This window comes from Mycobacterium sp. NGS33 (assembly GCF_059812885.1).
On sequence record NZ_JCALDN010000003.1, the window covers coordinates 507,414 to 560,629 of the forward strand.

The 53,216-nt window shown below is 68.2% G+C and carries 45 protein-coding genes and 1 pseudogene; 22 read left to right on the forward strand and 24 right to left on the reverse strand.

Annotated features, from left to right (window positions below):
• Positions 1-152 precede the first annotated feature (152 nt).
• Genes AC5Y5B_RS09950 through eccCa form a run of 3 tightly spaced genes read left to right on the forward strand, consistent with a single transcriptional unit; the run spans position 153 to position 6,718 of the window.
• Positions 153-1,010, forward strand: a complete 858-nt coding sequence (locus tag AC5Y5B_RS09950; protein WP_240631733.1) for a transglycosylase SLT domain-containing protein — start codon at positions 153-155, stop codon at positions 1,008-1,010.
• Positions 1,011-1,012: 2 nt separating this feature from the next.
• A complete protein-coding gene (gene eccB, locus AC5Y5B_RS09955; RefSeq protein ID WP_112632886.1) occupies positions 1,013-2,500 on the forward strand; it encodes a type VII secretion protein EccB in 1,488 nt (495 codons plus the stop codon).
• Positions 2,501-2,503: 3 nt separating this feature from the next.
• Positions 2,504-6,718: a type VII secretion protein EccCa gene (gene eccCa / locus AC5Y5B_RS09960; RefSeq protein WP_112632887.1), complete on the forward strand. Its 4,215-nt coding sequence runs from the start codon at positions 2,504-2,506 to the stop codon at positions 6,716-6,718.
• On the opposite strand, the gene AC5Y5B_RS09965 is transcribed toward eccCa, so the two are convergent.
• Entirely contained in the window at positions 6,699-9,554 is a 2,856-nt protein-coding gene (locus AC5Y5B_RS09965) for an MMPL/RND family transporter (protein ID WP_500005265.1), read from the reverse strand. The two genes, eccCa and AC5Y5B_RS09965, sit on opposite strands and share 20 nt — an antisense overlap.
• A complete protein-coding gene (locus AC5Y5B_RS09970) occupies positions 9,547-9,927 on the reverse strand; it encodes a hypothetical protein (RefSeq protein ID WP_500005266.1) in 381 nt (126 codons plus the stop codon). The genes AC5Y5B_RS09965 and AC5Y5B_RS09970 overlap by 8 nt, the downstream gene beginning before the upstream one ends.
• A 133-nt stretch (positions 9,928-10,060) precedes the next feature.
• On the opposite strand from AC5Y5B_RS09970, the gene AC5Y5B_RS09975 reads away from it, so the two are divergent.
• A complete protein-coding gene (locus AC5Y5B_RS09975; protein WP_112632890.1) occupies positions 10,061-11,278 on the forward strand; it encodes a sensor histidine kinase in 1,218 nt (405 codons plus the stop codon).
• A complete protein-coding gene (locus tag AC5Y5B_RS09980) occupies positions 11,275-11,931 on the forward strand; it encodes a response regulator transcription factor (protein WP_500005283.1) in 657 nt (218 codons plus the stop codon). The genes AC5Y5B_RS09975 and AC5Y5B_RS09980 overlap by 4 nt, the downstream gene beginning before the upstream one ends.
• A gap of 4 nt (positions 11,932-11,935) precedes the next feature.
• Here the strand turns inward: AC5Y5B_RS09980 and AC5Y5B_RS09985 are convergent, their stop codons facing one another.
• From AC5Y5B_RS09985 to AC5Y5B_RS10005, 5 genes are all read right to left on the reverse strand, one after another.
• The gene (locus AC5Y5B_RS09985) at positions 11,936-12,196 is read right to left on the reverse strand and encodes a hypothetical protein (protein ID WP_165821792.1); all 261 of its coding nucleotides are present in this window, start codon (positions 12,194-12,196) and stop codon (positions 11,936-11,938) included.
• A gap of 184 nt (positions 12,197-12,380) precedes the next feature.
• Positions 12,381-13,721, reverse strand: coding sequence for an aromatic ring-hydroxylating oxygenase subunit alpha (locus AC5Y5B_RS09990; RefSeq protein WP_500005267.1), 1,341 nt, complete (start codon positions 13,719-13,721; stop codon positions 12,381-12,383).
• Positions 13,722-13,733: 12 nt separating this feature from the next.
• On the reverse strand, positions 13,734-15,494 hold the full coding sequence (locus tag AC5Y5B_RS09995; protein WP_500005268.1) for an N-acyl-D-amino-acid deacylase family protein: 1,761 nt from the start codon (positions 15,492-15,494) through the stop codon (positions 13,734-13,736).
• Between the two features lie 131 nt (positions 15,495-15,625).
• Positions 15,626-16,762, reverse strand: coding sequence for a phosphotransferase (locus AC5Y5B_RS10000; protein WP_205869094.1), 1,137 nt, complete (start codon positions 16,760-16,762; stop codon positions 15,626-15,628).
• 101 nt (positions 16,763-16,863) lie between these two features.
• The gene (locus AC5Y5B_RS10005) at positions 16,864-17,484 is read right to left on the reverse strand and encodes a TetR/AcrR family transcriptional regulator (RefSeq protein WP_112632895.1); all 621 of its coding nucleotides are present in this window, start codon (positions 17,482-17,484) and stop codon (positions 16,864-16,866) included.
• A gap of 124 nt (positions 17,485-17,608) precedes the next feature.
• Here AC5Y5B_RS10005 and AC5Y5B_RS10010 point away from each other — a divergent pair, with 124 nt between their 5' ends.
• Both AC5Y5B_RS10010 and AC5Y5B_RS10015 read left to right on the forward strand, forming a co-directional pair.
• Positions 17,609-18,745: an Rv3169 family protein gene (locus AC5Y5B_RS10010; RefSeq protein WP_112632896.1), complete on the forward strand. Its 1,137-nt coding sequence runs from the start codon at positions 17,609-17,611 to the stop codon at positions 18,743-18,745.
• A complete protein-coding gene (locus AC5Y5B_RS10015) occupies positions 18,742-19,824 on the forward strand; it encodes a phosphotransferase family protein (RefSeq protein WP_112632897.1) in 1,083 nt (360 codons plus the stop codon). Before AC5Y5B_RS10010 ends, AC5Y5B_RS10015 begins: the two co-directional genes overlap by 4 nt.
• Here AC5Y5B_RS10015 and AC5Y5B_RS10020 read toward each other — a convergent pair whose 3' ends face one another.
• Both AC5Y5B_RS10020 and AC5Y5B_RS10025 read right to left on the reverse strand, forming a co-directional pair.
• Positions 19,825-20,268 carry an ATP-binding protein gene (locus tag AC5Y5B_RS10020; protein ID WP_112632898.1) on the reverse strand — a complete coding sequence of 148 codons (444 nt, stop codon included), beginning with the start codon at positions 20,266-20,268 and terminating at the stop codon, positions 19,825-19,827. It lies immediately after the preceding gene.
• A 59-nt stretch (positions 20,269-20,327) separates the two neighbouring features.
• Complete coding sequence (locus AC5Y5B_RS10025; RefSeq protein WP_112632899.1) at positions 20,328-20,705, reverse strand: STAS domain-containing protein; 378 nt, start codon at positions 20,703-20,705, stop codon at positions 20,328-20,330.
• A 358-nt stretch (positions 20,706-21,063) separates the two neighbouring features.
• On the opposite strand from AC5Y5B_RS10025, the gene AC5Y5B_RS10030 reads away from it, so the two are divergent.
• From AC5Y5B_RS10030 to AC5Y5B_RS10040, 3 genes are all read left to right on the forward strand, one after another.
• Entirely contained in the window at positions 21,064-22,212 is a 1,149-nt protein-coding gene (locus AC5Y5B_RS10030) for a catalase family peroxidase (protein ID WP_430918756.1), read from the forward strand.
• Positions 22,209-22,799: a cytochrome b gene (locus tag AC5Y5B_RS10035; RefSeq protein ID WP_112632900.1), complete on the forward strand. Its 591-nt coding sequence runs from the start codon at positions 22,209-22,211 to the stop codon at positions 22,797-22,799. Before AC5Y5B_RS10030 ends, AC5Y5B_RS10035 begins: the two co-directional genes overlap by 4 nt.
• A 120-nt stretch (positions 22,800-22,919) precedes the next feature.
• Entirely contained in the window at positions 22,920-23,813 is an 894-nt protein-coding gene (locus AC5Y5B_RS10040) for a fructose bisphosphate aldolase (protein WP_112632901.1), read from the forward strand.
• Position 23,814: 1 nt separating this feature from the next.
• Here AC5Y5B_RS10040 and AC5Y5B_RS10045 read toward each other — a convergent pair whose 3' ends face one another.
• From AC5Y5B_RS10045 to AC5Y5B_RS10055, 3 genes are all read right to left on the reverse strand, one after another.
• Positions 23,815-24,888 carry a DUF190 domain-containing protein gene (locus AC5Y5B_RS10045; RefSeq protein ID WP_112632902.1) on the reverse strand — a complete coding sequence of 358 codons (1,074 nt, stop codon included), beginning with the start codon at positions 24,886-24,888 and terminating at the stop codon, positions 23,815-23,817.
• Between the two features lie 76 nt (positions 24,889-24,964).
• On the reverse strand, positions 24,965-26,137 hold the full coding sequence (locus AC5Y5B_RS10050; RefSeq protein WP_112632903.1) for a sulfotransferase family protein: 1,173 nt from the start codon (positions 26,135-26,137) through the stop codon (positions 24,965-24,967).
• The gene (locus AC5Y5B_RS10055) at positions 26,134-27,231 is read right to left on the reverse strand and encodes a DUF1214 domain-containing protein (RefSeq protein WP_112632904.1); all 1,098 of its coding nucleotides are present in this window, start codon (positions 27,229-27,231) and stop codon (positions 26,134-26,136) included. The genes AC5Y5B_RS10050 and AC5Y5B_RS10055 overlap by 4 nt, the downstream gene beginning before the upstream one ends.
• Positions 27,232-27,293: 62 nt before the next feature.
• Between AC5Y5B_RS10055 and AC5Y5B_RS10060 the strand changes: the two genes are divergently transcribed.
• Positions 27,294-27,890, forward strand: coding sequence for a TetR family transcriptional regulator (locus tag AC5Y5B_RS10060; protein ID WP_112632905.1), 597 nt, complete (start codon positions 27,294-27,296; stop codon positions 27,888-27,890).
• A 10-nt stretch (positions 27,891-27,900) separates the two neighbouring features.
• Here AC5Y5B_RS10060 and AC5Y5B_RS10065 read toward each other — a convergent pair whose 3' ends face one another.
• Positions 27,901-28,497 (reverse strand): TetR/AcrR family transcriptional regulator, encoded by a 597-nt coding sequence (locus AC5Y5B_RS10065; protein ID WP_112632906.1) that lies wholly within the window; start codon positions 28,495-28,497, stop codon positions 27,901-27,903.
• Between the two features lie 171 nt (positions 28,498-28,668).
• Between AC5Y5B_RS10065 and AC5Y5B_RS10070 the strand changes: the two genes are divergently transcribed.
• The 3 genes from AC5Y5B_RS10070 to AC5Y5B_RS10080 are packed head-to-tail and all read left to right on the forward strand — an operon-like array spanning position 28,669 to position 32,522.
• Positions 28,669-30,891, forward strand: coding sequence for an acyl-CoA dehydrogenase family protein (locus AC5Y5B_RS10070; protein ID WP_112632907.1), 2,223 nt, complete (start codon positions 28,669-28,671; stop codon positions 30,889-30,891).
• A gap of 8 nt (positions 30,892-30,899) precedes the next feature.
• A complete protein-coding gene (locus AC5Y5B_RS10075; protein ID WP_112632908.1) occupies positions 30,900-32,108 on the forward strand; it encodes a thiolase family protein in 1,209 nt (402 codons plus the stop codon).
• A 3-nt stretch (positions 32,109-32,111) separates the two neighbouring features.
• On the forward strand, positions 32,112-32,522 hold the full coding sequence (locus AC5Y5B_RS10080) for a Zn-ribbon domain-containing OB-fold protein (RefSeq protein ID WP_112632909.1): 411 nt from the start codon (positions 32,112-32,114) through the stop codon (positions 32,520-32,522).
• Between the two features lies 1 nt (position 32,523).
• On the opposite strand, the gene AC5Y5B_RS10085 is transcribed toward AC5Y5B_RS10080, so the two are convergent.
• Positions 32,524-33,498, reverse strand: a complete 975-nt coding sequence (locus AC5Y5B_RS10085) for a LacI family DNA-binding transcriptional regulator (RefSeq protein WP_112632910.1) — start codon at positions 33,496-33,498, stop codon at positions 32,524-32,526.
• A gap of 296 nt (positions 33,499-33,794) precedes the next feature.
• Between AC5Y5B_RS10085 and AC5Y5B_RS10090 the strand changes: the two genes are divergently transcribed.
• From AC5Y5B_RS10090 to AC5Y5B_RS10115, 6 genes are read left to right on the forward strand one after another with little or no spacing between them, the layout of a single operon-like run.
• Positions 33,795-35,150: an amidohydrolase family protein gene (locus tag AC5Y5B_RS10090; RefSeq protein WP_112632911.1), complete on the forward strand. Its 1,356-nt coding sequence runs from the start codon at positions 33,795-33,797 to the stop codon at positions 35,148-35,150.
• Positions 35,151-35,152: 2 nt separating this feature from the next.
• Positions 35,153-37,486: a CaiB/BaiF CoA-transferase family protein gene (locus AC5Y5B_RS10095; RefSeq protein ID WP_112632912.1), complete on the forward strand. Its 2,334-nt coding sequence runs from the start codon at positions 35,153-35,155 to the stop codon at positions 37,484-37,486.
• Between the two features lies 1 nt (position 37,487).
• Complete coding sequence (locus AC5Y5B_RS10100; RefSeq protein ID WP_112632913.1) at positions 37,488-37,826, forward strand: hypothetical protein; 339 nt, start codon at positions 37,488-37,490, stop codon at positions 37,824-37,826.
• Between the two features lie 26 nt (positions 37,827-37,852).
• Positions 37,853-39,013 (forward strand): thiolase family protein, encoded by a 1,161-nt coding sequence (locus AC5Y5B_RS10105; RefSeq protein WP_112632914.1) that lies wholly within the window; start codon positions 37,853-37,855, stop codon positions 39,011-39,013.
• On the forward strand, positions 39,010-39,444 hold the full coding sequence (locus tag AC5Y5B_RS10110) for a Zn-ribbon domain-containing OB-fold protein (RefSeq protein WP_112632915.1): 435 nt from the start codon (positions 39,010-39,012) through the stop codon (positions 39,442-39,444). The genes AC5Y5B_RS10105 and AC5Y5B_RS10110 overlap by 4 nt, the downstream gene beginning before the upstream one ends.
• Entirely contained in the window at positions 39,441-40,091 is a 651-nt protein-coding gene (locus tag AC5Y5B_RS10115; protein WP_112632916.1) for a PadR family transcriptional regulator, read from the forward strand. The genes AC5Y5B_RS10110 and AC5Y5B_RS10115 overlap by 4 nt, the downstream gene beginning before the upstream one ends.
• Here the strand turns inward: AC5Y5B_RS10115 and fadD1 are convergent.
• The 3 genes and pseudogenes from fadD1 to AC5Y5B_RS10130 form a co-directional block, all read right to left on the reverse strand.
• Positions 40,030-41,679: a fatty-acid--CoA ligase FadD1 gene (fadD1, locus tag AC5Y5B_RS10120; RefSeq protein ID WP_112632917.1), complete on the reverse strand. Its 1,650-nt coding sequence runs from the start codon at positions 41,677-41,679 to the stop codon at positions 40,030-40,032. The genes AC5Y5B_RS10115 and fadD1 overlap by 62 nt on opposite strands.
• 366 nt (positions 41,680-42,045) lie before the next feature.
• Positions 42,046-42,816, reverse strand: a complete 771-nt coding sequence (locus AC5Y5B_RS10125) for an SDR family NAD(P)-dependent oxidoreductase (protein ID WP_112632918.1) — start codon at positions 42,814-42,816, stop codon at positions 42,046-42,048.
• 65 nt (positions 42,817-42,881) lie between these two features.
• Positions 42,882-43,711, reverse strand: a pseudogene (locus AC5Y5B_RS10130) (alpha/beta fold hydrolase).
• Between the two features lie 68 nt (positions 43,712-43,779).
• Between AC5Y5B_RS10130 and AC5Y5B_RS10135 the strand changes: the two are divergent.
• Positions 43,780-44,388 carry a TetR/AcrR family transcriptional regulator gene (locus AC5Y5B_RS10135; protein ID WP_112632919.1) on the forward strand — a complete coding sequence of 203 codons (609 nt, stop codon included), beginning with the start codon at positions 43,780-43,782 and terminating at the stop codon, positions 44,386-44,388.
• 50 nt (positions 44,389-44,438) lie between these two features.
• Here the strand turns inward: AC5Y5B_RS10135 and AC5Y5B_RS10140 are convergent, their stop codons facing one another.
• From AC5Y5B_RS10140 to AC5Y5B_RS10150, 3 genes are all read right to left on the reverse strand, one after another.
• Positions 44,439-45,005, reverse strand: coding sequence for a TetR/AcrR family transcriptional regulator (locus tag AC5Y5B_RS10140; RefSeq protein WP_346427296.1), 567 nt, complete (start codon positions 45,003-45,005; stop codon positions 44,439-44,441).
• A 109-nt stretch (positions 45,006-45,114) separates the two neighbouring features.
• The gene (locus AC5Y5B_RS10145) at positions 45,115-46,404 is read right to left on the reverse strand and encodes a lipase family protein (protein WP_165821793.1); all 1,290 of its coding nucleotides are present in this window, start codon (positions 46,402-46,404) and stop codon (positions 45,115-45,117) included.
• Between the two features lie 70 nt (positions 46,405-46,474).
• Positions 46,475-47,419, reverse strand: a complete 945-nt coding sequence (locus AC5Y5B_RS10150) for an extracellular catalytic domain type 1 short-chain-length polyhydroxyalkanoate depolymerase (RefSeq protein ID WP_112632936.1) — start codon at positions 47,417-47,419, stop codon at positions 46,475-46,477.
• 75 nt (positions 47,420-47,494) lie between these two features.
• On the opposite strand from AC5Y5B_RS10150, the gene AC5Y5B_RS10155 reads away from it, so the two are divergent.
• Positions 47,495-47,962, forward strand: coding sequence for a MarR family winged helix-turn-helix transcriptional regulator (locus tag AC5Y5B_RS10155; protein WP_112632937.1), 468 nt, complete (start codon positions 47,495-47,497; stop codon positions 47,960-47,962).
• 6 nt (positions 47,963-47,968) lie between these two features.
• Here the strand turns inward: AC5Y5B_RS10155 and AC5Y5B_RS10160 are convergent, their stop codons facing one another.
• The 4 genes from AC5Y5B_RS10160 to AC5Y5B_RS10175 form a co-directional block, all read right to left on the reverse strand.
• Positions 47,969-48,778 (reverse strand): polysaccharide deacetylase family protein, encoded by an 810-nt coding sequence (locus AC5Y5B_RS10160; protein ID WP_112632922.1) that lies wholly within the window; start codon positions 48,776-48,778, stop codon positions 47,969-47,971.
• Positions 48,779-49,034: 256 nt separating this feature from the next.
• The gene (locus AC5Y5B_RS10165; protein WP_112632923.1) at positions 49,035-50,435 is read right to left on the reverse strand and encodes an alpha/beta hydrolase; all 1,401 of its coding nucleotides are present in this window, start codon (positions 50,433-50,435) and stop codon (positions 49,035-49,037) included.
• A gap of 173 nt (positions 50,436-50,608) precedes the next feature.
• A complete protein-coding gene (locus AC5Y5B_RS10170) occupies positions 50,609-52,873 on the reverse strand; it encodes a heavy metal translocating P-type ATPase (protein WP_500005269.1) in 2,265 nt (754 codons plus the stop codon).
• Entirely contained in the window at positions 52,870-53,082 is a 213-nt protein-coding gene (locus AC5Y5B_RS10175) for a heavy-metal-associated domain-containing protein (protein WP_112632925.1), read from the reverse strand. Before AC5Y5B_RS10175 ends, AC5Y5B_RS10170 begins: the two co-directional genes overlap by 4 nt.
• Positions 53,083-53,216: the final 134 nt, after the last annotated feature.

The window sequence follows — 53,216 nt, forward strand, 5'->3', positions numbered from 1 at the left end:
TGACAGCAGAACTGTCGATGCGTGCATGCTATTGGTACGTCTGCAGCGACCGCGGAATTCGCGGCCAGGAGGGTGTGGGAGTACTAGCGCGAAGTGTCCGGCACGGATGCGGCGCCGACAGGGCGCACAGGTGGGTTAGGGCGGGGACGTCGATGACCGATCCCCTGAAAATGCAAGCGGTCGCCGCGTTGTCCCGCGCGCACAATCTCTACGCGGGAACCGCCGCGGGAGGCGGCATCGGTGGCGCGCCGGCCCAGGCATACGCCGAGGCGATCAAGCGTCACGTTGGGCTACCCGCTGCGGCGGCCGCACGGTCTGGCGCGGCGATAACGCACCTGGCTCGGCTGGCCCACGCCGATCGTGCGCTGGAGCAGACCATCACCGCGGCGCGGACCGACCACGCGTACGGCCGCGCGGCGACACGGGCCAACCTGGACGCCGCCTTGACCGACAAAACACCTGCGGCCGATACCCCGATGGGTCGCCGCGAGGTCGCCGCCCGGATGGCGGCCCGGCTGCGGGCCCAGCACCGGCGCGTCGCCGGATCCCGGCGGCGGGCAAAGCTGCTCGCGCTGCGACTGCGACGCCTGCACTACCTACAGAGGCGGTCGATGCACAGCAACCAGGGCAGCGGCCGCGCGGCGGTGACGGCGGCAATCCGTAAAGCATTGGACATCAAGGGTATTCATGACCCGGCGGCTCGGGCTCGCTGGGAACGCGGCATGGACCTGGTGGCCCGCCGCGAATCCAACTATGACGCGAACGCGGTCAACGGCTGGGATTCCAATGCGGCGCGGGGGACGCCGAGCAAGGGCGCCTGGCAGTTCATCGCGCCGACGTTCGCGGCCTACCACCAGCCGGGCACCTCGCGCGACATTCACAACCTGGTGGCGCAGGCGTGCGCGTTCATCAACTATGCGATGGACCGCTACGGTGTCGCCGTCGACGCGTCGAATCTGGCTGATCGGATTCAGCAGGCCGATCCTCACCGAGCGCCCAAGGGGTACTGAGCATGCCGCTGAGTTTGTCTAACCGCGACCAGAACTCTGGGCACCTGTTCTACAACCGTCGGCTGCGCGCCGCCACCACCCGCTTCTCGGTGCGCATGAAACACGACGACCGCAAGCAGACCGCCGCGCTGGTGTTGTCGATACTTCTGGTGGCCATCGCCTCGGGCTGGATGCTGCTGCTGAACGTCCTGAAACCCACTGGCATCGTGGGAGATTCGGCGATCATCGGCGACCGCGATTCCGGGGCGCTGTACGCCAGGATCGACGGCCGGCTCTACCCGGTGCTCAATTTGACCTCCGCGCGCCTGGCTACGGGCACTGCAAACCAGCCGACGTGGGTGAAACCCGCTGAGATAGCGAAGTATCCGACCGGCCCGCTGGTCGGCATTCCGGGCGCACCCGCGGCGATGCCGGTCCATCGCGGCGCGACGTCGGCCTGGGCGGTGTGCGACACGGCTGGGCGCCCGCGCAGCCCGGAACGCCCGGTGGTGACCGCGATTGCCGGGCCGCTCGAGGGTTTCGACCGCGCCACGCCGCTGAGCGAGGACGCCGGGGTGCTGGTCACCTTCGAGGGCAACACCTTTGTGATCTGGGGCGGCAAGCGCTCCCAGATCGATCCGTCCAACAGGGCGATCACGCTGAGCCTGGGCCTGGACCCGGGAGTGACTCTGCCCGTGGAGATTTCGCGGGCCCTGTACGACACGCTGCCCGCGACGGAACCGCTCGGCGTCCCCGCCGTGCCCCTGGCGGGCACCCCGTCGACGTGGGTGTCGGGCTCACAGGTCGGCGCGGTGCTGCAGGCCCAAACCGCCAGCGGCGGCAAGCAGTTCTACGTCCTGTTGCCCGACGGCGTCCAGAAGGTCACCAGCTTCGTGGCCGACCTATTGCGCAGCGCCAACTCCTACGGCTCGACCGCGCCGCGCGTGGTCGCTCCCGACGTATTGGTCAACATCCCCGAGGTGACCTCGCTGGCGGTCGACTACTACCCGACCAAGCGCCTGAATTTCATTGACACCGCGGCGGATCCGACCACCTGCGTCGGCTGGGAGAAGGGCTCGACGGACCCGCAGGCGCGCGTCGTGGTCTACAACGGGCGCGGGTTGCCCACGCCGTCGTACCTCGACAACCGCATCGTGCACCTGGTGCGTGACGACCGCGACCCGGCCTCGGTGGTCGCCAACCAGGTGCTGGTGTTGCCGGGCGCGGCGAACTTCGTGACGTCGACCAGCGGCGTGGTTACCTCCGACTCCCGGGAGTCGCTGTTCTGGGTGTCCGACAACGGGGTGCGGTTCGGCATCACCAACGACGACACGACGTTGCGGTCGCTGGGTCTGGATCCGGGGTCGGCGGTGCAGGCGCCCTGGCCGCTGCTGCGGACCTTCGCGGCGGGTCCGGCATTGTCAAGGGAGGCAGCGCTTGTGGCGCGGGACACCGTGCCGGCGCTCGGCAAGGTGGCTGTGGTGACGACATCGGCAAAGCCGGGAGGCTAAAGAATGTCCAAGAAAGCGTTCCCCATCAACCGCGTCAGGATCGAGCCGCCGAAACCGGTCCGGGTAGCACCCAGCGCGCCGATCGCGCTGCCGGAGCGCGAGCCGCGCAACATCTGGGTGATGATCGGTGTTCCGGCGCTGATCGTGGCGCTCATCGGCACCATCGTCATGCTCTACGTCTCCGGCGTGCGCAGCCTGACCACCGGCTTCTTCCCGTTGATGGGCATCGGCGCGTTCAGCATGCTGGCCTTCTCCGGCCGCTTCGGCCGCGCCCGCAAAATCACCTGGGGCGAAATGGAAAAGGGCCGTCGCCGCTATCTCCGCGACCTCGACGGCAACCGCGACGAGATCCAGACCGCGGTGTGCGCGCAGCGCGAATGGCAGAACAACGTGCACTCCGACCCCCGCGGGTTGGGCGCCATCATCGGGGGCCCGCGAATGTGGGAACGCGGCCGCGGCGACGCCGACTTTCTGGAGGTGCGCCTCGGCACCGGCGTGCAGCACGCGCCGGACTCGGTGCTCTCGGTGACGTGGCCCGACATCGCCTCCGATGAGGAACTCGAACCCGTCACCGGGCAGGCGCTGCGCGATTTCATCTTGGAGCAGCGCAAGATTCGCGACATCGCCAAGGTGGTCAACCTGCGATCGGCGCCTGGCTTCAGTTTCGTCGGCGAGGACCTGGACCGGCTGCGCTCGCTGATGCGCTCGGTGCTGTGCTCCCTGGCGGTGTTCCACAACCCGCGCGACGTCAAGTTGATGGTGGTGACCCGCAATCCCGAGGTGTGGTCGTGGATCGTGTGGCTGCCGCACAACCTGCACGACGAGCTGTTCGATGCGTGCGGTTTCCGGCGCCTGGTCTTCGCCACGCCCGAGGAGCTCGAGGAAACCCTCGGCGCCGAACTGCACATGAAGGGCAAGCGCGGCGCGTGGACACCGCTGGCCGCGGCCAGCCCCACCGCGATGGGCTCGGCGCTGGAAACCGGCTCCGACACGGTGGATCTGGGGCCGCACCTGGTGATCGTCGACGACAACACCGGTAGCCCCGACGCATGGGAGAGCGTGGTCGGTCAGGTCGGCAAGGCGGGAATCACCTTGCTGCGCATCGCCTCCCGGGTCGGCACCGGCGTGGGCTTCGGCGACGACCAGGTGTTCGACCTCAGCGAACGCCACAGCTCACCCAACGGCTCGGTGAACGGCCAAATCACACTGCACCGCAACGGTTCTGACGCCGACGGCGAGGACGACCGGCCGGCTCCGCTGCTACGGGTGCGCAACAAGTTCTTCGCCCACGCCGACCAGCTCTCGGTGCACCGCGCCTATCGGTATGCGCGCGCGATGGCGCGATGGTCGCCCACCAGCCGCAGCGAGATCGCCGACTCGGTCAGCGGCGCAACGGAACTGCTGCGGGCCCTGGGCATCAGCGATCCCCGCGACCTGGACGTCGACCGGTTGTGGGCCGAACGCCGGGGCCGCGGCGACGAACGCTGGTGTGAGGTCCCGGTGGGCGCCAAGCCCAACGGCGAGCTGCAGAACATCATCATCCGCGCCAAGGACTTTGGTGGCTTCGGCTTCCACTCCGTGGTCATCGGCACCAGCGGCTCGGGCAAGTCGGAGTTCTTCTTGTCGCTGGTCTACGGCATCGCGCTGACCCACTCCCCGGAGACGTTCAACGTCATCTTCGTCGACATGAAGTTCGAGTCGGCGGCCCAGGACATCCTGGGCATCCCTCACGTGGTGGCCGCGCTGTCGAACCTCGGCAAGGACGAACGCCATTTGGCCGAGCGGATGCGCCGGGTCATCGACGGCGAGATCAAACAGCGCTACGAGCTGTTCACCTCGGTGGGCGCGCGTGACGCCAACGACTACGAAGAGATCCGGCTCGCCGGACGCGACCTGCCGCCGGTCCCGGTGCTGCTGGTCATCGTCGACGAATACCTGGAGCTGTTCGCCAACCACGAGAAGTGGATCAACCTCATCATCCACATCGGCCAGGAGGGCCGCGGCGCCAACGTCTTCTTCATGCTGGGTGGTCAGCGCCTGGACCTGTCGTCGCTGCAAAAGGTCAAGTCCAACATCGCCTTTCGCATCGCGCTACGCGCCGAGTCCGGTGACGACAGCCGCGAGGTGATCGGCAGCGACGCGGCCTACCACCTGCCGTCGAAGGAAAACGGCTTCGGTCTGCTGAAGGTGGGGCCGCGCGATCTCGAACCGTTCCGCTGCTTCTACCTCTCCGCGCCGTTCGTGGTGCCCAAGACCAAAGAGGTCGCCACCACCGTCGACATGACGCTGACCAAGCCGCGGTTGTACAACTGGCAGTTCCAGCCGCTGGACGACTCCGATGCCACGGCCCTGGAGGCGGCCGCCGCCGTCGACGCCGAGCCCGACGAATTCCTGTACTACGACGACGGTTTCAAGCGGAAGAAGATCGTCGACGTGCTGCGCGAGTCGCTGCACGAAGTGCCGCACCGCTCGCCGCGCCGGCCCTGGCTGGAGCCGCTGGAGGAGCCCGAAACCATCGACGCGCTGGTGGCGGGATATCGGGGCAAGCCGTGGCACGTCGACTACGGGCTCAACTCGGGCCTGATGTTTCCGGTGGGCGTCATGGACATCCCCGAGGAGTCCAAGCAGGTGGTGCACGCGGTGGATGCGTTGCGCAGCAACGTGATCGTGGTGGGGGCCAAGCAGCGCGGCAAGACCACCACCCTGATGACGCTGATGTGCTCGGCGGCCACGATGTACACCCCGTCGCGCGTGACGTTCTTCTGCATCGGCGGGGCGACCCTCGCGCAGGCCGCCTCGCTGCCGCACGTCACCGACATCGTGTCGCCGAAGGACGCCGAGGGCATCGAGCGGATTCTGAGCAGCATGGACGCCCTGATCGACGCCCGCGAGGACTCGTTCCGGCGCCTCAAGATCGACCTCGACGGCTTCCGCGAACGCCGGTTCGCGCCGGGCAGCGACGGCCTGGGCGGTACCGACGCCAATGACCCGTTCGGCGATGTGTTCGTGGTGGTCGACGACTACGACGACCTGTACTCCAAAGACACGGTGCTGGGCGATCGCATCATCTCGTTGAGCAGCCGCGGCCCCGAGTACGGGGTGCACGTCATGTGCAGCGCCGGTGGCTGGATTCATGGACAGCGGCAGAGCCTGCTGCAAAACGCCACGGCGCGAATCCAATTGCGGCTGGCCGATCCCAGTGAGAGCCAGATGGGGCACTCGTCGCTCGAGTCGCGCGACGCGGCCCGACGCACGCTGAACCGCCCCGGCTTCGGTCTGACCGACAGCTTGCACGAGCTGCGGGTCGGTGTGCCGGCGCTGGCCGATCCGGCCACCGGCGCGATCGTCAGCATTGTCGACGTCGGGGCCCGCATCGCGGAGGTCGCCGGGGTCACCAAGCACGCCACCCTGCAGCGGCTGCCGCAGCGGGTGGCGCTGCGGGCGATCCTGGACTACGAGGCCGCGCGGCCCAGCGGCGACGACCTCTCGATCGCGTTCGCCATCGGCGAGCGTCACGAACTGGGGCCGGTGCCGATCAAGCTGCGCGAGAGTCCCGGAGTGATGATCCTGGGCCGGCAGGGATGCGGAAAGACGTTGTCGCTGGTCGCCATTGGTGAGGCGATCATGAGCCGCTTCACCCCGGAGGAAGCGCAGCTGACGCTGATCGACCCGAAGACCGCGCCGCACGGTCTGCGCGACCTGCACGGCCCGGGCTACGTGCGCGCGTACGCCTATGACCAGGACGAGATCGACGAGGTGCTCACCGCCCTGGCGCAGCAGGTCCTGCTGCCCCGGCTGCCCCCGAAAGGCCTGAGTCAGGAGGAGCTGCGCGAGCTCAAGCCGTGGGAGGGCCCGCGCCACTTCGTGCTCATCGACGACATCCAGGACCTGCGCCCGGACCAGAGCTATCCGCCCAAGCCACCGGTGGGCGCGGCGCTGTGGAAGTTGATGGAACGCGCCCGCCAGATCGGCTTGCACGTCTTCACCACCCGCAACAGCGCGAACTGGGCGACGCTGCAAATGGATCCGTGGATGCGTTTCCAGAACTCGGCGAAAGTGGCTCAGCTCTACATGGACAACGACCCACAGAACCGGATCAACCGCAACGTCCGCGCCCAGAACCTGCCCCCGGGGCGCGGCCTGCTGGTCAGCGTCGACGGCGACGTCGAAGGCGTTCTCGTCGGGTTGCCGTCCTCGGTCATACCGCCCCAGCAGTAACCAGTTGCGGCTCTGCCGTTTTCACGCGCGGCGTGACGGCGCGGCGGGGGAGCCGGCTGGGCCACCAGAACCACCGACCGAGCAGGGCCACGATCGACGGCACGATGAACGCCCGCACCACCAACGTGTCCAGCAACAAACCGACCGCGACGGTCGTGCCGATCTGGGCCACGCTGAGCACGCTGCTCGTCAACAGTGCGAGCATGGTCAGGCCGAAGATGATGCCGGCGACGGTGACCACCCCGCCGGTGCCGCCGAAGGCCCGGATGATCCCGGTCTTGAGGCCCGCCGCGGCTTCCTGTTTGATGCGCAGCGCGAGCAACAGGTTGTAGTCCGCGCCGACGGCGATCAGCGCGATGAACGCGAAAGGCGCCACGGCCCAGTGCAGGTCCTGATGCAGCAGGTGCTGCCAGATCAGCACGCTGGCGCCGAGGGCCGAGGCGTAGGAGGTGACGACCGTCCCGACGACGACGAGCCCCGCGACCGGGCTGCGCAGCATGGTCGTGACGATCAAGAAGATCAGCACCAGTGCGGCGCCCGCCAGCAGCGTGGCATCGCCGGCGACGAAGCGCTGCAGATCGGCCGTCACCGGGCCCACGCCGGCCAGGTCGACCTCGGTCGGTGTCAGCGTCCCCTCCTTGGTGGCCTCCTTGATGGCCGCGCGCACGTGATCCGCCCGCTTGGCGCCGTCGACGCCCCACTCCGAGCCGTCACCATAGACGAGCAGGTACGCGGCGCGGCCGTTTTCGGAGATGAGGTGGCGCAGCGCGGTGGCATACCGGGGATCGGTCAACGCCCGCTGCGGCATGTAAAAGTCCCCCGCGGCACTGCCCTGGAACTGTGTGGCGATCTCGTTCAGGTAGTCGGTCAGTTGATGCATCTGGGGCCCGAGCGTGTCGGACACGGCCAGCAGGTCATGAGTGGCCGAACGCGCCTGTCCCAAGGCGTCTTTCATCGACGGCACGCTCTGGGGCAGGGCGGCCATCGCGGTGGCCGCGGTGCTCGAGCCGGTGGTCAGCTTGGCGGCGCCGGAACCCAGCCGGGTGGAGGTCTGCACCAGGCTGTCGACGGGCTGCAGCACCCGGTCCACCGTCGAGCAGATGGGATTGGCCGCGCAGTCGGGGGTCCGCCCGACGAAGTCGCGCAAGGGATCGAGGTAACCCGACACCGTCGTGACGTTGCGTTGCAGGCCGTCCATGCCGGCCCGCATGTCTTCGGCGGCACCGGACATGTCCGCCAAACCCGCGCTGCCGCCGCGCAATCCGTTGCCCAACCCGTCGACGGCGCGCTGGGTCTGCGCCAGCGCGCCGTCCAGTTCGGAGACTCGCCGGAGGCGCTGCGTGAGCGAATCCATGGTGTCACCCAACTGACGACCGAGCACACCGGCCTGATAGCTCAGCGTCGCCTGGTCGGGGACCGTGCCGTCGGGGCGGCTGGCGGACTGCACCGCACGCACCCCGGGCACGGCCATGATGTGGCGGGTGATCCGCTCGATGACGATCAGCCCGGCGGGGTTGCGCAGGTCGTGGTCGGCCTGGATCGCGATCACGTCGGGCAGCAACGAGTTCGCCGCGAAATGCCGGCCGGCGCTGGCATAACCGCGGTTGGAGTCGGTGGACGACGGCGTGGCGGCGGGCTCGTTGAAGCCGACCCGCATGCCGGCCAATGGCAGCGCGACGAGTAGGCACAACCCCAGCGCAGCGACCAGGATCGGCCCGGGCCAGCGTGCCACCGACGTGCCCACGCGGCGCCAGCGCCGCGCGGTTCTGGATGGCCGCGGTTCCAGATACCCGCGGCGGATCGCCAGGCTCATCAGCGCGGGCGTCAACGTCAGCGCCGCGACCATGGTCGCGAGAATGCCGATGGAGCAGGGTAATCCGGCGCTGCGGAACGACCCGACCTTGGCGAACACCAGGCACGCCAGCGCGACCGAGACCGTCAATGCCGATCCGATCACCACCGGCGCGATGGAACGGTAGGCCTGCGTCAACGCCTGCGCCGGGGCGACACCGTTGCGGCGAGCTTCGTGATAGCGGCCGACCAGAAAAATCGCGTAGTCGGTGCCGGCGCCCAGGGTCATTGCCGCCATGAGCGCCACCGAAAACAGCGACACCTCAACGACATTGGCCTGGCCGAGCGCGGCGACGATGGCCCGCGCCACGGCGAGCGCGAGGCCCACCGAGATGAGCGGGATCGCGGCCGCGACGGGCGAGCGGTACACCACGAGCAGCAACAGCAGGATGAGGCCGATGGTGGCCGCCGTGATGCCGAGCATCTGCCGGTCGATCGCGGAGAACTCGTCGACGATCGTGGCGCCGGGACCGGTGACATGGACTTCCAGGCCCTGCGGCGGGGCGAGTCTGTGGATGGCGCCGCGCACGGCGTCCACCGAATCGCGCGCCTGCGCGGTGCCGAGCATCCCGGCGAGCCGCACCATGACGCTGGCCGCCTGGCCGTCGGAACTCTGTGCGACGGCGGCGGTGGCGGGCTGCGACCACAGGTCGGTCACCGCATACACATGGCGCTGATCCGACCCCAGCGATGTCGTCAACGCGTCGTAGAAGCGCCGATCTTGCGGTGTCAGCCGCTGATTCCGTTCCAGCACAACGTAAACGAAGTTGTTGCTGGGCGTCTGGTTGAACAACTGCGCGGCCCGGGCGGCGGCGTGCGCGCTCGGCGCCCCGGGCGGCATGAAGGACCGGGCATGCGTGTCGACGACTCGCTCCAGCTGGGGGACGGCGAGATTGGCGCCAGCGGCCGCCAGCACCCACAGCCCGATGATGAGGACCGCGTACCGCGAGGTCAGGCGCGCAAGGCTTCCCATTCGGTCATGCAACGGTCTGCCGATCCCCGGTGGGCCCGCCGAACAGGCCCACGGCCACATGCTCACCGCGAGTAAGGGACCGCACCCGCAGCGACCGGCGGGCGCCGATCTTGACCAGCGCGTGCAATCCGGGCTCGGCGGCTTCGAGATCGGCGCGCACCTGCTCGGCCGACGCTCCCTCGTGGGCCGCCTGATCCAGCTTGGCCACCAGCATGGTGATCCATCGCTGGCCGAGCGAAAGCATCAAGCCCTCCTCGTCGCCGAACAGCTCGGACACCTGGGATGACTTGTCGATCAACGCAAGTGCCGCCTCGGGGTCCGTCTCGGCGGCTTTGATCACCTGGGCCATGAAGGCCATGCGGTCGTGCAGCAGTGTCCATGTCATGACTCGACGCTAGGAAAGCGAGCGGCTGTTGCGCGTCGTGCCGAAGTGCAGTCTTTGTCTCCTACCACGGGCGGAGACACATGCCGCCCGCAGGAGGATGTGGCGAAGTGCCGGGCTCTTCTAGGATTGGACGATGTTGCGCGCCGCAGCGGATCACCTGCGGGAACTGGTTCGCCGACGAAGCGAACTGATTCCCGTCGGTATCACCTGGGCGGCGCTGATTTCCGTCGACGTCGCCCTGGTGTTCGGTGGGGTGATCGGGACGCTGCAGCGGCCCGTCGCGGACCTGCCCGTGGCGCTGACGGCGTTCGCCATAGCCCTGTCGCCCTCGTTCGCGTTCATGGTCTTCAACATGAAGATGACCCCGGGGCCGTTGTGGGCGACCTGGTTGGCCTCCTCCGCGCTGACCATGTTCGGCACGTCGGCGCCGATTCACGCCGATTTCGCCCCGGCGTTGTTGGTCCTGATGGTCTTGGTCGTCGCGACATTGGCGTCGGTCTGGGGCGGGATCCTCGCGGCCGCGTCGGCGGCGGGACTCTTGGTCACCGCGTCCGCGCTACACCGCCTCGACACGGTGGTGTTGTACCTCGGTTTCATCGCGGTGGGGTGGCTGCTCGGCTACCTGATGCGCACCCAGCGGTTGTTGCTGGCCGAACAGATCGAGGCGCAGGACATGCTGGCCGAGCACGCCGCCGCCGACGAGCGGCGGCGCATCGCACGCGAAGTGCACGACGTCATCGCCCATTCGCTGAGCATCACGCTGTTGCATGTCACCGGGGCGCGGCGGGCGCTGCAGCAGGACCGTGACGTCGACGACGCCGTCGACGCGTTGGAACAGGCCGAACGGCTGGGCCGCCAGGCGATGGCCGATATCCGTCGTACCGTCGGGCTGCTCGACAACTGGCCGACCAAGACCGCCCAGACCGCACCCGAACCCGGTATCGACGACATCGCGGTGCTCGTCGAGGGTTTCCAGCGGGCCGGTCTGGCCGTCGCGCTGTGCGTCGAAGGGCCCACCGATCACGTCTCGGCCGCGGTCGGCCTCGCCCTGTACCGCATCACCCAGGAATCACTGGCCAACATCGCCAAGCATGCGCCCGAGTCCAAAGCCGGTGTGGTGCTGGATATTTCGCCGATATCGGTGAGACTCGCGGTCACCAACCTGCTTCCCGCGGCGGTGACGGCCACGCGGTCACCCGAGGGGCGCGGCTTACGCGGGATGCGACAGCGCGTCGAGCTGCTCGGCGGAGCCATCGACGCCGGCCCGACCCGCGATGGATGGTCGGTGTGCGCGGAAATACCCCTGCACGAAGGCGATACGGCGTGGCGGCCATGGTGGTGCAAGGCATGATCGACGCGGCACCCGAGATCACCGTGCTGCTCGCCGACGACCAGGACCTGGTGCGGTCGGGGCTGCGCCGGATCTTGCGTCGCAAGGACGGTTTCGTCATCGTCGCGGAGTGCGCCGATGGAGACGAGGTGCCCGCGGCCGTGGCCGAGCACCGCCCCGACGTCGTCGTGATGGACCTGCGGATGCGCCGCGTCGACGGGATCGAGGCGACGCGCAGGCTGGGTGGCCGGCCGCCGGTGCTGGCGCTGACCACCTTCAACGAGGACGAGCTGCTCTCGGGGGCGCTGCGTGCCGGCGCGGCCGGCTTCGTGCTCAAGGACTCCTCGGCCGAGGAGTTGATCCGCGCGGTGCGGGCCGTCGCCCGGGGCGACAGCTATCTCGACCCGGCGGTGACCTCCCGTGTGCTGACCACCTACCGCAAGGCCGCTCCCGGACCCCGGGGCACGGCGATCGGCGAGCTGACCACCCGCGAGCTCGACGTGCTGACGTTGATCGGACAGGGCCTGTCCAACACCGAGATCGCCGACCAGCTGTGCATTTCGGGCGTCACCGTCAAGAGCCATATCGGGCGGATATTCGGAAAGCTCGATCTGCGCGACCGTGCTGCCGCGATCGTCTACGCCTACGACAACGGCATCGTCGCCCCGCGCTGACGACCTATAAGGGCGCCGTCTGCTCGGCCAGGTTCAGCAGAACGTACGCGATGCACACCAGGAAATTGATCACCACCATGACCAGACCCGCGAACATCAGCGACCGGGCACCGCGGCGCCTGAGGCGCTTGTAACGCGCGGCACGCAATTCGCGGTCGAGCCGGATCGCGATCAGCGCGAAGTTCACGTTCATCAATTCGTGGGCGGCCAGCGGCGCGCCCTCCAGCATTTGGCGCAACCGCTCCGGTGCCGTTCGAACACCCACCCGCTCGAAGCTGTGGCACAGCCGTAGCGCCCGCCGTCGGCGAAGCGTTTCGTATGGCAGCCGAAGCCGCCGCGCGAGTTGCCCTCGATCGTCCCCCCAGGGGTAAGACGGGGTCATCACAAGCGGGATTCTAAATCGCTCGGCGCCGCTTTGGCGCTGTGAACACGAATTATGTTGCGGGAGATCACTTCGCCGCACCGCCGCTCATTTGCTGGGATGCGGGCAACTCGAGATAGCGCTCCAGGTTGCGATGCATGTTGATGACGCGGCGTTCCTCGCTGGACAACACGAGATGGGTGAAGCCGGGTTGGTGCATGCCGCGCTGCAAGCCGGGGAGCACCGCGATGTCTTGCGTGAGCACCACCCCGGGCTCGGCCGACTCGGCGGCCATGCGGACATCTGTCGGTTTGGTGCGCGGCGCGCCCGGCGGCATGCGCGTCATCAAGAACATGACCAGCTCGCCCTTGTCGGGGGAGGGGTCGGCGGCGGGGCGCGAGCACATGACGGTCAGGTGGTCGGCGTTGGCGAGCAGTGTCATGTTAGGAAACACGTTGTACTGGTGCAATCGGGTCATTCGGTCGGTGTCAGCCCAGGTGAGATCCACGCCGCGGCTCGCGGCGAATGCCCGGGTCCGGTCGGCGATCAGGTCGGCGACCGTCTGCCCGGGCCGGCGTTCGTCGGCCGGGAAGGGGATGCCCTCGGCCGCACCCATCAGCGCTCCCTGCGTATACACGTAGGCGTTCCACACCTCTTCGTCACTCAGCGCGCCGTCAAAGCGCGGGCTCTGCACACCGTAGGGCTGGTCCGACTTCCCGGTATGACCCCAAATGCGTTGCGGCGCATGGATGTCGTCGACGCAGCGCAGCAGCTCGGGGTGCAGGGTCTGGATGTGGTAGGTCTCGCTGTATCCGTCGGCGATCGTTTTCCAGTTGGCGTCGACCTCGACGGTGAGCGTGGCGTAGCAGTGGAAATCCTCCAGGTGGCACCAGGCGATGTCGTCGGGCACCGCCTCCAGGTACTCGGTCAACGACACCGCGCCCTGGTCCAGGTTGACGAAGACGAGCCCCGCCCAGGTGTCGACCCGCGCCGGTAGCAGCGGAAAGTCGGACATGCTCAGCGCGCCGAAGCCCTTGCGGTTGGGCACCCGTTTGAGCGCGCCGGCCAGGTCCCACGTCCAGCCGTGGTAGCCGCACTTGAGTTCGTGCAGACCCGACCCCGACCCGGTACACAGCGAATTGCCGCGGTGCCGGCAGACGTTCTGGAACGCGCGGAGCACCCCGTCGTCGTCACGGACGATCAGCACCCCGTAAGGGCCGCATCGGTATTCGAAATAGTCGCCGGGCGCCGCGACGTGGTCGATCATGCAGGCCAGCTGCCACGCCCTCGGCCACATCCGCTGCGCCTCGAGCGCGGCGAAGGCGGGGGAGTAGTAACGCTCGGCGGGCACCAGCGCCGGGCTTTCCGGCGGGGTGCCGATGGCATCCTCGTCGCGGGTCCGCGCCGGATTGCCGGCCGTCGTTGCCATCGAGGCGAGCTCTTAACGGGCTCCGCGGACCAGGCGGCCGGGGCGCGCCCCGGTGTCGACGTCGTTGCGGCGGGTCACCGTCCCGCTGACGATGGTCGCGGCATAGCCGCTGGCCCCCTGCAGGATTCGGTTTCCACCGGCGGGCAGGTCGAACGCCATCGCCGCCGGATGCAGTGTCAGCGCGTCCATGTCGATGACGTTGATGTCGGCCTTCTTGCCCGGTTCGATGGTGCCGCGGTCGGTGAGGCCAAACAGGTGCGCGGTGTCGCGCGATTGCTTACGGATCACGTACTCCAGCGACAGCTTCTCGCCGCGGCGCCGGTCGCGCGCCCAGTGCGTGAGCAGGAACGTGGGGTAGGACGCGTCGCAGATCATCCCGCAGTGGGCGCCGCCGTCGGAAAGCCCGAGCACCCCGGCGGGGTGCAGCATCATCTCGCGGATCGCGTCGTGATTGCCGTCGGCATAGTTGAACAGCGGCAGCATCAGCATGTTGGTCGCGTTCGACTCCAGCATGAGGTCGTACAGCGTCGACAACGGGTCCTCGCCACGCGCCTGGGCGATGGCCGCGACCGTGCGGTCCGGCGTGGGCTCGTAGTCCGGCGGGTTGCCGAGCGCATACAGCCGTCCCAGCGAGTGCTGGACGAGGGCGAACATCCCGTCGAACAACAACGTGGGGTCGGGGGGAAGGTCGTCCTCGGACAGGATCGCCGCCTTCACGGCGGGGTCGGCCAGCCGCAAGGTGAGCTCGTCGCGGCTGCACTCGGCCTTCAACCGCCGATAGGTGGGCCGGTGACTGAACCCGTGGTGGCCTTGGAAGCCGATCATCATGCCGAAGGGACGCGCCGCGATCTGTGGGTAGAGGCGGGCGCCCGCGGCGTGTGCGTCCGCGGACAGGTCGAGCATCTCCCGCCACAGTTTCGGATCGGCGTCCACCTGGATCAGCGCGAAGGACACCGCCCGGTCGATCTCGCCGCTCAGCCGCCGCATCCAGTCCAATTCCTTTTTGGGTCCGATGATGTCCTCGCCCGCCGCGCCTTGCGGGGCCAGCTCGAACACCGCCTGACCGCCGGCCGCCATCGCGCGGCCGAGGCCGAAGAGCTCTTCCTCGGCGGCGAACGTGCCGGGCACCGGCTCGCCGTCCATCGCGCGGTGGCCCATCGTGCGCGACGTGGAAAAGCCGAGCGCCCCGGCCTCGATCGCCTCGCGAACCAGCCGCCCCATCGCCTCGATGTCCTCGGGGGTGGCCGGTTCGTTGCGCGCGCCCCGCTCACCCATGGCGTAGGCGCGCACGGCGCCGTGCGCGACCTGGCTGCCGACGTCGACGGCGAACTTCTGCTTGCCGACCGCGTCGAGGTACTCGGGGTAGGTCTCCCATCCCCAGGTGATGCCCTCGGTGAGCGCGGTACCGGGAATGTCCTCGACGCCCTCCATCAGCTCGATCAGCCACTGCTCGGTGCCGGGCCGCACGGGCGCGAAGCCAACGCCGCAGTTGCCGGTGACGATCGTGGTCACGCCGTGGCCGCTGGAGGGTTCCAGCAGGCTGTCCCAGCTGACCTGGCCGTCGTAGTGGGTGTGGATGTCGACGAAGCCGGGTGCCACCACATGCCCTGTCGCATCGATGGTTTCGGCCGCCTCCCCGCTGAGCGGGGGGCCATCGGTGGAGCGTGGCACGACGTCGACGATCTTGCCGTCCTTGATGCCGATGTCAGCGAGATAGCGTTGCGCGCCCGTGCCGTCGACGACCGTGCCACCGATGATCTTCAGGTCGAACATGAGACTCCCCTTCGCCGGGTCGCGGGCTGTCCCTGGCGGGCTGAGCGCACGGCACGCAGGATTTCGCTACGGTAGGTAGCGTAACTCGTGGCGCGGCGAAGGCAATAGCCTCGGCGGAATTGGCCCGGGCGTCATAGCGAGCCCTTCAGGGCGGCCACGGTTTCCAGATCATCGAGTGCCGCGACACCGCGCCGCAGCCCCTCCATGATGATGTCTTCGGCCTGCATCCCGCCCATCCCCGCGGTGATCAGCGGGGCGACATACGCGTACAGCGCCGCCTGCCGAAACCGCAGCCACAGGTCGTCGCGATCCAGCTCGGGTCCGCCGGCGGCCATCAGCGCTCGGCGGTAGTGGTCGACGAGGTCGCGCTGGCTGGCCTGGCGATCCTCCGGCGTCAGGCTGGTGATCAGCGTGTAGGCCAGTTCGCGCGACGGGTGTCCGCGGCGCACCGCCTGCCAGTCCAGCAGGCCCGCCTTGCCGCCCAGGAAATACATGTTGCCGGGATGGGCATCACCGTGCATGACGGTGTGCGGGGGAGTGTCGATCAGCGCGGCGACGGCGCGGTAGTTGTCGGCGATGAATGTGCCTTTGTCCACCGGGATAGTGGTGCGCTCGGCGAGGCGCTTGATGGAGGTGTGCATGAGCGAACCGGTCAGCAGCGAGGTGACGTCGCCCGACGGGGTGTACAACCAGCTCATCGGGCCGTGCCCGCCGCGCGGCAGGCGCCCCAAGAAGACGGCGTGCAGTTCGGCAAGCAGCTCGACGATCAGGCTCGCCTGGTCGGCCGACAGCGGGTGCAGGGTGTCGGGGAACTCGCACGACTCGGCCGGCAGGTCCTCGAGGACCAGCAGGTACCGGCCGGTCCACGGGTCGAATGCCGTGCCGTAGCAGTAAGGGACGCCGATGACCTGCGGCGCGAGCTCCCGGTAGAAGCGCACCTCGGTGTGTCCGAGTCGTCCGAGTTCGCCGATCAGCCGGGTGGCGGCGGTCTGCGCCGCGACCTTGACGAACACCGAGTGGGGGACGTCCCTGCCGGTCAGCACCAGCCGGCCCCGCGAGGAGGTGCCGGAGTCGCGGCTCAGCACGCGGATCGAGCGAACGGTGGTCCCCATGACCCGTGACAGGACGGCGGGGTCGATGTCCTCGACCGTCCGCGGCAGGCCGAAACGGCCTCCGACCACCGCGTCGGTGGCGACCCGCCCCGCGCCGAGACCCAGGTGAGCGGCCAGGCCAAGGATGGAAAAGGCTTGTCCCACAGGAGTTTTCATGTCCATCCATCCTGATTTGCACGCCGCCGCAGTGCTGCGCTGTTAACACCAGCGGCGTCGGACAAAACCGATCGAACGTCTGGACATCAGACAATATACGATTATTGTCTGATCTGTGGCACCAAGGCCCTCACCACGAACTGCTCGACGAATTCTCGTTTGTCCGCGGCGGGGCGATATCGCCACGAAGGCGCCAGCAGAAACAGCGTCGCGGTGTGCAACCACTGGACGATCGACCGGAAATCGATGTCGGCGTAGAGCAGCCCCGCCGCCTTCCACCGATCCAGCAGCGGTCCGTAATGCCGCAGCAGCAGCTCCACGATGGGTTCGGAACCCTTCTCGAGCGCCGAGGCCACCGCGGTGCTCTCGGCCGCGAACAACGCTTCGTTCAGCGCGTTGCCGTCCACCGATTCCACCCGGGCCAGCACCATCTCGGGCACCGACCGAACGGGGTCGTCCGGGGCAGGCAGCGAGCGCACCAACTCAGCGAGCGCGGTGTCCACACGCGAGAGCATCAGGCCCAGCAGGACATCGTCACGGCCCGGGAAATATCGGTACACCGTCGACCGCGAGACCCCGGCCTCGTCGGCCACCTCGCCCATCCGGAACTGGGTGTTGCCGCGCCGGACGATGCAGCGGCCCGCGGCCTCCAGGATCCGTCGACGGGCCTCCTCGTCGTCGAGGATCGCGCGGTCGTCGCCCCAACGCCGGCTCGGTTCCATGGCGGCGATGTTACGGGATGCGTTGTGCTGCTTTGTTATCTGATGTGAGCAGAATCCGGCCCAGCGCGAACCGGTAACCAATTCTCCTGCAGCACAAGGTGTCAGCCAGCCAGAAAGGGCCACGATGGGGTATTCCGCGGCGGACGAGTCCTTCACCCACCAGCTTCCGACGACGTTCGACCAGGTGCACACATCCGATCCGACGTGGTCGGATCGGTGCTACTTCTTCGCCGCGTCGCCCGACGGCACCATGCTGTTGGCCAGCGGCTACGGCAACAACCCGAACACCGCCAGCGGGTTGGGTTATGTCAAGGTCAGCCTCGCCGACGGGCGGCACTGGGACCTGCTGTCCGGGCGGCCGGTCTCGGGCGATGACCGCGGCGAGCTGCGCGCCGGGCCGATGCGCTGGACCTGCGTCGAGCCGCTGAAGAAGTGGCGATTGGACATCGAACCCAACAACTCTGGAATCGAATGGGAACTCTATTACGAACCCACCGCCCCGATGTGGGAGTTGTTGCCCATGAAGGTGCATGGCAGGGCCGGCGAACTGCTCGCGGACATGTACCACATGAAAGAACCGGGGAAGTGGAGCGGTTGGGTGCAGATCGACGGGGAACGCGTCAGCGTCGACGGCTTCCACGGCGGTCGTGACCGCACCTTCGGGGTGCGGATCTCCGACAAGATCGACTTCTGGTTGTGGCTCGACGCCGGCTTCGACGACCATGCCATCGAAGCGTGGATCATCGAATCTTCTGACGGCACGGTCAATTACGTCGACGGTGGCATCACGCACGCCGATGGGACGTTGTCGAAGCGATTCGTCAAGATCGAGCACGAGGTCGAATTCGACGGCGACCGCAAGCGACCCACCCGCGCGGTGCTCGTCTTCACCGACGAGGACGGAAATGCCCATCGGGTGATCGCCGAGGCGCCGCACCTGGAGGTCAACGCCTATTACGGGCTGCCGATGGCCCATTGCCAGTACGAAGACTGGGGTGACGGTGCGTACTTCATCCATTTCGCTTGGGACAGCAGCGATTCCGACCAGCTAGCCGAGACCGAGGGTAAGTCGATGGCCCTGGACCAGCTGATGCGGTTCCAACGGGGCGGCGAGACCGGTTGGGGCATCTTCGAATTGCTGCTCGGCGGCCAGGGATATCACCGCTACCCCAACTGGGCGCCGATGGACATGTCCGCCTTCACCCAGGACAAGACCCCGGTCGATCGATTGCCCGCGGACGGCGCGGGGGTCCGGCAATGACGTTGAACGACGACTTGCAACAGCGGCTGGGCGGCTGGCTGCGCACGCAGGTGCGCGAGGCCGACGACGTCCGTGTCGAGGGCATCGACCGGGTGAGCTTCGGACACTCGGCCGAGATGATGACGCTGCGCGTCGTCACCCGCAGCGGCAGTCGACACGACCACCAGGACGTGGTGCTGCGGCTGCGCCCGCAACCACCGGCGCTGCTGGAGCCCTACGACCTCGCGCGCCAGTTCAGGATTCTGCGGGTCTTGGCCGATACCCCCGTCCGCGTACCGCGGACGCTGTGGCTCGAGCCCACCGGCGACATCCTCGGCAGGCCGTTCTTCGTCATGGAACGCGCCGACGGCGACGTCTACGAGATGGAACCGCCGGCCGTCGCCGACCAGACCGTGGTGCGCATGTGTCAGAGCATGGTCGAGCAACTGGCCGCGATTCACACGGTCGACCTCAGCAGGACCGGGCTGGACACCCTCGACGACGGCGCCGACCATCTGGACCGCGAGCTCGCCCGGTGGGCCGCGGAAATGAACCGGGTCAAGCGCGACCGCCTGCCGGCCCTCGAGCGCCTACACGACGCCTTGATCACCACCAAGCCGACGCCGTATCCGAAGGTCACGCTGGTGCACGGCGACGCCAAACCGGGCAACTTCGCCTTCACCGGCGGCGAAGTCAGCGCGGTGTTCGATTGGGAGATGACGACCGTCGGTGATCCGCTGACCGACATCGGATGGCTCGAAATGTTGTGGATGCAGCCGGTCGGGATCACCAGCCACCCCGCGGCCCTTTCCATCGACGCCCTGCTCGCGCACTACGAGGCGGCCAGCGGGATCAGGGTCACCAACCGGCCCTGGTATCGGGCGTTCAACGCGTTCAAGATGGCCGTCATCTGCCTCATCGGCGCGATGCTCATCGAGGACGGCCACAGTGACGACCAGAAGCTCGTGCTGGCCGCGTACGGCACCTCGTTGCTGACCGGCGCCGGGCTCACCGACCTGGGAATCGGCGAATCCCTCGACGACGGCCCGGTGCTGCCGCGGGACGAACGCATCCAGCAGGTGCTGGCGCAGGCCGTCTGATCAGGCGCTACAGCCGGGCCCGGCGACGTCGTTCCAGGTCAACGTCACGCGAGTGCCCTGCGGCGTGCGATCGATGACCACGTCGTCGGCGAGCACCTCCATCAGCGGGATGCCGCGCCCGCGCATCTGCTGTTGGCGCTGCACCGGCACCTTCTGTCGCCAACGGCCGCGGTCGTCGACGGTCACCGCGAGGGTGTCCGCATCCGCGTCGTAGGCCGCCCGCACGTCGACCGTGCCGCGCTCGGCGGCGTCGACGTAGGCGTATTCCGCGGCGTTGGCGATCGCCTCGTTCACCGCCAGCAGCAGATCGCTGAACCGGTCGTCGTCAAGCGAGAAATGCCGTTCGAGCCACACCGCGAATTCGGCGCGGGCGCGGGCGGCGCTGCGCGCATCGGCGGCGACACGCGTGCGAATGAAGCGGGATCTGTCATCGATGTGCGACACGTTCTGCGGCTGGTCAGAGCGTCCCGTCGTTCCGAGTTGCGTCGTCACCCTGTCGACACTCACTCACCCGAGATGCCGCTCAGCGCTCCGTCCAGGCTGCTGTAGAGCGAGAGCACGCTGTCGATTCCCATGAGTTTGATCGGCCTGCTGGTGGCCGAGCCGTTGGCGACCACCGCGAATTGCGTCGGCGGCTCGAGCTCGGCCTGCGCGGTCACCAGGACGGTCATCCCGGCCGACGCCAGAAAACCGACTTTGGACAGATCCACGATCAAGGCCGCGGGCTTGGTGGCCAGCGCCGTCTGGATGGCATCGGCCAGCAGCGGCGAGCTGAGCATGTCGACTTCGCCGGACACGGTGAGCACCACCGCCTGGTCCACCTGGTGTTTGCCCACTTCAAAAGCGGTCGGATCGACTAAATCGCCGGTTAGTTCGCCCATGGTCTATCACTCACATTCGGTCCCCGACGGGACGCCGCTAGCTTTCAAAACAGCCACTGCCGTATCCGGGGGCTGTTTATTCAACCCCGCGGGAACACGCTTGCCTACGGAGGAAACGCACTCCGTCGATCTGCGCTGGTAAATGCAGATACAGCTACAAGTGTTTAGCCAATGGTAGGACACGCGGCGTACCACGCTCAAAACGCTGAACGATTTCGGGCGCCCCGACGTAGTCCGGATGTGCGTGACGGCCAGCCTAGAAGTTGCACGGGGCATCGGCCCGTGCGTGAATTGCTTCCATCCGCTTCGCCCTCGGCCCGGCGGGCGTGGCCTGCGGAAATGGGAAGGACGGTGGGACGTGGAGCCCGGTGAGCGCGGCGGCGAACCCCATCGGGGTGAGCGGCCCGACGATCCCGGAGAAAGCCCGCCCACGGCGTCGAATGCCGGCGCGCTGAACCGGCGGCGCGCGCTGCTCGGCATGGGCGCGGTAGCCGGCGTCGCCGCGGTCGACGTGGGTGGCTTCGCCTATGCCGGTGCCTGGCTACGGCCCCGCGCGCTGACCCCGCCCCGCTTCACCGATCGCTTCGAGCACGTCTACGGCCGTCACGACGGGTTCCGGCGCAACCACGCCAAGGGCGTCAGCGCCAGCGGCACGTTCGTCAGCACCGGGGCGGCCGCGGCGATCTGCCGGGCCGACGTCTTCGGGCGCGGCACCGTTCCCCTGATCGGCCGCTTCTCGCTGTCCGGTGGGCTGCCCGACCAGGCCGACAAGCCCGACACCGTCCGCGGGTTGGGGCTGCTGTTCGACGGGCCCGACGGGCGGCAATGGCGCACCGCGATGATCAACCTCCCGGTGTTCCCGGACCGCACCCCGCAGGGGTTTTACGACCGGTTGCTGGCGTCCAAACCGCTCCCCGGCACGGGCAAGCCCGACCCGCAGCAGATGGCCGCGTTCCTGCAGCGCCACCCCGAGACCGCCGCGGCCATGCGGATCATCAAGCAGGCGCCGCCGAGCACGGGATTCGCCGACAGCGCCTTCCATGCGCTGAACGCGTTCCGATTCACCAACCGCTCCGGCGCGACGGTGCCGGTGCGCTGGTCCGCTATTCCCCAGCAAGGCGCCGAGGCGCTTTCTCCCTCAGGGCCGCCGGCCAAGGACTACCTGTTCGACGCCCTCATCCGCACGTTGGCGCGCACCCCTTTGACGTGGCGGCTGGTACTCACCGTCGGCGAGCCGGGGGATCCGACCAACGACGCCACTAAACCGTGGCCCTCGGGACGGCGCACCATCGACGCCGGCACCATCACCATCTCCGCGGTTCAGACGGAGGACGCCGGCAACGCGCGCGACATCAACTTCGACCCGCTGGTGCTGCCCGACGGCATCACCGCCTCCGACGACCCGCTGCTCGCTGCGCGCTCGGCGGTGTACGCCCGTTCATTCAGTCGCCGCGCCGAGGAGCCCAAAACGCCCAGCGCGGTCGGCGTCGAGGCGGTCCGCCAATGACCGACGCGACCGTCGCGCCGCGGTTCGCCCTGCCGTCGCGCGTCCTGCATTGGCTGATGGCCCCGATGGTCATCGCTCAGCTGCTCATCGGCGTGACCATGGTCGCCACCCTGAGCCTGTACCCACTGCTGCTGGCCATCCACCGGCCTCTGGGCCTGTCGATTCTCGCCTTCGCCCTGGTCCGGTTGGCGAACCGGCTCAGGCACCGGCCACCGCCGTTCCTGGCCACCATGAGCAAAACCGAACGCCGCATCGCGACGTGGTCGGAATACCTGCTCTATGCCCTGCTGCTCGTCCAGCCCCTGACCGGATGGGCCATGCTGTCGGCGGCGCGTTTCCCGATCCCCGTGTTCGGCCCGCTGGCGCTGCCCGGCATCGCGCCGCGCAACATCGACGTCTTCGCGGTGCTCCGGGAATGCCACGGCGCCTTCGCGCTCCTGCTCTTCCTCGCGTTTACCGCCCACATGACGGCGGTACTCTTCCACACGCTCGTCCTGCGTGACCGGCTCCTCGACCGCATGGTGTTGTGGCGCGCCAAGCCGCCGCCCCGCAGCCAGACCGAGGCGCAGACCAACATCGCAGTCTGACGACCTGCCTGCTCGGGCCCGAAGTGGCCGAATATGATCGGCACGATTCGGACTTGAGCGCGCGCGGTCACCGGCCGTGGCGCGGTGCCCGTGAGGGCCATGAGGAACTGGGAGAGTTCAATGTCGAACCAGCAGCAAGCGGAGCGGATGACGTCGGGCAAGGGATTCATCGCGGCCCTCGACCAGAGCGGCGGTTCGACGCCCAAGGCGCTGCGCCTCTACGGCATCCAGGACGACGCCTACTCCTCCGATAAGGAGATGTTCGACCTCATTCACCAGATGCGCTCGCGGATCATCACGTCTCCGGCGTTCACGGGCGACCGCGTGCTGGCCGCGATCCTGTTCGAGCAGACCATGGACCGCGAGATCGCAGGCAAGCCGTCGACCACCTACCTGTGGGAGACCAAGGGCGTGGTCCCGATCCTCAAGATCGACAAGGGTCTGGCGGACGCGGCCGACGACGTCCAGCTGATGAAGCCGATCCCGGGCCTCGACGAACTGCTGGAGCGGGCCGCCGGCCTCGGTGTGTTTGGGACCAAGGAGCGGTCAGTGATCGGCGGCGCCAACGCCAAGGGCATCGCCGCCGTGGTCGCCCAACAGTTCGATCTGGGCCACCAGGTGCTCTCGCACGGTCTGGTGCCCATCATCGAACCCGAGGTCACCATCTCGATTTCCGACAAGGCCGAGGCCGAGGGCATCCTGCGCGACGAGATCACCAAGCAGCTCGACTCCGTGCCCGAGGGGCAGCGCGTGATGCTCAAGCTGAGCCTGCCCACCGAGGTCAACTTCTACCGCCCCCTGATCGAGCACCCGAAGGTGATGCGGGTGGTCGCCCTGTCCGGCGGCTACTCGCGCGAGGAAGCCAACGACCTGCTGGCCAAGAACACCGGGCTGATCGCCAGCTTCAGCCGCGCGCTGACGGAGGGCCTGACCGTCGACCAGTCCGACGAGCAGTTCAATGCCACCCTGGACAAGGCGATCCAGTCGATCTACGACGCTTCGGTGGCCGGCTGACCTAATAGCAATGCCGCGCCATGCGCGGGGGCCCGGCGTCGCCGTCGTCAGAGACCAACGCGGGCACCATCTCGCTGGTCACCAGGCCCTCGTCCCGGGTCACTTCGTCGATGACGACGAAGGATTCGGCGATGTTGGCCGGGGTGTCGATCACCGTGGTGACGACGGGCACCCGGCGGGTCAGCGAGAACAATCCGTCACCGTGGGGCGGGTGGTCGTCGTGAAAACCCCAGACGCCGCGCAACACGGTGGCGCCGTCGGCGGCTTTGGCTTGGCGCAACCGCTGGACGATCGCGCGGTGTATCGGCACACCGTCGTAATGCGCCGACTCGGAGGTGTAGATCGTCAGCTGCTGGAACAGCGGCAGGCCACGCTCGTCGACGCCGGGCAGGGCGTGCGGTCGCTCCAGCAACTGGCCGTCGCGCTTGCACACCCGGACCCGTTCGACGGTGAACAGCGGCCTGCGCAGCAGCTCGCCGAGCTCCGGCAGCACCCGGCCGATGCGCTCGCCGGATCCGACGACCACGATCATCATCGGCACATCGGCGTTGCGGCCAAAGAAGTTCGCGCGCTGGCGTTCTCCGTGCGTGACGCCGTCCACCCCGAGCAACACCGTGGCGCCGGCCAGGCCGCGCCGGTGCATCAATTCGCACAGGGCGATGTAGGCGGGCGAGCCGTTGACGCGTTGTTTGCGCCCGACGTAGATCGTCAACTTGACGTCGTCGCGCAGATCCTCGGGCAGCCGCGGCGGCTCGATGCCGTCGTGCAGCAGCCGGGCCCGCTCCAGGGTGACCAGGCCTCGCTGCTTGATGCTCAGCACCGGGTCGAGCAGGCCCTCGATCGTCGCTCTGGTGTCGACCGCGATGATCGCCACCGGCGGGTCCTCGGACAACGTCAGCGACTCGTCGGTGCGCAGATAGTGCCCGCTGCCGAACCCACCGATGCCGCGCAGCAGGACGCCGCAAGCGATTCGGTGCCGCGCGTACAAGCCGAGCAGCACGTCGGAGACAAAGCTGCCCCCGGTCCGCCTGCGCTCGGCCAAATAGGTGGTGAGCTTCAGGCAATCGTCGTCCATCGCCGCTCCCGTCGCCTTGCGCCGAGCCTACCGTTCGCAGACGTCAAGCGTCCCAGCGGTGTTCGACGGGCCTACCTCAGCGCAGCTGTTCGGTCGGGACGCCGTAACGGTCCTGGTAGGCGGCCACGCGCTCACGGACCTCCACGGCGTCGAGCCCGGTGTCGGCCCAGGTGTAGCGGCCGCGCCCGCCGTCCGATGGGTGAGAGGCGAGGAAGTCGCGCATCTTCTGCTCGGCATCGGGGCGCAGCTCGCGGTCCAACCGTTCGTAGATGTCTTTGATCGTGGTCCACGGATCGTTCATGAAGTCGGCGAACTGCACGTCGATCACCCGATCCGCGGGCACCGCGCCGCTGTCCCGCAGAGCCATCTCGCGCTCCAGGCCGACGATGATCTCCTCGTAGGACTGGGCCGCGCACTCGGTGATGCTGGATTCGTCGCTGCACATCCGGCGCAGGTGGTGGGTCAGCGCCGCGATGGACGATATGACGTTGAGCGGGTCGCGGTGGGTCTGCACGATCAGCGCGTCCGGGTACTCGGCCAGCAGCGCATCGAGCTGCCACAGGTGTGCCGGCGACTTCAACAACCACTGGCCGGGCGCACCAGACTGCAAGTGCTGCAGGAAGATTCGATGGAATCGATAGGCGCCGGCGTGGTCGGCTTCATACATCAGCCAGCGATAGTAGCTGGGCAGCCGATACTGCACCGAGAAGATCATGCTGACGAATTCGGCCGCCGTGATGCGCACGCACTCCTGACCGACCAACGCGCCCATCGGGTGAAAGGCCAAGAACCCCGGCATGATCTGTTCGGAAAGGTCGATGCTGGCCTGGATCTGGGCGATGCGGGGATCGCTGTGATAGGTCTCGGGCCGCGGCACTGGACAGGGTTCGTCGACCTCCCAGGTCAGCGGCGCGCGTAGCGCGGGATCCTGGGCGAGCAGGTCGTAGAGGATCGTGGTACCGGTACGCGGCTGGCCGACGATGAAGATCGGCGCCTTGATCTGCTCGGCGGAGACCTCGGGATGTTGCTTGCGCCAGGCGATTACGCCGAGCCGGTTCTTCAACGCCCGCATCAGGTCGAGGTGGGCGATCTCGACGCCGATGTCGGATAGCCGCGCGTCGTTGATCAGCCCGTCGGTCACCCGGTGCAGCCCGGGCCGCCAGCCCTCGTCGCCGAAGTCGTCGCTGCCGACCTCCTCGCAGGCTGCCGCGATCAGCCGTTCCGGGGCGAAGCGGTCCTGCAATGTCATGGCCGCTCCTCGGAGTCGCGCACGGATACCGTGACCTCGGGCGGGCTCGGGTTGTCCAGCCAGCGCAGGACGATGAAGCCCCGATGCCTGCCACCGGTGTCGAGCCAATGGCCAAGCCCGAAGTCTTTGGCGGAGACCGCGATCCGCACCCGCCCGTCGCCATCGGGCTGCACGCCGCGATTGGTCACCGAACTCTGCCGGCGACGCGGCTCGAGGCATTCGTGCCAAATGCTTTCCAGCGTGACGTTCCAGTACCGGGTGTCGGGCGGCGCGATGTCCAGGACGAGGGCCTGGCCGGGTTCGAGCCGAAAGGTGCCCATCATGTACAGGTTGTCCGGCGTGGTGTCCGCCGCACCCAGATCGGCGGCCTGGGCGGTCAGCAGCGTGTTCGGCGTTTCCAGGAGCTCCGGCTTGATGGTGCGGTGCAGGGTCGCGAGCTTCATCAGCGACCACGCCATCGCGGTGAACTGGTCGGCAAGCCCCTCCTCGGTCAGCGTCGCCACGGGCCCGGGGTCCAGCGCCTCGATGCGCAGCGTCGCCAATTCCTCGCCCGACCGGTCACCGATGTATTCCCGGACGACCACCGACGAGGCATCCTCGGGGATCTTCACCCACTGCGCGCCGGCCAGATCGGCCGGTTCGTCCGCCGCGAGCACGAGCGTGAACTCACCGGCGCCCAGCACCAGGTCGACGTCGCTCAGGTACGCCGCCATCCGCCGCGGGGTGAGGCCGGTGCCGGCCAGAATCTGGAATCCCAGGTAGGCACTGGTGCCGCGGGTGCCGGTGATCCGGTAGCGGCGGTCACCGCGGATCATCGCCAGGTAATAGTTGCCGTCGGGGTTGGGGCCCCCGACCATCCGGTTGTCCGAACACATATCGAAGAACGACGGCCGCTCGGGGTCGGATTCGACCGCCATCTGCGCACACAGCGACGACACCCGGGCGACCACGCGCAAACCCTCCGCCAGTTCACGCTCCGATTCGGCGTCCTCGGTCACGATCTTGGTGACGTCGGCCAGCATCTGCTGGAAGAACTGCCACGCGGCGCGCGCCTTCGGGGCCGGCGGATCGGGCGAATCGGCGATCTGAGACATCGTCTCATGCTAAGACTATGTCTTACGGTGGTGGGGTCGATTCGCGAGAACAGGGTGGGGACATGTCAGGTGCAGCACCCGCGACGCCGACGCTGGCCGAGCGCAAGCGCGCGGCGATGCGTCAGCGCATCGCCACGGCGGCCGCCGAGCTGGTGGCCAGTCGCGGCCTGGCCGGGGCCACGGTGGACCGCATCGCCGACACCGCCGACATCGGACGGGCCACGTTTTTCCGTTACTTCAATTCCAAGGAAGACGCCGTCGCCGAGGGCATGAACGCCCACTGGCTGGACCGCATCACCGCCGCGCTGGCCGCGCAGCCACCGCAGCTGACCGCCATCGACGCCGTCGTGGGCGCCTTCGGTGAGCTCGCCGGCGGCTTCGCCGAGATTGAAACGCAGGTCCGCGAATTGGCCACGTTGACAAGGTCATCCGACACGCTCGACGCGTGGACCCTGCACATCTATGTGCGTTACGAGCTGGCGATCGCCGAGCTCATCGCACCCCGTCTGCCCGGCCTGACCGCGCAGGATCCGCGGCCACGCTTGATCGGGGCCCTGGCGATGGCGACGGTGCGCATCGCGCTGGACGACTGGCTGAGCCACGGGGGTTCCTTGCCCGACCGGGTGAGCCGGGGCCTGGGGGCGGTCTCGGTCGGTTGAACCGCGACGCTCAGCTCGCGGTGAGCGCCTCCACGATGAGGCGGGTGGTCCGTTCGGCTCGCCGGCGCGAGTAGGGCTGGGCGCCCGAGAGGATCGGGTACACCACCCCGCCGACGATGGCGTCCGCGGCGGATTCGGCGGTGGCCTCGTTGATGCCGTCGGCCAGGAGCCGGGCCCGCACGGTGTCGTGCAGCGGCGCACTGAATCCGGTGCGCAGCTTGACGGCCGTGTCCTCGTGTTCCATGCAGGCGACGGTCAGCGTGCGCAGCATGGCCGAACCGCGCGGCGTCGTCAGGCTGGCGAACAGCTTGCCCACCCAGGTCACCAGGTCGGCGGCCAGGTTGCCGCTGTGGGTGACCGACGCGAGCAGCTTGTCGGCGTCTTCGAGCATGACGTCGGCGACCAGCGCGGGGCGAGTGGGCCACCATCGATAGATGGTTTGCTTGCCCACGCCGGCGCGCGCGGCGACCGCCTCGATGGTCAGTCCGTCGAAGCCGCGCTCGAGCAATAGTTCCCGCGTGGCGGTGACGATCGCCGTGCGGGACTTCTCGCTGCGTCTGCGAGGCGAGCCCGCCGGCGTGTTCACCGCGCCGAGATCGGTTGGCATCTGGTGGTCCTCGCTTCTGCGAACTCAGATGGAAAGCCCCTCGCCGGGGATCGGGCGCGCTTTACATATCCCGTTTCGCCCCGGTAGTCTGCCACAAGACGAGACGGTCCGTCTTGTAACGAAAGGATAGCAGTCGGTGCGGCCAACGCCAGTTATCTCTCGGCCGTCCTCGTGACCCTGGGACTGAGTCCGGAGCAGCAGGAGCTCAGCGACGCCGTCGGACAATTCGCCACCCGGCATGCGCCTATCGCCACCACGCGGGGCAGCTTCGACGACCTCGCGGCGGGACGCGTCCCCGGATGGTGGGATGCCTTGGTCGCCAACGGTTTCCATGCCGTGCATCTGCCCGAAGGGCTCGGCGGCCAGGGTGGGGAACTGATCGACGCCGCATGCGTCCTGGAATCGGCGGGCATATCGCTGCTTCCCGGCCCGCTGCTGCCGACGGTCAGCGCCGGTGCCGTCGCACTGCTCGCCGATCCGACGCCGGGCGCGCAGTCCTTTCTCCGGGATCTGGCGGCCGGCGCCACCGCGGCGATCGTGCTACCCGAGGACGGCTTCTCGGCGCGCTTCGACGGCGGCAACTGGCTGATCAGTGGCGCGTCCAACGTCACCCTCGGGGTGTGTGCGGCGCGAACGATCCTGCTCGGCGCCCGGACGGGCGACGGCGACGTCGTCTGGGCACTGGTGGACACCGAAAACCCCACGGCCACGGTCGAACCCGTCACCGGCACCGACCTCGTCGCCGACGCGGGGATTCTGCGGCTCGACGACTACCGCGTCACCGAGACCGAGGCGCTCACCGGCATCGACCCCGAGCGGGCCCGCTGCGTGGTCGTGGGACTCGTCGCCAGCATGACCGCCGGCCTCGTTCAGTGGTGCCTGCAGGCCGTCACCGCACACCTACGCATCCGCGAGCAGTTCGGCAAGGTGATCGGCACGTTCCAGGCGTTGCAGCACAACGCGGCAATGCTGTTGGTCAGCAGCGAATTGGCCACGGCGGCGGCCTGGGACGCGGTCCGCGCCTGCGACGAATCACTCGACCAGCACCGGATCGCCGCTGCCGGCGCGGCCGTCATGGCGATATCGCCCGCCCCGGACCTGGTGCTCGACGCGTTGACGATGCTCGGCGCCATCGGCTTCACCTGGGAACACGACGTGCACCTGTACTGGCGGCGAGCCATCAGCTTGGCGGGATCGATAGGTCCGGCGAATCGCTGGGCGCGACGGCTGGGGGAGCTCACCTGCGCCCAGACGCGCGACATGTCGGTGAATCTCGGTGACGCGGAGGCCGAATTCCGTTCCTGGGTGGCCGAAACACTGGATGCCGCACTGCAGTTGCGCAACGACAAACCCGCACCGCACGGCGACTACCCGGACCAGGCCTCGGGGCCGCAGCGCACATTGATCGCCGACGCCGGTCTGATGGCGCCGCACTGGCCGGCGCCGTGGGGCGTGGATGCCGGCCCGTTGAAGCAGCTCATCATCGACGAGGAGTTCGCCAAGCGGCCCGAGCTGGTTCGGCCGTCGCTGAACATCGCCGAGTGGATCCTGCCCTCCGTGCTGGCCGCGGCGCCAAAAGAACTGCAGGAGAGGCTGATTCCGCCGACGCAGCGCGGTGACATTCACTGGTGCCAGCTGTTCAGCGAGCCGGGAGCCGGTTCCGACCTCGCGTCGCTGGCCACCAGGGCGACCAAGGTCGACGGCGGCTGGCGGATCAACGGCCACAAGATCTGGACGTCATTGGCCCAATACGCCGACCTGGGTGCGCTACTCGCACGCACCGACCCCGAAGCCAGCAAGCACCGCGGCATCGGCTATTTCATCCTCGACATGCGGTCCCCCGGGGTGGAGATCCAGCCGATCAAGACGGCCACCGGGCAGGCACACTTCAACGAGGTGTTCCTCAACGACGTCTTTGTCCCCGACGAGATGCTGCTCGGCGGGCCCACCGACGGTTGGAGCCTCGCGATCGCCACGATGGCCGAAGAGCGCACGGCCATCAGCGGATACGTCAAGTTCGACCGGGCCGTCGCGCTGCGCCGGCTCGCCGCGCAACCCGGCCCCGATCGTGACGACGCACTGCGCGAGCTCGGCGAGGTCGACGCCTACACCAACGCGATCAGGGCGCTCGGGGTTCGGGAAACCATCAGGCTGCTCGACGGCCAGGCGTCGGGTCCGGCGTCCAGCATCGCCAAGGTCGCGATGAATGTGCTGCTGCGGCGCACCTTCCAGGCCACGCTGCAGCTGACCGGGCAGGTCGCGATGGTCGACGACCCCGACGCTGCGGTGGTGGAACCCTACTTGCACCTGCCGGCCGAGCTGATCGGCGGCGGAACGAGGGAGATCCAGCTGAACATCATCGCGCAGATGATCCTCGGACTACCCCGAAAGTAGGGCACAGCATGGGATTACGCGGAGAAGCGGCGATCGTCGGATACGTCGAGCTGCCGCCCGAACGGCTCAACAAGGCCTCGCCCGCGCCGTTCGTGCTCGAACAATGGGCGGAGCTGAGTGCCGCCGCGCTCGAGGATGCGGGGCTGCCGGGCGACGTCGTCAACGGCATCGTCGCGTCACACCTGGCCGAATCGGAGATCTTCGTCCCCTCTACGATCGCCGAATACCTGGGCGTGGGAGCAAGATTCGCCGAGCACGTCGATCTGGGCGGGGCCAGCGCCGCGGGCATGGTGTGGCGCGCGGCCGCGGCCATCGAGCTGGGCATCTGCGACGCGGTGCTGTGCGCCCTGCCCGCCCGGTACATCACGCCGTCGTCCAAGAAGAAACCCCGGCCCATGGTCGACGCCATGTTCTTCGGCTCGTCGAGCAACCAATACGGCTCGCCCCAAGCCGAATTCGAGATCCCCTACGGAAACCTCGGCCAGAACGGGCCGTACGGCCAGGTCGCCCAGCGCTACGCCGCGGTCTACGGCTACGACGAGCGCGCGATGGCCAAGGTCGTCGTCGACCAGCGTGTCAACGCCAACCACACCGAAGGCGCGATCTGGAAGGACAAGCCGCTGACCGTCGACGACGTGCTGGCCAGCCCGGTGATCGCCGACCCGTTGCACATGCTCGAGATCGTCATGCCCTGCGTCGGGGGCGCCGCGGTCGTCGTCGCCAGCGCGGACGTCGCCCGGCGGTCGCGCAATCGCCCGGTGTGGATCAAGGGATTCGGCGAACACGTGCCGTTCAAGACCCCGACGTACGCCGAGGATCTGCTCCGCACGCCGATTGCCGCCGCGGCCGACACCGCGTTCGCCATGACCGAGCTGAGCCGCGAGCAGATGGACATGGTGTCGATCTATGACTGTTACACCATCACCGTGCTGCTCTCCCTGGAAGACGCCGGCTTCTGCGAGAAGGGCAAGGGCATGGATTTCGTCGCCAACCATGACCTGACCTTCCGCGGTGACTTTCCGCTCAACACCGCGGGTGGGCAATTGGGTTTCGGCCAAGCCGGTTTGGCCGGCGGAATGCATCATGTCTGCGACGCCACCCGCCAGATCATGGGCCGCGCGGGTGCCGCGCAGGTCGCCGACTGCAACCGGGCGTTCGTGTCCGGCAACGGCGGCATCCTGTCCGAGCAGACGACGCTGATTCTGCAAGGGGATTGACCGATGAACTTCGAACGACCCATGCCCGTCAAAACGCCCACCAGCGCGCCGTTTTGGGATGCGCTCGGCGAGCATCGCATCGTCATCCAGTACTCGCCGTCGCTGCAGGCCTATGTGTTCTACCCGCGGGTGCGCGCGCCGCGCACCCTGGCCGACGACCTGGAATGGCGCGAGATTTCCGGGATGGGGACGCTGTACTCCTACACCGTCGCCCACCGGCCGGTCAGCCCGCATTTCGCCGATGCCGTTCCCCAGCTACTCGCCATCGTCGAATGGGACGAGGGCCCAAGGTTTTCCACCGAGATGGTCAACGTCGACCCGGCCCGCCTCGAGGTCGGAATGCGGGTCAAGCCGGTGTTCTGCGACTACCCCGAACACGACGTCACACTGCTGCGTTACGAACCCGCCGACTGAGTCAGGTCGACGAGCGCACCACGAGGCGGGCGATGTCGGTCAGTTCCGGAGACGGCGGCGCGGGGTGCCCCAGCCGCTCGAATACGGCGGCAAGGGCGGCGTCGGCAACCGCGCAGGGATCGAATTGCACGGTGGTCAGCGGCGGGGTGCTCACCATGCCCATCGGGCTGGCGTCGACGCCCATCACCGCGAGGTCCCCGGGACAGCGCAGCCGCGCCTGGTGAATGCCGTACAGGACCAGGCAGGCGATCTCGTCGCTTTGGGCGCAGACCGCGGTCACCCCGTCGCCCACCCAGCTCGTGACCACGTCGGCGGCGTTGTCCAGGGTGACCTCGTCGACGCGCACCGGTGGCAGGTCGCGCAGTTGCGCCGCCCGTGACACGCCCTCGAACCAGTAGTCACCCAGTGGACGCCACCGGGCAATCCCGGTGTAGGCGAATGCGATTCGGCAGTGACCACGCTCGACCAGGTGCTCGACACGCATCTCACCCACCGACAGGTGCGGGTCGTTGAGCGCGGGCAATGTCCCGATCTCGATATGGGGGATGCCCGCCTTCGTCACCGCTTGACGGGCGGCCGCACTCAGCGGAAACAGGCTGGTGACCGCGACCGGGTCGAGGTTCTCGATCGCGTCGACCACGTGCTGGTCGTCGTCGGTCTCGAAGATCTGTACCTGAAGAAAACCCTCACGCGCCAATGCGGTGGTCATGTGACTGCCGGCCTGCATCGGCATCTCGCCCACGGCCACATGCGGAACCACGTAAAGCACCACACCGCTTTTGCCGCGCGCTAGGTTGCGCGCGGCGAGATTGGGCCGGTACCCCAGCAGTTTGGCCGCGTGGTACACCGCATCGCGGGTCTCGGGGGAGATGCGCCGGCCCTGCGCGTTGTTGAGCACATAGCTGACCGTGGCGGTCGAGACGCTGGCCAGCCGGGCCACGTCGGCGGTGGTCGGACGCGCGGCTTTGTTGCTCAATTTGCGTCACCTCCCGGCCGGGTCATTCCCCATCGTGGCATGCGACGGCGGTGCGCCTCGCGCCACACCGCGCGCGGAGCTACCGACCGGGGCGGTCTGGCGCACTAATAGTCCCTATCCTAGGACTAAACAGCGACGGGTCGTAGCCGATAAACAGCGCGGGCCCGGGGCGCTTCCGCCGTTGGGGCGCGCGCGTTTCAGGCAGAACGCCGTGGGTCGCACCCGCCGGCCGCGGTTGACACTGTGACTCACGCCATTATCTACTAGTCGCTGATGATCCGATCCAGGAGCGCGGCATGAACAAGGACGATCTGATTCTGATCAGCGTGGACGATCACATCGCCGAGCCCGCCGACATGTTCGACGCCCACGTTCCCGCCGCCTACAAAGACCGCGCCCCGCGGGTGGTTCTCGAGCCCGACGGCATCCAGCAGTGGTATTACGGCGAGATCCGCGGACGCAACATGGGGCTGAACGCGGTCGCGGGAAAACCGCGCGAGATGTACAACATCGACGCCTCCCGCTATGACGAGATGCGGCCGGGCTGCTTCAACGTGGACGAACGGGTGCGGGACATGAACGCCGGCGGGCAACTCGCGGGGCTGAACTTCCCGAACTTCACCGGCTTCTCCGGCCAGGTCCTCAACCAGGGACCCGACCGCGACACGAACCTGGTGATGATCAAGGCCTACAACGACTGGCACGTCGACGAATGGTGTGGGGCATACCCGGGCCGGTTCATCCCGTGCGGCATCCTGCCGTTGTTCGACGTGGCCGAGGCCGCCAAGGAAGTCAAGCGTCTCGCCGGCAAGGGCTGTCACGCCGTGACGTTCTCGGAGAACCCAGAGGCGTTGCAAATGCCCAGCATTCACACCAGGTACTGGTATCCGTTGTTCGAGGCCGTGTGCGAACACAACACGGTGCTGTGCACCCACGTGGGGTCCGCGTCGCGATCTCCGCAGGTATCCACGGATGCTCCGCCCAGCGTGCAGATGACCGCCTCGTCGATGATGAGCATGTTCACCTTCACCGAGCTCATCTGGGCGCAGTTCTGGGCCGACTTCCCGCAACTGAAGTTCTCGCTGACCGAGGGCGACGTCGGGTGGATACCGTACTTCCTGTGGCGGGCCGAACACGTCTACAACCGTCACTCGGGGTGGACGCTGGCGAGTTTCCCGCCCGGTTACGACGGACCCACCGATGTGTTCAAGCGGCACTTCTACACCTGCTTCATCAGCGACAAGGTAGGCGTGCAGAACATGGAGTGGTTCAACGAGGACATGCTGTGCTGGGAGTCCGACTTTCCGCATTCCGACAGCAACTGGCCCTTCGCCCCCGAGGACATCATCGCCACCATGGGCCACCTCGAGGACGCGGTCATCGACAAGATCACCCACGAAAACGCCATGGCCGCATACTCGTTCGACCCCTTCCGGTACATCGCGAAGGACCATGCGCGGGCCGGCTACCTGCGCGCTCAGGCCACCGACGTCGACGTGGTCACGCACGTCGGCCGCCAGGCCAGCCAGCGTGACCGTGACGCCTGGACGCGGATGACCCAGTTCGCGCTGCAGGCGCAGGCCTCGGCGCAGGCACCGGTGACGGTCGAGACTCCCGGCATCGCTGGACGCGCCACCACGCTGGGCAACTGAGCGTGGCAGCCGAGGCGCCGTTCGCGGACTGGCGCGTGCTGGAATTGTGCAACGGTCTGGCGGCGTCCTACTGCGGCAAGATGTTCGTCGATGCCGGCGCCGACGTGGTGAAAATCGAGCCAGTGCAGGGAGATTCGCTGCGCCGCTGGTCGGCCGGCGGGCCGCCCGGCGCGTTGTTCGGCTATCTGGCGGCGGGCAAGAGATCGGTGGTCGATCACGGCCAGCCCGAGATCGCGTCGCTGCTGGCCGGGGCCGACCTGGTGATCACCGACCTCACCGACGGATGGACGCTCGACGCCATCACCGCCCACACCACCGCCGCGGCCGTGGTGGTAGCGGTGACGCCGTTCGGCACGACCGGCCCCTACGTCGAAAACCAGGTTGCCGCCAACGAATTCATTCTGCAAGCGCTGTGCGGATCCATCGCCGGTCGCGGCTGGCCGGGCGACGAGCCGGTGCAGGCGGGCGGCCGGCTCGGCGAGTGGCTGGCGGGCAGCTTCGCCGCAGCCGCGGCGGCGGCGACGGTCCGGCACGCCACCCGAAGCGGACGCGGACAGATCATCGATGTCTCGACCTACGAGGCCATGGCGATCGCCATGGGGGGGTTGTCTGCCATGTCGGCCAGCGTGCTGGGCGCCGATTCGCTGCTGCACGAACGCAGTTTGGAGCTGCCGTCGATCGTCCCGACCGCCGACGGCCTGGTCGGTTTCTGCACCATCACCGCGCAGCAATTCCAGGACTTCCTGGTGATGATCGAGCGAGCGGATCTGGTCGATGACGCCGAACTGGCGTCATTCGCCGGGCGGGTCGAGCGCCGCGACGAATTCCTGGCCATGGTCACTGAATGGACCGGGTGCCGAACCACCCAGGAGATCGTCGACCTCGCGGTGGCATTCCGAATTCCGGTGGCCCCCATCGCGACGCCTGAGACGCTGCTGACGATCGACCACTACTGCGAACGCGGCGTCTTCGTCGAATCGCCGAGCGGGATGCTGGCGCCGCGCGTGCCGTATCGCAGCGACGCGATGGCGACCCGGGCGCCCGGAGAAGCGCCGCAACTCGGCGCCGACAACGGGCGGGTCCAGTGGGCCGTGCGAGGCCAACGGCCCCGCAGCGCCGCCCCCGACGCGCTGCCGTTGTCCGACGTCCGGGTCACCGACTTCACCGCGTTCTGGGCGGGCCCGGTCGCCACCCAGCTGCTGGGTGCCCTGGGGGCGGACGTGATCAAGATCGAGGGTGTCCGCCGGCCCGACGGCATGAGGTTCTCGGCCGGGCGCCCACCGGACTGGGACCAGTGGTGGGAATGGGGCCCGGTATTCCTGTGCAGCAACAACAACAAGCGGGGCGTGAGCATCGAACTCGGCACCGGCGAAGGGCGAGAGCTCGCGCTCGAGCTCATCGCGGCGAGCGATCTTGTCGTCGAGAACTTCTCCCCCCGGGTGATGGCGAACTTTGGCCTGGAATGGGATGCGGTGCGCAACGCCAATCCGCGGGCGATCCTGGTCCGCATGCCCGCGTTCGGCCTTGACGGCCCATGGCGCGATCGCGTCGGCTTCGCGCAGACGATGGAGCAGGCCACCGGCATGGCGTGGATGACCGGGCACGCCGATGGACCGCCGGTGATCCCACGGGGTGTGTGCGATCCGATCGCCGGGTTGCACGCCGCCTTCGCCGCCGTCGCGGCGCTGGTGGCCCGCGACCGCCGGGGCACCGGTATGCAGGTGGAAGCGACCATGGTCGAGGCCGCGCTCAACGTCGCGGCCGAAATGCTGGTCGAGTATTCACGCCACGGAATCGTCCTGCGCCGGAACGGTAATCGAGGCCCCGCGGCCGCGCCTCAGGGCGTCTACCGCTGCCGCGGCGGCGACGACTGGGTCGCGCTCGCCGCGCTCGACGGCACTTCCCGGGCGTCGTTGGCCGGCCTGCTCGGCCAGCCCGGCCTGGACGAAGCCGACTGGGCCGATCGGGCCGACGACATCGACAAACTGATCTCCAACTGGGCCGCACGGCAGCCGGTCACCGAGGCCGTCGCCGCGCTGCGCGCCGCGGGGGTGGCCGCCGCGCCCGTCACACCCGCCGCGGCGTTGCTGACGGATCCACAGCTGCGGGCCCGCGGCTTCTGGGAAACGGTCGACCATCCCGTCGCCGGATCTTTCCTGTGCACCGGAATGCCTTTCGCGTTTCTCGGCAGCACGCGGCAGTGGCTCCGACGGGTGCCGCCGCTCTACGGCCAGCACACCGACGAGGTGTTAACGGAAATCCTGGGGCGAAGCCGGGACGACCTGGCCGCCCTGCGCCGGTCGGGGACCATCAGCGCTCGGCCGGCGGGGCTGTGACATGGCCGTCAGCCTGTGCGTGCCGCCCCGCGCCGGCGAGCTGTGCGCGCCGGTGCGCTTCCTGGTGCGGCAGGACTCCGTGGTGATGGAGCTGACCGCCCGGCACCGCATCACCAGCGTCGAATGGGACGACGACGAGCGCGCGGTCGCGATGGTCGTCGAGATCACCGACCCGCAGACAGCGCGGCCGGTGGACGTGCGCATCGATGTCGTGGAACTGGGCGGCGCGTCCGCGGACAATCGCGCCGCACACACCACCACGATCGGCACCATCACCCGCGACGGGCGACCATGCGAAGTGCGCGGCACCTACCTGGGCGTCGTCGCGGACGAAAACTGAAGGGCATCAATGGGAATGGAACATCGGTGACGGCGGGCAAGCGCACCGCGGCGATCGTCGGAGTGCACAACACTCGGCAAGGGCGACGGCTGGACGGCGAAACCTCGCGCGGACTGGCGATCAAGGCGATCCTCGGCGCGCTCGACGACGCCGGCCTGACCCTCGACGACGTCGACGGCATCAGTGCCAGCCCGGAGTCGACCTCGTTGATCTATGACCTGCGCATCGGCCCGGCCTGGCAGGGCCTGGCCTTCGGGGTCGGCATGATCACCGAGGCCGTCACCGCCATCGAGCACGGCATGGCCGAGGTGGTGGTGCTGGTCGCGGCCCAGGCCGGCGAATACCGCGACCATGAGGCCACGGCGCCCTGGACCCGCCCCGAGAACGAATTCGTCGCCCCCTGGGGCATGTTCACCACCGCCGAATTCGCACTCATCGCCCGACGCCACATGCATGCCTATGGCACCACGCGCGAACACCTTTCGTTGGTGGCCGCGACCATCCGCAACAACGGCTCCCGCAACCCCGAAGCCGTCTACTACGACCGGGGGCCGTTCAGCCCGGAGGACATCACCGCGTCACGGCCCATCGCCGATCCCTTCCATCTGCTGGATTGCGCCACCACGTCCGAAGGAGGGTGCGCGCTCGTCGTGGCCAACATCGACGCCGTCGACCTCGCGGGCCGACCCATCTACGTGTTGGGCAGCGGCGCGGACTTTCACGGACCGTCGTATCAGCACCCACCCGCGTACGACCTCGCCGGAAGGCGCGGAGACCACGTCAATGGCGTGGTGGGCCGTCGCGCGGCCGAGTGCGCATTCAGACACGCCGGGTTGCGCCGCGAGGACGTCGACGTGCTGGAACTCTACGATCCGTTCTCCTTCGAAATCATCCGCCAGCTCGAGGCTTTCGGCTTCTGCGGCGACGGTGAGGGCGGACCGTTCGTGGCCGACGGCCACATCGCCATCGACGGCAGCCACCCGATCACCACCGACGGCGGGACGATGTCGTTCAGTCACGCCGGTGCCAATCCGCAGATGATGCAGCGGGCCATCCGCGCGGTGCAACAGTTGCGCGGGCAGGCCGGCGATCTGCAAGTCCCCGATGCGCAGGTCGCGCTCTGCAGCAACGGGGGAGCGGGGGCCCTGTTCACCACCGTGCTGATTCTGGGAGACCAACCACGATGACCTCCGATCCCTTGCGGCCCCAAGCCGGGCCCGTCCCCCACGCGAGCAGCCACGTCAGCCGCCCCTTCTGGGAGGGATGCTCGTCCCACGAACTGCGTTACCAGCGGTGCGTGGCATGCGGATTGGCGAACTTTCCACCGACCGAACGCTGCCGCCAATGCCTTTCGGAGGACATCAGCTGGCAGCATGGCGGCGGCCTCGGCGAGATCTACAGCTGGACGGTCGTATACCGGCCCGTGACACCGGAATTCGAGCCGCCCTACGCGCCGGCGATCATCACCCTGGACGAGGGCTATCAGATGCTCACCAATGTCGTCGGTGTGCCACCGGAGGATCTGGAGGTCGGCATGAGGGTGCGCGTGCAGTTCCACGCCACCGGACCCGACGCCACACTCCCATACTTCACCGGCGCGGAAATGGACAGTTCGTGAGCCCGAGAACCAGCAACGGCCTGCCGGTCACCGCCTACCTCGTGTTGGGGATCTTGGCGTCCAACGACGAGCAACTCACCGCCGGTGAGATCAAGATGCGCGCCGAACTGTCGGTCGGGCACTTCTATTGGTCACCGTCGGTCAGCCACGTGCGGCGCGAACTGACCCGCCTGCTGCAGCGCGGCATGGTCAGCGAGACCGGCGCGCAGTCCGGCAAGCGCGCCATCACCCTGTACGAGACCACCGATGCCGGCCGCGAGGCGCTGCGCCGCTGGGTGCAACACTTCCCGGGCCCCGATCGCGTCGTCATCAAACACCCCGTCATCCTCAAGACCTGGCTGGCGCGCGGCCAGGATCCCGACAACGTCCTCGACACCTTGGACCGGCATCTGGAAGCGACCCGCGCCCGGTTGGACGAGGCGCTGTGGTCGCGGCAGCGGTCGGCCGAACTCGGCATCACCGAGGATCCCGAGCAGCGGTACTCCTTCGCGGTGTTGGACTACGCCATCCGCGGGCTGTACGCCGAGATCTCCAACATCACCCAGCTGCGCGACGAGATCGCCGGGGGCACAACGCGAGACCCGGTCAAACGGGTGCGACGGTCGAAGGGTCAGATCCGGCGCCGGGTACCGAGGAGCCCGTCCTAGCCGTCTCGCCACGAACCGTGTAGGCCGTGCCCCGTGGTTCGCGCTCCCACAACAGCTCGCCGGGCCCGACGGTCGTCCCTTGAGCGATCAACTGACGCTTGAGCACCTTGTGCGTGGCGGTGCTGGGCAGGTCGGCCGCGATGCGGACGTAGCGCGGACGGGCCTTGCGGGACAGGTCGGGCTGGGCGTTCAGGAACGTTTCGAACTCCGCTGCGGTCAGGGTGTGGCCGTCGTTGAGGACGATCGCGGCCATCACCTGATCCCCGACGCGTCCGTCGGCCACCGCATAGACCGCAACGCGGCTGATCGCGCTGTGCCGCAACAGGATCCGTTCGATCGGCGCCGCAGCCAGATTTTCGCCGTCCACCCGCATCCAGTCGGCGGTGCGACCGGCCAGGTAGATCCAGCCGTCGGCGTCCCGGTAGGCCAGGTCGCCGGACCAATACATGCCGTGGCGCATCCGTTCGGCGTTGGCGTCCGGGTCGTTGTAGTAGCCGGTGAAGAAACCCGAACCCGCCGTGTTGACCAACTCGCCCACCGCTTCGTCGGCGTTGACCAGCGCCCCGTCGGCGTCGAACTGGGCGACCGCGCATTCGGTGACGGTGTCGCTGTTGTACACCGCCACCCCGTCGGCGCCGCGGCCGATCGAGCCCTTCGGCGTGCCCGGTTCGCGAATGATGATGACGGCGTTCTCGGTGGAGCCGAAGCCGTCCTCGACCTGCACACCGAACCGGCGGGCGAACTCCTCGATGTCCTTGTCGTTGGCCTCGTTACCGAACGCCACCCGCAGTGGATTGTCGGCGTCGTCGTCGCGTGCGGCGGTGGCCAGGATGTAGGCCAGCGGCTTGCCGACGTAGTTCATGTAGGTGGCGCCGTAGCGGCGGACGTCCTCGAGGAAGCTGCTCGCCGAGAATTTCGCCGGCACGATCGCCGCGCCGGAGCAGACCGCGGGTGCCCAACCCGCGACGACCGCGTTGGAGTGAAACAGCGGCATCGACACGTAACAGGTGTCTTGGTCGGTGAGGGCGAACCGGTCGGCCAGGCTGAGACCGGCGACGGTGGCCATGAAGTGGGACACCTGGACCGCCTTGGGGTTTCCGCTCGTGCCGGAGGTGAAGATCATCATGAAGGAATCCATCGCGCTGACCTGTTTGTGCGGTGTCAGTTCGCCTGCGGTGTCGATGAATTCGGCCCATTGCGGTGTCGAGGTGTCGAGGATCTGGGCGTCGCCGAGGTCCAGGCCATCCAGCAGCGGCCGATGTTCGGCATCGGTCACCACGAACTGACAGTCGGAACGACGGACATCGGCGGCCAGCGCTTCACCGCGCCGGGTGTTGTTCAGGCCGCACAGCACATAGCCGCCCAGCCCGGCAGCCGCCATCTGGCTCAGCATCTCGGGCGTGTTTCCCAGCAGGGCGCCGATGTGCATGGGGCGTTGCGGATCGGCGGCGGCGACCAGCGCGGCGGCCCGCGCCGCGGCGCCCTTTAGGTACTCATGCCAAGTCCATTGCACGTCACGGTATTTCACCGCGATCGACGGATCGGCCAGGCGCTTGTGCAGCAGCCCTTGAATCGTGTCGTCAGCCATCGGCCGGATCCACCTTCACTAGCCCATACTACGAGACGAGACGGTCCGTCTTATAGTAGCGGGCGGCTCGGTAGCCCCGGTACGAGGCCTGCCGCCCTACACCACCCCATGTGGTGGAGTTTTCATGCGTATTTCGCCCAGGATTCCCCATCGGGGACCGCGTGTATAGCTGGTGCGTTCGCTTCGGGTTGTCATCATGGCCCCATGCTGTTTGAGCTGCACAGGTCGCTGTTGCTGTTACGGAATCGAGCGAGTGAACTTCGTCGCGAATTCGCACAATCGCGATCGGCGGGTTCGTCGGGCCGGCGGTATCAGGCCCGACCGCCCGCAGCGAAGGGCGACGGCCAAAGCTGATGCGCGACGGCGCTATCCGCCCACCATCATCAGCCCGCCGTCCACGGCCAGCAGTTGTCCGGTGATGAAGCCCGAGCCGGGGCCGGCCAGGAACACCAGCATTGGACCGAGGTCGCGGGCGGGTTCGCCTAGCGTGCCGCCGAGCGGGATCATCATCTGCATCTGCTGGTCGATCAGGGCCGCGGCGTCCGGGCCCAGGAATTCGCGGAGGCGGTCGGCGCCTGCCGTCTGCACCGCGGGGGCAAGCGCGTTGACGGTGATGTTGTCGGCGGCCCAGGCTTTGGCGGCCGACCGCGTCCACGCCTGCACCGCGCCCTTGGTTGCGGCGTAGACGGCCGAGATCGGGCTGCCCATCACGGCTTCCGACGACCCGAAGTTGATGATCCGGCCGCCCTTGGGGTCTTGGTCCTTCATTACCGCGTACGCGGCCTGGTTGGTGAGAATCGTCGCCTTGACGTTGGTGTCCAACAGAAACGAGATGTCGTCGGCGCCGATGTAACCGGGGATGCCGGCCTGCCACAGCCCCGCGGCGTTCACCAGCACGTCGAGCCCGCCGAGGCGGTGCGCCGCCTCGCGGACCATCGCCGAGACGGCCTCGCCTTGGCGCACGTCGCACTGCAACCATTCGGCCGCCAGGCCGTCTGGCGGTGGCGTCTGGTGATACGTCGCGGCGACCGTCGCTCCCGCCGCCGTGAGCACCTCGACGGCGGCCGCGCCGATTCCGGTGGCACCCCCGGTGACCAGGATCCGGCGGCCGAGCAGAGGAGACGTCGCGTCTGACATGGCCAAGACGCTACCGCGAGCTTTAAACTCGACGTTCGGCGCCAAGGCGTCCCGGCGCCGGCCGACTACGTGCGCACGGCGATCGTCGAGAGCAGATCGGCGAGCCGATCGGGCTGATCGACCATGGAGAAGGTCTTGGCCCCCGCGATGATTTCGAGGCGGGCCCCGGGAATGGTCGCGGCCAGCCGCGCCCCGTCTTCCTGCTCGAAGAACACGTCATCGGCCGACCACGCGATGAGCGTCGGTTTGTCGAAGTCGTACAGCCGGGCCGCCACCGTCGTCGTCACCTCGGTGCGCATCGAAAGCGTGAATTGGCGCAGGTCTTCGGCGATCGCCGGATTCGATAGCCCCGGGCGCACCCAGGCTTCGGTGAGCTCGTCGATGTTGGCGTGCGCCAGTCCGTCGAACGCACGCTTGCGCACGGCCGGCACCCGCATGGCCTGGGCCACGGCCCGGAACGACGTCTTGGACTTCGCCGCCAGAATGACCGGCCGCAGGATCGGCGGCGGAAAGTGTTCGAACGCATCGCAACTCGTGAGCACCAGCGCGCCCAGCCGTTCGCGATGGTGCACGGCCACCAGCTGGGTGACGACGCCGCCGGTGTCGTTACCCACCAGCACCACGTCCTGCAGGTCCAGCGCGGCGAGCACCTCGGCGACCATGCCGGCGACACCGGTGATCGTCCGGTCGGCGCCTCGGCGCAGCGGCTCGGGATGTGCACCCAGCGGCCAGGTCGGCGCGATGCACCGCAGGCCGCGCGCCGCCAGGCGTTCACTGACTTGGCGCCACAATTGCCCACCCATCATGTAGCCGTGGACGAAGACGACAGGCCGCCGTTTTCGGGTCCGGCTGCTTCGTAATGGATGGTTCCGGCACTAATGTCGATCGTCGACATAGCAAACTCCTACTTCGAGGGATAGACTTACAAACAGGCTGCCTGTTCGTAAGTTACCAACAGGCTGTATGGAAAGCAAGAGACGGACCCAGGAAGAGCGCTCCGCGGCGACCCGCGACGCGCTGATCGCGGCTGCCCGCAAGTTGTGGGGGCTGCGGGGTTACGCCGAAGTGGGGACGCCGGAGATCGCCACCGCCGCCGGGGTGACCCGCGGCGCGATGTATCACCAATTCGCCGACAAGGCAACACTTTTCCGCGAGGTCGTCGAGGTAGTCGAGCAGGACGTGATGGCGCGGATGGGCGTGGTGGTGGCCGAGTCCGGGGCCACCACACCGGCCGACGCGGTCCGGGCCGCGGTCGACGCGTGGCTCGACGTGTCCGGCGATCCTGAGGTGCGCCAGTTGATCCTGCTGGATGCACCGAGCGTGCTCGGGTGGGCCGAATTCCGTGACGTCGCCCAGCGCTACAGCCTGGGCATGACCGAACAGCTGCTCACCGAGGCGATCCGGGCCGGCCAGCTGGCCGAGCAGCCGGTGCGGCCGCTGGCGCACGTGCTGATCGGGGCGCTCGACGAGGCGGCGATGGTCATCGCCACCGCCGACGACCCGAAACGGACCCGCCGCGAAACCGGGCAGGTGCTACACCGGCTCATCGACGCCATGTTCGACGCGCGCTGAAGGCCACTTTCGAAGGCCGCGCGAAAACCGCAGGGCAGAACCGGGTTTCGTTATCCGTCGCGGACCTGCGCGACACCCGCGATGACGCCCTGGATCAGGCGGTCCAAGCGCTCGGCATCGTCGACGGCCGGCTGGCCCGCGACGAAGGTCAGCATGACGCCGTTGATGAAGGCCAGGGTGGCGGTCGCCTGGTCGTCGACCAGGGCCGGATCCGGTGCGCTGCCGGCGGGATGCCATTGGGTGACGACATTGCGCGCCAGGGTGTAGAGCCGGTCGGCGGATTCGTTGAGGGCGGCGGCCAATTCCGGGTCGCGGCCGGCCAGCAGCGCTAGTTCATAGCGGGCCTTCGCGCGAGTGAGCCACGGTTCGCTGTTCACGTACATGACGATGCGTGCCAGGCCTGCGGTGCCGGCGAACTGGGTGGCGTGATTCTCGGCGAGCTCGGCCATCATCGAGAAGTCGGCGACGTCGAGTTCGGCCAGTCGCGTCGCCATGGCGTACACCAACGCCTTGCGGGTCCTGAAGTAGAACGACGTGGTGCCGGCCGGCACCCCGGCGTGGTCGTCGACCTTGGGGTGACTGACGCCGTGTACGCCGTTGGCGCCCAGCAGCTCGATCGCGGCGTCGGCGAGCTGGCGGCGCCGCGCCGGCGCGTTGTGCTTTCTACGTGCAGCGATACGCCCCAGTTTATCCGGCGGAGGACCCAGCGGTCCGGATCGCGCGAATCTAGAACTGACCGCAGTTCGGCGTCGTGGGCTCGCCGTTGAAGCGCGCGGCGACCCATTGCATGGCCGGTTCGCCGTCGACCAGCATCGGCAGTGCGTGGTTGATGACGAGCTTGTTCAGGAAGGGCGGCTCTTCGTTGGTGCGGAATTCCACATCGGCGTCCTGGGCGCACCAATCGCGGCCGAGCTGGTTGGCCGCGGTCCACGGCACCAACGGGTCATAGCGATTGCTGTCGATCATCACCGGCGCGTTCGGTTTGTAGCGGCCGAGCCGTTGCGCCTCGAACAGGCTGTTGAACGGCTCCTCGTTCACCAGCTGATTGATGTCCTCGGTGAAATAGGGCTGGATGTGGCGAAACATGAAGTCCAGCAGGGTCTGTCCGACGCATTGCCGCGATACCGATTCCAGCATCGCCAACCCTCGCGGCGTCATCTTGGAGCGAATGACGTCGGCGAACTCCGGATAGGCCGCCATGACGCTGTTGAGCGCATACCCGACGACGCCGACGAGGGCGCTGCCATCGGCATAGGGCAGCAGCTCCTTGAGGTTGGCCGGCGGCGCGCCGGCGTAGGTGCCCACGATGTGTAGGTCTGGGGCGTATTGCGAGGCGAGCTCGGCGGCCGAAGCGGTCGCGCCCCCGCCTTGCGAGTAGCCCCAAAACGCCACCGGCCCATGGGGATCCAACGACGTCCCGGGCAACCGCATGGCCGCGCGTGCCGCATCGAGCACCGCCTGGCCCTCGGCGACCCGGCCCACGTAGGTGTGCATCGACGGAGTGCCCAGGCCCTGATAATCGGTCATCACGATGGCGAAGCCACGGGCGACCATGGTGGCGACGAACAACTCCTCGTAGTTGAACATGATGTCCCAGCCACCCGAATAGTGGATGCCCTGGTTGAACATGCGCGACGGGGCGCACTGATTGCCCTGGCCCTGGGTGCCGGGCGCGTAGCTGATCAACGGCCGCGGCCCGCCGCCGGGCCAGTCGTTGTAGGGCTCGAAGTAGGTGCCGGTGACCGCGATCGGGTTGCCCCGGGTATCGGTGCTGCGGTACATGATTCGGGTGCCGGTGGCCATGATCGCGCCCAACTGACCGGAGGGCTCCAGCACCAGCCGCGACGGCTCGGTGCGGATCAGGTCGCCGGGCCGGCCGGGCGGCAGGGGATCCGGCGGGAGGTAGAAGTCCGCGTACTGCGGTTCATCCCCACCATCGGCCCGCGCGTTTCCCACTCCCACGAGTGCGCAGGCGATTACCAGCAGTACTGCGAAAACTCCCCCGGCCCGATGCATTACGGAACGGTAACAATCACGGCGCCGCCAGCGGAAGAGCAATCTCTAATTTTTTAGAGATTAGTTTCGCCTACCGATGTCTCTGGCTGAAGAATTGCCAGATGGTGGCGGTGGCGTCCAGCGCGGTGGATGGTGCCGGAATTCCCGCGACCTTTTCTGCGAGGGGACTGCGCTCGCCGCCGGGCCATTGATGGCCGGCTCCGGCAACGGAGATCAACTGTACGGTGCGCCCGTCCGCGCAGCTCGCCGTCTGCGTTGTCACGTCGCCGGCGATGGTCGAGCTCGGCGGCCCGCATCCGTCGATGGCGCGCCAGGTGGCGTTGACGGATTCCGCCGACGGACCGTCGACGCGCGGAGACCCGTCGGCGTCAAAGGCTTTTCCGGGACCGCCGTTGTAGGGGACCCTGTCGTCGGCCGTGCCGTGGATCTGCAGCACGGAGGCCGGCCGTGCCGCGGAGCAGTCGGACAGCAGGGTGCCCGCCACCGGAGCGATCGCCGCGAAGGTGTCGGACTGGCAGCCCAGCCGAAGCGCCATCATGGCCCCGTTCGACATGCCGGTGACATAGATGCGTGCGCGGTCGACCGGTATCTCCCGCTCGATGGCGGCGACCATGGCGGTGATGAATCCGACGTCGTCGGTGTTGAGGCGCCCGGGCTCGCCGCAGCAGGTCCCGGCGTTCCAGGCCCGGTCGAGGCCGTCGGGATAGGCGACCAGAAAATGTCCGCTGTCCGCCTCGGCGTCCCAGTGATAGGAACGCTCGGCCTGCGCCCCGTTCCCGAAGCCGCCGTGCAGCATCACCACCATCGGCACCGCATCGGTCAGCCCCTGTGGCCGGTACAGGTGAAAGGTCCTGCCGGCGCCGCCCGAGGAGATGGTCTGCGTGGACTGGCCTACTGGAATGGATTGCGGGCCAGGGTTTCCCAGCGCATGGCCGCCGTCGAGGCATCCGGCGAGCACGACCACCAGCACGGGAAGTAGACACACGCTCGATGCCCGGACGATTCCCCATCGCATGAGCACAGCGTGGCACCCGTCGGCCACTTTGACAAGATGCTTGTCAATCTCCTGCCGGGTGGCACACTGGTCGGCATGCCACAGCGACCGGGGGCCGGGTGGGAGCCCACCGTGCCGGCGCTGGTGAACCTGGTCGCCGCGGCGGGGGCGCCGCGCTTGCGAGCAGCGTTCGCCGCGGCCGGCCTCGACGGGATTCGCCCCGCGCAATCGGTGGCTCTGGTGCCGCTGGCCGCCGGCGGGTTGCACGCATCCACACTGGCCGAGCGGCTCAGGGTGAGTAGGCAGGCGGTAGCGCAGGCCGTCGCGGCTTTGGAGCGAAACGGTTACGTGACCCGAGCGCCCGACCCGGAGGACGCCCGTGCGCGCGTCATCGAACTGACCGCGCGCGGCCGGCAGGCGCTTCGGGTAATGCGTTCCAACGCAGTGGCTTTGGAACAGCACTGGACCGAAGTGCTGGGGGCGCGACGGCTCGCCGAGCTCCGCGAAACGTTGAAGATCTTGCTTGCCAGCGAGGGGGAGGCGGCGGCGAATCCCGTTGGCTAGCAGCCGTTATGGCGTCTTGAGAAAGACGTCGTTGAGTGTGACGGTGCGCAGGTTCCGGTCGCGGATGGTCTCCACGAGCTGCGGATAGACGTGGGTCACCGGCAGATGATTGAGGTGGCCGATCACGATGGCCTGCGGCGTGAAGTACTGATCGGCCATTTGCACGATGTACTCCTCGGTGATCAACGTCGAATCCGACAGCGAACCCGACCACAGCGTGGGGACCTGGTAACCGAGGTCGGCGGCCACCGCGTCCACGCCGGCGTTGCGCTTTGCGTACGGCGGCCGCCAATACGGTTTGGCGCCGATGCCATACGTCTTCTTCAAAAACGCGTCATTGCGGGAGAGCTGTTCGGCCACTTGCTCTTTGGTCAATGTGGTCAGGTCCGGATGTGACCAGGTGTGGTTGCCGAGTTGGATCTGCCCGCTGTCGACCAACGGTCGAAGCAGCTCCAGGTTGTCGGTCCACGAGTCGTAGATCCCGTTCACGAAATAGGTCAGCCGTATGCCGGTGTCCTTGGCGAACTGGGTGTAGGCGCGCACCACCTCGCTGTTGACGCCGTCGTCGACGGTCAGTGCGAGCAGGTCGCCGTCACCGGGCAGCTTCATCAGGGCGCCGCCGCCGGGCAGCGGTATGCGGGCGCTGCGCGGCGGGGGCGGTAACAGGGCCTGCGGGGCGGTCGGACCGGAGGTCGGTATGTCGGCCGCCGAGGTCTGGGCAAACGTGCGTGGCTGCGGATCGACGATCAGCCGCGCGGCTCCCACGCCGGCGACGACAGACGCGGCGAGCGATCCGAGGAACTGACGGCGGTTCATGGCTGGCAGGCGAGGGCGCCGCCCACACCATCACGCGGCGACGACAATGGCGAATTCGGCCCGAGTATTCGCGGACGGATAGTGGCGCCCGGCGCAACAACGGCGTCCCCGCGGGAACCGCCGTCGGTACAAAACATCGAGGCCACAGCAGCGAACCGTACCATTCACCGCGCCGAGAAGTCGGCTCCGTTACGGGAGGGTCAGCTGTGAATTTCACTGACCCCGCTTTGCCGGGGCCCCGGGCCGACCGGGCGTATTAGTGCGGTTCGCCGGCGGCCCGTTGCGGCAATCGCACCGGTTCGGTGCTGGGCGTGCCCAGCGTCGAGGCCAGCCAGGGCAGCGCCGTGGCAAACGCCTGGGCGGCGAACGGCCAGTCGTGCTTGCCCGGCTGGGTGACCACCGCGCAGGCGATCCCGTGGGCGGTGCCGACGGCGCACAGTGAGTTCGCGGCGGCGTCCTGGCCCTCGGGGTTGGCGGCGGGATCGCTGCTGGACGCGGTGAGCGTGGGATTGGCTTCCTGCGCGACGGCGCGCGCCTCCGTCGACGAGGGCACGTCGAACCATCCCGATAGGCCGTCGTAGTGGCCGTGCTTCGTCATCACCGTGACGGGGTCGAAGGCCGCCCATGCGTCGTGATTGCCGCCGAACAACCGCGCGACGGTTTGATCCTTGGAGCCACCGTTCGGTCCGCGATCACCCGCGATGTCGACGAACGCGCTGAACAGCTCCGGGTGCATGACGGCCAGCGTCACGGCGCAGGTACCGCCCATCGACCAGCCGGCGACACCCCAGTTGGAGCGATCGGCGCTGACGCCGAAGTTCGACACCATGAAGGGCTCGATGTCCTTGGTCAGATGATCGGCGGCGTTGCCGCGGGGTCCGTTGACGCACTCGGTGTCGTTGTCGAAGGAACCGGTGGGATCGACAAACACCAACACCGGGGAGAAGCCGTGATGGGCGGCCGCGAAGTTATCGATGGCGGTGAACGCGCCGCCCGGGCCCAGCCAGTCGGCCGGGGTGTTGAAGGCGGAGCTGATCATCATGACCGCCGGCAGCCGCGGCGGCGGATTGCTGTTGAACCAGGCCGGCGGCAGGTAGACCAGCTCTCGACGGTGGGCGAAGTGGGAGCCAGAGGGGGAATTGCCGTCGATGTCCACCGGCACCACCACGCCCTTGGTCGGCCTGGTTCCGGCGATCTGCATCTCGGTGACCCGCAGCCGGTCGATCTGGTCGGGCAGTGGCACCGACGTCAGCTGATTCCACGCGGCGAGCGCGGTGGGGAAGTAGCCGACCCAGCCGTTCAGCGCCATGCCGGCACACAGGACGCACAGCGGTATCGCCAGTACCGCCGCCCCGCGACGCCACCAGCGCACGCCCCGCCAGCCGACCAGGAAGACGGCGGCGGCCAGGCCGCTCATCGCGATCCAGAGCCACAGGGTCGTCGGCGCCGGGTCGCCGGCCACCCCGAGCGACGTGATGTACCACCGCGCCAGCAGGGTGACCGCGACGGCTGCGATCAAGGCCACCGGCACCACCCGCTTGAGCCAGCTCCCGGCGCGCCAGTGGATCGCGACGAGCAGCACGAGCAGCGTCAGACCCTGCACGGCCGGCGGAAACCAGCCATGCAGCAGGGACAGCTGTCCGAAGAACTGCTCCAACGGTCGTGACCTTCGCTAGATCGATCGCTGCGTGGGGGTGCGGTGACTATCCAAGGGCCGGTCGGGGTCATCGGAGACGGCGGCCGGACCAACTATGTCATACGATCGCGGCCTGTCAGCCGACCGTTTCTGCGTGTAGGCCGACCAGATCCGCGCGACCTGGGCCGCCGCGCTCACGCGTCGTTGATGACGCTGGTGAAGGAGCGCAGCCGCAGGCTGTTGCCCACCACGAGAAGACTGGAGACGGCCATCGCGGCGCCGGCGAACATTGGGTTGAGCATGCCGAGCGCGGCCACCGGGATGGCGGCCAGGTTGTACCCGAACGCCCACAACAAGTTGGTTTTGATGGTGGCCAGCGTCCGCCGGGAGAGCCGGATCGCGTCCACCGCGGCACGCAGGTCGCCGCGGACCACCGTGAGGTCGGCCGCCTGGATCGCGACGTCGGTGCCGGTGCCCATGGCCAGGCCCAGGTCGGCGGCGGCCAGGGCCGCGGCGTCGTTGACGCCGTCACCGACCATGGCGACCACCTTGCCCTCCGATTGCAGGCGTTGCACCGCGGCGACCTTGGCGGCGGGGGTCGCGCCGGCGATGACCTGCGCGATCCCGAGCTCGTCGGCGACGCGGGCGGCGGCGCCTGCGTTGTCGCCGGTCAGCAGCACCGGGGTGAGGCCCTGCCCGGTGAACTGCCGCACCGCCGCGGCGCTCGATGGTTTGACGGTGTCGGCGACCACCAGGACGCCGCGGGCCAGGCCGTCCCAGCCGACGATCACCGCGGTCTTGCCCTCACCCTCGGCGCGGGCCTTGGCCCCCGACAGCGCGGGGTCGAGGTGCATCCCGCGTTCGGTCAGCAGGCTCTCGCGCCCGGCGACGACGGCATGCCCGTCGACCGTGCCCTGCACGCCGCTGCCCCCGATGCCGGTGAAGTCGGCGGGTGCGGGCAGCGCGCCGAGTTGCGCGGCGGCGCCCCGGGCGATGGCTCGCGCGACGGGATGCTCCGACGCGTCCTCCAGGGCCCCGGCGTAGCGCAACAGCGTGCTGCGATCGGTCTGCGCCCCGGCGATGACGTCGACCAGGGTCATCTTGCCGGTGGTGACGGTGCCGGTCTTGTCCAGCACGATCGTGTCGACGCTGCGGGTGGCCTCCAGCACTTCGGGCCCGTTGATGAGCACGCCGAGCTGCGCGGCGCGTCCGGTGCCGACCAGCAGGGCGGTCGGGGTCGCCAGCCCCAGCGCACACGGGCAGGCGATGATGAGCACCGCGACGGCCGCGGTCAGGGCGGTGGTGAGCGAGAAGCCCGCCGCGAGCCAGCCGGCCAGGGTCGCCACCGCGACGCCGATGACCGCGGGAACGAAGACGCCCGAGACGCGGTCGGCGAGGCGCTGCGCCCGGGCCTTGCCGGATTGCGCCCGCTCGACGAGCCTCGCCATCCGCGCAAGCTGGGTATCGTCACCGACCCCGGTGGCGCGCACCACGAGGCGGCCGCCGACGTTGACGGTGGCGCCGGTGACCGCGTCGCCCACACCGACCTCGGCCGGCACCGACTCGCCGGTCAGCATGGAGGCGTCCACGGCCGAGGAACCCGCGACGACGATCCCGTCGGTGGCGATCCGCTCCCCGGGACGCACCACGAACTCGTCGCCGACCGCGAGCCGGTCGATTGGGACGCGGATCTCGCTGCCTTGAAGGTCGGGGCGCAGCACCGCGACGTCCTTGGCGCCCAGCGTCAGCAGCGTGCGCAGCGCGGCGCCGGCCGTCCGCTTGGACCGCTTCTCGAAATACCGGCCGGCGAGGACGAACAACGTCACACCGGCGCCGACCTCGAAGTAGACGTGACACGGGGCGCCGTCGCGCCCGACGGTCAGCTCGAAGTCGTGCCGCATGCCCGGTTGGCCGGCCGTCCCGAGGAACAGGGCGTAGATCGACCACAGGAATGCCGCCAGGGTGCCGAGCGAGACCAGGGTGTCCATGGTGGCGACGCCGTGCTTGAGGTTGGTCCAGGCGGCCGCGTGGAAGGGCCGGCCGCACCACACGACGACCGGCGTGGTCAGGGCCAGCGACACCCAGTGCCAGTGCGGGAATTCCCACGCGGGGACCATGGCCATCGCGATGACGGGCCCGGCCAGCACGATCGCGGTGACCAGCCGCCGGCGCAGCGAGGCCAGCTCCGGGTCGTCGGGTGTCGAGCCTTGCGGCAGGGTGGCGGCGTACCCCGCCTTTTCGATCTCGCCGATGAGAATCCGCGGGTCGTAACCGGCGGGGGCCGTGACGGCCGCCTTCTCCGTGGCGTAGTTGACGGACGCCGCGACGCCGTCGAGCTTGTTGAGCTTCTTCTCGATCCGGGCCGCGCAGGAGGCGCAGGTCATCCCGGTGATCTCTAGTTCGATGCGGGACGGGGTGGTCGAGGCGGTGCGATTGATCTGCCGGGGGGGCGTGCTCATGCGACCAGGACGGCCTCGTAGCCGGCCTCGTCGACAGCGCCCACGACGGCATCCTCGTCGATGGGCTGTGCGCTGGTGACGACGAGCCTGCCCGTGGCGGCGCTGACCGCCACGTCCTGCACGCCGGGAATCTGGGCCACCTCGCTGCGGACGGCGGCCTCGCAGTGCCCACAGCTCATTCCGCTCACCCGATATTCGCTGGTGGGCATGCCGCTCCTTCTCGCTTCCCCGGCAGTCTTGACCCCTCCATTCTGCCTGTACGCCCCGGTGCGCAATTGCCGCAGGTGGGAACCGAACATTCCGGATCCGCAGAACTAGACGGGATTAGGCTGCCGGGTAGCGG

What these genes read in the sequence shown, in the direction of transcription:
- AC5Y5B_RS09950 (WP_240631733.1), top strand. Translation starts at nt 153, where the DNA reads ATGACCGATCCCCTGAAAATGCAAGCGGTCGCCGCGTTGTCCCGCGCG.
- eccB (WP_112632886.1), top strand. Translation starts at nt 1,013, where the DNA reads ATGCCGCTGAGTTTGTCTAACCGCGACCAGAACTCTGGGCACCTGTTC.
- eccCa (WP_112632887.1), top strand. Translation starts at nt 2,504, where the DNA reads ATGTCCAAGAAAGCGTTCCCCATCAACCGCGTCAGGATCGAGCCGCCG.
- AC5Y5B_RS09970 (WP_500005266.1), bottom strand. Translation starts at nt 9,927, where the DNA reads ATGACATGGACACTGCTGCACGACCGCATGGCCTTCATGGCCCAGGTG.
- AC5Y5B_RS09975 (WP_112632890.1), top strand. Translation starts at nt 10,061, where the DNA reads ATGTTGCGCGCCGCAGCGGATCACCTGCGGGAACTGGTTCGCCGACGA.
- AC5Y5B_RS09980 (WP_500005283.1), top strand. Translation starts at nt 11,275, where the DNA reads ATGATCGACGCGGCACCCGAGATCACCGTGCTGCTCGCCGACGACCAG.
- AC5Y5B_RS09990 (WP_500005267.1), bottom strand. Translation starts at nt 13,721, where the DNA reads ATGGCAACGACGGCCGGCAATCCGGCGCGGACCCGCGACGAGGATGCC.
- AC5Y5B_RS09995 (WP_500005268.1), bottom strand. Translation starts at nt 15,494, where the DNA reads ATGTTCGACCTGAAGATCATCGGTGGCACGGTCGTCGACGGCACGGGC.
- AC5Y5B_RS10000 (WP_205869094.1), bottom strand. Translation starts at nt 16,762, where the DNA reads ATGAAAACTCCTGTGGGACAAGCCTTTTCCATCCTTGGCCTGGCCGCT.
- AC5Y5B_RS10005 (WP_112632895.1), bottom strand. Translation starts at nt 17,484, where the DNA reads ATGGAACCGAGCCGGCGTTGGGGCGACGACCGCGCGATCCTCGACGAC.
- AC5Y5B_RS10010 (WP_112632896.1), top strand. Translation starts at nt 17,609, where the DNA reads ATGGGGTATTCCGCGGCGGACGAGTCCTTCACCCACCAGCTTCCGACG.
- AC5Y5B_RS10015 (WP_112632897.1), top strand. Translation starts at nt 18,742, where the DNA reads ATGACGTTGAACGACGACTTGCAACAGCGGCTGGGCGGCTGGCTGCGC.
- AC5Y5B_RS10025 (WP_112632899.1), bottom strand. Translation starts at nt 20,705, where the DNA reads ATGGGCGAACTAACCGGCGATTTAGTCGATCCGACCGCTTTTGAAGTG.
- AC5Y5B_RS10035 (WP_112632900.1), top strand. Translation starts at nt 22,209, where the DNA reads ATGACCGACGCGACCGTCGCGCCGCGGTTCGCCCTGCCGTCGCGCGTC.
- AC5Y5B_RS10040 (WP_112632901.1), top strand. Translation starts at nt 22,920, where the DNA reads ATGTCGAACCAGCAGCAAGCGGAGCGGATGACGTCGGGCAAGGGATTC.
- AC5Y5B_RS10045 (WP_112632902.1), bottom strand. Translation starts at nt 24,888, where the DNA reads ATGGACGACGATTGCCTGAAGCTCACCACCTATTTGGCCGAGCGCAGG.
- AC5Y5B_RS10050 (WP_112632903.1), bottom strand. Translation starts at nt 26,137, where the DNA reads ATGACATTGCAGGACCGCTTCGCCCCGGAACGGCTGATCGCGGCAGCC.
- AC5Y5B_RS10055 (WP_112632904.1), bottom strand. Translation starts at nt 27,231, where the DNA reads ATGTCTCAGATCGCCGATTCGCCCGATCCGCCGGCCCCGAAGGCGCGC.
- AC5Y5B_RS10060 (WP_112632905.1), top strand. Translation starts at nt 27,294, where the DNA reads ATGTCAGGTGCAGCACCCGCGACGCCGACGCTGGCCGAGCGCAAGCGC.
- AC5Y5B_RS10065 (WP_112632906.1), bottom strand. Translation starts at nt 28,497, where the DNA reads ATGCCAACCGATCTCGGCGCGGTGAACACGCCGGCGGGCTCGCCTCGC.
- AC5Y5B_RS10075 (WP_112632908.1), top strand. Translation starts at nt 30,900, where the DNA reads ATGGGATTACGCGGAGAAGCGGCGATCGTCGGATACGTCGAGCTGCCG.
- AC5Y5B_RS10080 (WP_112632909.1), top strand. Translation starts at nt 32,112, where the DNA reads ATGAACTTCGAACGACCCATGCCCGTCAAAACGCCCACCAGCGCGCCG.
- AC5Y5B_RS10090 (WP_112632911.1), top strand. Translation starts at nt 33,795, where the DNA reads ATGAACAAGGACGATCTGATTCTGATCAGCGTGGACGATCACATCGCC.
- AC5Y5B_RS10100 (WP_112632913.1), top strand. Translation starts at nt 37,488, where the DNA reads ATGGCCGTCAGCCTGTGCGTGCCGCCCCGCGCCGGCGAGCTGTGCGCG.
- AC5Y5B_RS10110 (WP_112632915.1), top strand. Translation starts at nt 39,010, where the DNA reads ATGACCTCCGATCCCTTGCGGCCCCAAGCCGGGCCCGTCCCCCACGCG.
- fadD1 (WP_112632917.1), bottom strand. Translation starts at nt 41,679, where the DNA reads ATGGCTGACGACACGATTCAAGGGCTGCTGCACAAGCGCCTGGCCGAT.
- AC5Y5B_RS10125 (WP_112632918.1), bottom strand. Translation starts at nt 42,816, where the DNA reads ATGTCAGACGCGACGTCTCCTCTGCTCGGCCGCCGGATCCTGGTCACC.
- AC5Y5B_RS10135 (WP_112632919.1), top strand. Translation starts at nt 43,780, where the DNA reads ATGGAAAGCAAGAGACGGACCCAGGAAGAGCGCTCCGCGGCGACCCGC.
- AC5Y5B_RS10145 (WP_165821793.1), bottom strand. Translation starts at nt 46,404, where the DNA reads ATGCATCGGGCCGGGGGAGTTTTCGCAGTACTGCTGGTAATCGCCTGC.
- AC5Y5B_RS10150 (WP_112632936.1), bottom strand. Translation starts at nt 47,419, where the DNA reads ATGCGATGGGGAATCGTCCGGGCATCGAGCGTGTGTCTACTTCCCGTG.
- AC5Y5B_RS10155 (WP_112632937.1), top strand. Translation starts at nt 47,495, where the DNA reads ATGCCACAGCGACCGGGGGCCGGGTGGGAGCCCACCGTGCCGGCGCTG.
- AC5Y5B_RS10160 (WP_112632922.1), bottom strand. Translation starts at nt 48,778, where the DNA reads ATGAACCGCCGTCAGTTCCTCGGATCGCTCGCCGCGTCTGTCGTCGCC.
- AC5Y5B_RS10170 (WP_500005269.1), bottom strand. Translation starts at nt 52,873, where the DNA reads ATGAGCACGCCCCCCCGGCAGATCAATCGCACCGCCTCGACCACCCCG.
- AC5Y5B_RS10175 (WP_112632925.1), bottom strand. Translation starts at nt 53,082, where the DNA reads ATGCCCACCAGCGAATATCGGGTGAGCGGAATGAGCTGTGGGCACTGC.